Below are 57,671 nucleotides of genomic sequence, written 5' to 3' on the forward strand. Positions count from 1 at the left end.
CCGGCGGCGGGGAACTGGGTCTGGATTCGCTTCATGCCGGAGAGTGCGGGGAGTCATCTGCGGTATGTGCGGGTGAGTTATGGCGGGAATACCTACGGGCGCAGTCTGGACGTGCAGACAAGCGCCCTGCTGGTCGAAGACAGTACGATTGTTCGGTCGAATGGTAGCGGTATCTATAACGAAGGCGGCACCGTCACGGTGCGCAACAGCGCTCTGCTCGACAGCACCAGTGGGGCGCAGGTCAGCGGGGGCCAGTTGCTGATCGAAAATAGCTTGATCAGCGGCAACAGTGAGGGTGTTGCGGTCAGTGGCTCGCCTGCGGTGACGATTACCAACAGTTCGCTGGCTGACAACAGCAGTTATGGAGTCAACAATAGCAGTACGACCGTGATGGTGCAGGCGGGGAATAACTGGTGGGGCGCGGCTTCGGGGCCGTACCACCCTACGCTCAATGCCGCTGGTCAGGGCGCCCGCGTGAGTGACCGGGTTGTCTTTAGCCCGTGGCTTGGCGCGCCGCCCGCAGGCGTCGAACGACGCTATACCGTTGGTGGGCGGGTGACTTTCGACGGAGTTGGGCTGGCGGGCGTAACCGTCTCGGACGGTACGCGCAGTGCGGCGACCGATGCGAGTGGAGTCTACCTGCTGAATGCGGTGCCGGTGGGCGACTATACCCTAACCCCGGCCCGCGCTGGCTACAGCTTTACCCCGGCAACCCGGGCGATCAGTGTCACGAATGACCTGAGTGGTCAGGACTTCAGTGCGACGACGACGAGTGGGCCGTCGCCAACGCCGACCGCGACAGCAACGAGTGTGCCGCCAACGGCGACATCTACCTCTACGGCAACGAGTGTGCCGCCGACGGCAACATCTACCTCCACGGCAACGCCGACGACAACCAGTGTGCCGCCAACCCCAACTGCGACGGCAACTGGTGGCCCGTCGGCGACGCCGACACCAACGATTGTCGCTGCGCCAATCTGTGGCGCAACGGTGCAGGAAGTCAACGGGACGATCAATGGAGTGGTCACCTGGACGGCGGGCACGGTCTATGTGCTCAACGATGTCTATGTCAACAGCACGGCCACGCTGATCATTCAGCCGGGTACCGTGATCAAGGGGCGGGCCAACTCGCGCCTGCGGGTTGATGGACGCCTGTTCGCCGATGGAACGGTTGCCAATCCGATCTATTTCACTTCGTACTACGATGATAGCCTGTGTGGTGACACTGATGGCAATGGAGCTTTGCCTCCGCCGGCAGCGCAGGACTGGGGCTTCATCCAGTTCAACTCGATCAGCAACGATACGAGCAGTTTGACGCGGGCGGTGTTGCGTTATGGTGGCAAGGGTCAGGACACGGCGGCAAGTGGCGTTGTTCGGCTGGTTGATGCCGGGCCGAACCTGGCGAATCTGAGTATGAGCCAGAACTATCGCAATGGGGCTGAGTTGGTTTATACCGGGTCGGGTTGGAATACCACCACGCTCAACAGTCCCAGTGTCGTCTACTGGCTGAGCAGTGCGCTGGTGGTGAATGCCAACCAGACCTTGACGCTTGGGCCGGGGGTGAAGGTCAAGGGGGCGGCTCTGTCACGCCTGATCGTGAATGGCACGCTCACGGCTGATGGTACCGTGCAAGCACCGCTGGTCTTTAGCTCGGAGAAGGATGACACCGTCTGTGGCGTTGGCGCGTCCGATGAGCCGGTCTGCGACATGGACAATGCCGTAGCGACACCGACGGCCCAGAACTGGGGCTACATCCAGTTTGGCGCGGGCAGCAACGATATCAGCAGTCTGACGCGGGCGGTGCTGCGTTATGGCGGGCTGGGCCAAGACACGGCGGCAAGCGGGGTGGTGCGGCTGGTGGATGCCGGGCCGAACCTGGCGAATCTCAGCATGAGCCAGAACTACCGCAACGGGGCCGAGTTGTCCTACACCGGGGCGGGCTGGAATACCGCCACGCTCAACAGCCCCAGTGTCGTCTACTGGTTGAGCAGTGCGCTGGTGGTGAATGCCAACCAGACCTTGACGCTCGGGCCGGGGGTGAAGGTCAAGGGGGCGGCCCTGTCACGCCTGATCGTGAATGGCACGCTCACGGCGGATGGCACGGCCCAGGCACCGCTGGTCTTCACCTCTGAGAAGGACGATACCGTCTGCGGCGTTGGCGCGGCTGATGAGCCGGTCTGCGATATGGACAATGCCGTGGCGACCCCGGCAACCCAGGACTGGGGCTTCATCCAGTTTAGCGCGGGCAGCAACGATACGAGCAGCCTGACGCGGGCGGTGCTGCGTTATGGCGGCAAGGGTCAGGATACGGCAGTGGGTGGGGTCGTGCGGCTGCTTGATGCTGCCCCGACCTTGAGTTACAACCTGCTGCGCACAAACTATGGTGGCGTCGAGTTGCTCAACGGTGCGTTGCCAGCACTTACCTGCAACGACTTCGAGCAGAACCAGCAGTTTGGCATGCGGAACGCGCTGCCGGCCACGGCGGTGACCGCCGAGAACCAGTGGTGGGGCCGTGCGACCGGGCCTACCCACGCCGGCAATGCGGGCGGCAATGGCGATGTGGTGTCGGATGGTGTGGACTACAACCCGTGGCGGAGTATGCCGTGTACCTATACCGGTGAGCCAACCCCGACGCCGACCGTGACCACGACGAGCCAGCCAACCGCGACGGCGACGGCAACGAGTGTGCCGCCAACCGCGACAGCGACGGCGACGAGTGTACCGCCAACCGCTACCGCGACGAGCGTGCCACCGACGCCAACATCCACGGCAACCTCGACCACTGTGCCTCCGACGCCGACGGGCACAGCGACCGCCACCGCGACGAGCGTGCCACCGACTGCGACGGCGACCGCTACCGCGACGAGCGTGCCGCCAACCCCGACAACAACACCGATGCCAACGGTCGAGCCGGGTACCTGGCAGGCAACGGGCAGCATGCAGACCGGACGGGCCTGGCATACGGCTACGCGCCTGGCCGATGGTCGCGTGCTCGTTGCTGGTGGAAGTGCCGGTGCGTGGGGCACAGGGCTGCAGAGCGCCGAGATCTATGATCCGGCCACAGGAACCTGGACGCCCACGGGCAATATGAGCCAGGCTCGTTTTGCCCATACAGCGAACCTGCTGCCCAATGGCAAAGTGCTGGTTGCTGGTGGTGAAGGTGCTGGTTGGCTTGCCAGCGCCGAGATCTATGATCCGGCGACGGGCACTTGGAGTAGAACCGGTAATTTGCAGCGTGGACGGTCAATGCATACGGCAACGCTGTTGCCCAATGGCAAGGTGCTGGTTGCTGGTGGGTACGGCGGCGGCGATCTTGCTAGTGCCGAACTCTATGACCCGGTCACTGGTCAGTGGAGCACCACCGGGAGCATGAAGACGGCGCGGATGCGCTATCCGGCGGTGCTGTTGACGAACGGCAAGGTGCTGGTTGCTAGTGGCTCGCAGTTTGGCGGGGGCACCTATCCAACGACGACTGGCGCCGAGATCTATGATCCCGCAACTGGTCAGTGGAGTGACACCGGCAGCCTGAATATCTCGCGCCACCATCATCAGGCAGTGGTGTTGCCCAATGGCAACGTGCTGGTCGCCGGCGGCCAGAATCTTCCGAATGCGAATAACGTGTTGAGCGCCGAGTTGTATGATCTGGCGAGCGGTCAGTGGAGCATGACCGCCTCGATGCAAGAGCCTCATACCAATATTGGTCCGATGGCGGTGCTCTTGTCAAATGGTCAGGCGCTGATGAGTGGCGGTGGGGCTCAGGAGTTGGGCAACGCGATTGTGCTGAGTGAACTCTACAATGCGACGACAGGTACCTGGAGTCGTACTGGTGATCTGCGTGAGGGTCGAAGTTCGCATGCGGTGGTGGTGCTGAACAATGGCTTGGTACTTGCTTCTGGTGGCTTCACAACCTATGGCGTTGGCCTGGCTACGGCCGAACTCTATGCGGTTGCGCAGAACCCTGGGGCGATCACGGTTGATGCCATCACACCACGCGAAGGTTCCGCCGGTCAGACGATCCGCGTGACGGTGCAGGGCACTGGTTTTGCCACGACACCGCCACCGACGGCGCGGCTCGTTGGGGTGGCAGGCTCATTTGCGCTGACCGAGGTCACGGCGCAAGGTGCGACCAGTTTCGCGGCAACGGTGCCGGCGACGGTGCCGCCTGGTGCATATGATCTGGTGGTGGACACAAATGGGCAGACCGCGACCTTGCCCAACGCCTTCACGGTGCTGGCCGCCGCCCCGGCGGTGACCAGTGTCTTGCCACCGTCGGCGCTGAATGATGTTGAGACCGAGATGCTGGTGCAGGGGCGCAACTTTGCGGCAGGCGTTGGCGTGCGCCTCGGCACGACCAATCTTGAGACGACGCGCATTGATGGTGCAACGCTGCTCGCGGTGGTACCGGCGGGTCTTGCGCCGGCAATCTACGACGTGGTCGTGACGAATCTCGGTGGTGGCGAGGCGCAACTTGCGCAAGCCTTCACCGTGGTTGATGCGACTGATGCAACCTTCGATGACCTCTTTAGCAGCAGCGATCAGCTTTGGATCAACCCGGTCTTGCCACGGGCGAATGAGCCTTTTGAGGTGGGTCTGGTGGTGCAACGCAGTGGGGGCAAGACGACCCTCACTGATATACCGGTCACCTTCCGCCGTGACTCGGTGACTGGCCCAGTCTTGGGCACGGCGACGGTGCCGTTCCTCGATCCACCGGCGAGCAGCGAGAGTACCACGCCGCTGAGCATCACGCTGCCAAACGCTGGGATCGTGACGCTCTATGCGATCATTGATCCCGAGGGCACGCTCACCGAAAGCACGACGACCAACAATGTGATCAGCCGGACGATGCTGGTGGCGGTGGCCGCCCGTGACCAGACGCCACCAGTCGTCACTGGCATTGGCATCAATGGGGGTGCCGCGACGACCGTCGTGACCCGCGGCATAACGATCAATATCAGCGCTCTTGACCCATCGCCAAATGCCAGCGGGGTGCGGTCAGTCCATGTGATCGAGTATGTCTACAACGAAGGCGCGCAGCGCTGGGTGCCGATGGCGAGTTCGGGCTGGTTGCCCTACAACCAGACGCCCGAAAGCTACCGCTGGACCCTGGCACCGTTGCCAGGCATGCACTACCTGCAGGTACGGGCGCGAGACATGGCGAACAACATCTCGATCGGCCAGGCGCGTCGCTTGATCACCTACGAACCAGCAACTGACCGGATCAGGCGACGCCAGACGCGCATCTACCGCTATGAGGTCGGGGCGGGCCAGGAATTCCGGGTCAACCTGGATGTACTCTCGGGCGATGCGGATCTCTATGTCTGGTCATCTGATCCGCAGCAATCGGCCTGGGTGAGCAACCTGCCAGGCAGCGCCGACGAGCAGGTGAGCATCCCGGCTAGCCAGGTGGTACCGGGAGTGTACCAGGTCGAGGTCTACGGCTACACGGCGGCAGAATACCTGCTGACCACCTCGCTTGGCGGTACTCCGGCGTCGGCGCAGATGTTGGGTGGTGGACTGGCCCAAGCGAAAGATTTGCCTGTAGCACCGTTGTTGCCAGTGAATGCGCAGCCGGATGCGCTGGTAGGCGATGTACCGCCAATCGAAGCCGAGGTCTATCGGGTGTACTTGCCGTTGAGCTTGCGGTAAGAGTGCGTTTGGATGCCGTGCGTACGGAGGCCAGGGTAACTGGCCTCCGTACGTACGAGGGCAACGGCATTATACGAAACCGGATACAACGGGGCACCCGCAAGGGGTACCCGTACCGGGGTGGGGCACCCGCCAGGGGTGCCCCTACAGGGCCGGGGGGCGGGCCCGGTGTAGGGGCACCCCTGGCGGGTGCCCTGGCGGGTGCCTTGGCGGGTGCCTTGGCGGGTGCCTTGGCGGGTGCCCTGGCGGGTGCCTTGGCGGGGTGCCCTGGCGGGTGCCCTGGCGGGTGCCCTGGCGGGTGCCCTGGCGGGGTGCATACACGGAAGATGCAATCGCCCTGCGTACGATGTGAGCTATCATTGACACGAGAACTATAATAAAGATATGATGGCTCATCAGGTGATGAAAGGAGACACAACGCACTCAAATCCAGTTGGTTGTAACACACTCACATGCATTTATATATCTTTCTCGCTGATGTGAGGTCAGTGATACCTGTTTCTGGGCAGATACCACGGCCACAAACAAGGTGAATATCATGCAAGCCTCGTCGCGCCCTTCTCTTTCACCACGTTCATTGATCTTTTTGGGTCTGCTTGTTGTTGGTCTTGTGCTTGTTGGCTTTGCGCCCTTTGCCAGAGCCGCGCCGGGCTTCCCTACGGCCCCCGAGACGTTTGATGGTACCAGTCTTCCTTCTGGCTGGACTGTCGTCAATGTCCGCACTGATGCCCCCTATCCGATTGATGACCCCTATCCCTTGCCCAATGATAGCCATGGATGGCGCTTTGATAACCCCGGAGCACGCCGGAATGTGACTGGTGGCACGGGTAATTTTGCCATTGCTGATAGCGACCATGCTGGTCGTGGCAAAACGATGGATACGCAGTTACGCACGCCAACGTTCAGCCTCGAGGGCGTTGCTGCGGCCCGTCTCCAGTTCAATACCACCTTTCGTGCCTATGATCAGTCGACCGGCGATGTCGATCTGAGCATTGATGGTGGGCAAACCTGGACGACGATCTGGCGTACGACGAGGACGGTGCATGGGCAAGTCAAGGTCACCCTGCCCGCCAGTGCGCTCAATCAAACCAAGGTCAAGGTACGCTTCCGCTACTATAATGCCACCTGGGACTGGTACTGGGCCATTGATAATGTTGCCATTGTTATGGTTAATCTCCCCAATCCACCCGATGGCTTGCAGGCGACGCTCAAGGGTAGCGAGATTCAGTTGAACTGGAATGCCGCGCCCAATGTAAGCCGCTATGTCATCGAGCGTTCGCCTGATGGCACGAACTGGGCGACGATCGCTGAGGTTTTTGGTTCCCAGACACGGTTCACCGATACGCAGGGCTTGGTCTGTGGCCTCCCTTATCGCTATCGCCTGCTGGCGCGCAATGTGGCCGGCCTGTCACAGCCAAGCGCACCCGTAACCGCGACGACCGCCTCGTGTGATCGCCCGACGACGCTCAATGAGACTTTTACGGCCACCACGCTGCCTAATGGCTGGACAGTCGCGCCATCCTCGGGGGCGACCTGGTCGTTCAATAATCCGGGTGGACGCTTGAATTGGACCGGGGGGACAGGCAATTTTGCGGGTGTCGATAGCAACCGCGCTGGTGGTGCGTCGGTGGATGCCTCACTTGTCTCGCCTTCCCTCAACCTGAGCGATCAACCCAGTGTTGTCTTGCAATTCAAGACTTTTTTCTGGGCTTATCGACGGGCGACCGCTGGGGTTGATGTCAGTACCGATGGCGGAGAAACCTGGGTCAATGTCTGGCGACGAACCGGGTTGTTTTGGGGTCCCGTCACGCTCGATCTCTCTTCACGGCTGGCCGGCAAGAGCGTAGCGATGGTGCGCTTCAGCTACTCCACTCATGCGTACAATAATTCGTACTGGCAGGTTGACGATGTGCAGTTGCTGGCGATGAGCCCACCTGTCGCGCCGACCAATTTGCGTGGTTCCCTCCTGACTTCAGGTGACATAAGTCTCACCTGGGATGGCCGTGGGAGCCAGACCTTTGAACTGGAACGGGCGCTCGGCAGCAGTGGCAGTTTCCAGAAGATTGCCGAACTTGATCACGGCGTCACGAGCTTTATTGATACGACGGTTGCCTCGGAAACGCTCTATCGCTACCGTGTTCGTTCACGCAACGCGGTCGGCGTCTCGGCTTATAGCAATCTTGTTTCGCTCACCAGTGGCAATCGCAATGTACGAATGATTGACATAACAATTTCGTATTACGCGAATAGTGCGACGGCACAGGCTCGCCGCCAGGCGATCGAAGCGAACGTGCGCTACTTTGCCGATAGCATCTACGAGATGTCCAACGGGGCGAATAAACTTCGTCGGGTGACGATCTATACGGGTGGTGCCTTTGCCAATCAGGCGGATATTGTCTGGGTCGCGAATTGCTGGCCCAACGCCCATCTTTCAGGCTATGGCACGCCAGGGTTGCGCATTCAGCACTGTGATACGTTCCATGCGGCCAATTTCATGAACAGTGAGGTTGGCTATCGTCAAGGTGGCTATGTCCTTGGTCATGAAATGGGCCACTACTTCTACTCGGTCTACGATGAATATCGGGGCAGCAGCCCGTCGACAGCCTGGATTGGTTTTCCGCGCTTGACTGATACCCCGGTGAATAACTCAGTAATGAATAGTCAGTGGTATGCTGTGGACGGCAATCTCAACTGGCTCAACTTCTCGACTCTACGCAACAATACCGGCAATACGGCGCAGCACCGGGTCTATGCTGCCAGTGCCTGGCAAACCCTTGCCCGCCCCTTGTACCAGGATCCACGCAATGGTACACGGATGACGGCACCGGTGCGCCTCTTCCATCCTGAACTGGCGGCGGTTGCGCCGGCATTAGGGCAGGCGCCACGGATCGATCTGACCAGTCCCACTGCCCAGGCCAATGCACGCAACGCATTGAATTTCGTCTGGGTTGGCCAGTCAGGGAGCCCGCGCCTGCAGCAAGCCAATGCTGAAATGGCACTGCAGTTTGTGGTGGACACCTCGACGCAGATGAGCGAGGCGCAACTGGCTTCGATCAAGGCGAATCTGAAGAATCTGGTTGACCAGGCGGCTGACACGACGATGATCGGCCTGCTGACCTATGCCGATACGGTGACGGTTGTGCAGCAGCCGGTGCTGCTCGACAGCGAGGCGAGCCGTACCGCGCTCAAGGCAACGCTTGATGGTCTGATGCTGAGCAATAGCGCTGCCGTGTTGACCGGCGAAGCGTTGGAAGCCGCGCTGGGGGTTGAGGGTGCTGCCGGTATTCCCGACAACGCGGTGCGTGCGGTCTATCTCTTTAGCGCCGGGATGTATACGGGCGCAAGCCATCCTTTTGCGCAGGTTGGCGCGTATCAAGATGCCGCCGTTACGCTAGAGACCTTTGATCTGGGACGCGATCCGCAACTTGCGGCAGAACTCTTCCAGATCGCGACGGCAACTGGCGGCGACTACTTTAGTGTCGCCGATACGACCGCCCTGCAGATGGGCTTGCGTGACGTGACCCATCGTGTATCACCCGTCGTTGACGTAGGCATCGCCACCGGCTCGGGTGAGATGACGAATGGCACGCCGTATGAGGCGACCTTCTATGTTGATGCCAGCCTTGGCACCCTTGATCTCGATGTGATCTTCAGTGGCCTGCCCGCTGAGGCTACGCTCACGCTCACGCGACCTGATGGCACTGCGAGTGGAGCCATCTTTGCAACCTCTGGTGTTGATGATGGTTTTGGTGGTCAGTTTACGCTGGCCAGCACGCGCATCACTAATCCCGCCCTTGGTACCTGGACAGTGCGGGTGACCACAACGAGTGCCCGCAGCCGTGTCGCCTTCTGGGCTGACGGTGCGCCGCAAGCCGATGAAGGCACGTTCTTTGCCCACGTTCGTTCGCTGACGGGCAAGACAATCGCCGCCCCTGAGGCGCTCTTGATCGATGCGATGGTTGCCCAAGACTTCCCGATCACTGGTGGTGGTATCCGTGGCGAAATCACGCTGCCTGACGGCACGACCGTGCCGGTGGTCTTTACCGATGATGGCGTGGCCCCCGACTTCCTGGCGAATGATGGGCACTACAGTGCACTGATTGATTACCGGGGTGACGGTGCCTATTCCATTGCGGCCTTTTTCGATAACGACAACGGGCAAGCCGTCTTTACCGAAGAGGCGGTTGCCCCATCCACGGCGCCCGATGGCTCCGTCCGGGAAGCTCAGACCTACCCGGTCGAAGGCAACTTCCAGCGGTACGCCACCACGAAGGTCTTTGTGACGGGATGGCAACCTGACGATCACGCGGATGATATGTTCGCGGCAACGCAGGTGTCGCCCGATAACACCCCGTTTGATGGGCGCATTGATCGTGCCGGCGACGTTGACATCTTCAAGGTTGACGTACCGGCTGATTACAGCGACGCGCTGGTACTGCGCATCGCGCAACTGGCCTTGGGCATGGATCCGGTTCTGACCGCCTTTGACACCGATGAGACCTGGTCAATCGACCGCTCGCTCGCCGATGCCACGGGTGACATGATCAGTGTCAGCCTGCCGAATAGTGCAGGGACAACGGTCTATATTGCGGTCAAGCATCACAACGCCGCCGCAACCACTGGCCTCTACGAGCTATCGGTGGGGCCACTGCTCGCCAATGAAGTGCCGGGTAACCTTGATCCAAAAGGTGCAGAGAATGCAATCTTCCTGCCCATGCTCCGGGTACCGGCACAAGGTATCCCGAATGCAGTGCATGCGGTCTATCTGCCGCTTACGCTCCGGTGAAAGATGGGCGCTGCGTTAGATCCATAATGAATGGGTGGAGACGAGGGGCGTAGCTCCTCGTCTCCACCCATTCATTATAGGCTCATGGTACAATACGAGCCAGCAAGAATTGTGCAAGAAAGATCCACCGAAACGCGCCAATGATCAGCATACGGGCCGGCCAGATGAGCGGAACAGCGGTGGAACGTGAGAAACAGAGAAGCGTATGAGCGAATGGCTGCAGTTTCATGGCCCCAATGCGGGCTACTTGATGGAGTTGTACGAACGCTATCAGGCCGATCCTGCGTCGGTTGATGCGGCAACCCGCGACTTTTTTGCGGCGTGGACGCCTCCCGGGGCCGAGGTGCGCGATAGCGAGCACGGGGCCGGGCTTGATGTGACGCGCATTGTTGGCGCGGCACGCCTGATCCGCTATTTGCGTGAATTGGGTCACGTGGCGGCCCGCATCGATCCGTTGGGGAGTGACCCGCCCGGCGATCCGGGGTTGGAATTGATCTCGCATGGGGTGACCCAGGCTGACCTCGCGATGTTGCCCGCCCATATTATCCGCGGGCCTGTGGCGACCCATGTCCGCAATGCCGCCGAAGGGGTCGAGCGTTTGCGCCAAATCTATTCGGGGGCGATTGGCTATGAGACCGATCAGATCCAGAACTGGGAAGAACGGAACTGGATCCGTGAGTCGGCTGAGAGTGGTCGCTTTGGCTTTGATCTCGATACCGACCGCCAGCGTGAGTTGCTCGACCGCCTGACTGAGGTCGAGACCTTCGAGCGCTTTTTGCATAAAACCTTCCCCGGCCAAAAGCGGTTTTCGATCGAGGGCACCGATATGCTGGTGCCCGTGATTGATGCGATTATTCGCAATGCCGCTGCTGGTGGTACCCGTGAGGTCGTGATCGGCATGGCTCACCGTGGCCGGATCAATGTGCTTGCCCATATTCTTGGCAAACCATATTCGTCAATTCTGAGTGAATTTCATACGCCAGATTATACAAAAGATACCTATCTGGGCTGGACGGGTGATGTCAAGTATCACCTTGGCGCACGCAAGGCCTATCGTGAGAGTGGTGTCTCTGAGATGCCGATTACCCTCGCGCCCAATCCGAGCCACCTGGAGTATGTGAATCCGGTGATTGTCGGGCGTGCCCGCGCTGCCCAAGAGAAACGTACGCGCCCTGGCTATCCCGAGGAGGACGAGAAGGAGTCACTCGCCATCCTGATTCACGGCGATGCGGCCTTCCCCGGGCAGGGGATCGTCGCCGAGACCCTCAATATGTCGCGGCTGGAAGGCTATCACGTTGGCGGAACAATCCATATTATTTTAAATAATCAGATCGGTTTTACCACCGATTATCAAGAATCACGCTCAACGCTCTATGCTTCTGATCTTGCCCGCGGCTTCGAGATGCCGGTCGTGCATGTCAATGCGGATGACCCCGAGGCGTGCATTTCGGTCGCTCGGATGGCCTGGGCGTACCGCGATAAGTTCCAGAAGGATATCTTGATTGACCTGGTCGGCTACCGGCGTTGGGGCCACAACGAGGGTGATGAGCCGGAATTTACTCAGCCCCGGATGTATGAGAAGATCCGCAATCACCCGACAGTACGTGAGATCTGGGCCCGTGAGTTAGAGCGCCGTGGTGTGATTACCCACGAAGAGGCCCAGGCCCGCGTCGAGGCCGTGATGCAGCGGCTGCAACAAGCATTTGATACGGTGCGTGAGCGTCAGCGCCTCGCGGCCAGCCTGCCACCGACCGAGGAGTTGCCGCCTGCCCCTCTCGCCAACCCCTTGCGTGAAACGATCTTTGCCAAGCCGATCTCGGCGCAGAAGTTGCTTGAGTTGAATGAGGCGTTGCTCGATCGCCCCGAAGAGTTTATTGCGCACCCCAAGCTTGAACGGATGTTGCAGCGGCGGCGTCAGACGATCCATGACCACGCTGGGATTGAGTGGGCGCATGCCGAGGCGCTCGCTTTTGCGGCGATTCTGGCCGATGGTACGCCGATCCGTATGACTGGACAGGATAGTGAGCGTGGTACTTTTAGTCAGCGCCATCTGGTGCTGCACGATTCGCTGACAGGCGAACGCTTTGTTCCGTTGCACCATATGCCCCAGGCCCGCGCTGCGTTCGCGCTCTACAATAGTCCGCTCTCAGAGGCGGCGGTGCTTGCCTTTGAGTATGGCTATAGCACCCATGCCCCCGGTACGATGGTGCTGTGGGAGGCGCAGTTTGGCGATTTTGCCAATGGGGCGCAGGTGATCATTGATCAGTTCATTGTCGCCGGGCGCTCGAAGTGGGCCGTTGATCCTGCTCTGGTGCTCTTGTTGCCGCATGGCTACGAGGGTCAGGGCCCCGAGCATTCGTCGGCACGTCTCGAACGCTTTTTGCAACTCGCCGCCACGGATAATATCCGGGTGGCGAATCCGACCACGGCGGCGCAGTATTTCCACTTGTTGCGCTACCAGGCGTCGGCGCTGGCGCTGCATCCGCGCCCGCTGATTGTGATGACGCCCAAGAGCCTGTTGCGCAATCCGCGCTCGAATTCGTCACTTAGCGACCTGACGGCTGGCCCTTTCAAGCCGGTGCTCGATCGCGGGGCCGATGCGCCTCCTCCCGAAGATGTGACCAGGCTCATTCTCTGTAGTGGCAAGGTCGCAATTGACATGTTGGCCTCGGGCGAACTCGAACGGGCCGGGGGCAGCGTTGATCTTGTGCGCGTCGAGATGCTCTATCCGTTCCCCGAGCACGATCTGCGGACGACGCTTGAACGCTATCCCAATCTGCTCGAGGTGATCTGGATGCAGGAAGAGCCACAAAATATGGGCGCATGGTCGTATATCGCCCCACGGTTGCAGGCGATCCTCGACCCTGACCTGACGTTCCGTTATGTCGGCAGAGGTGAGTCGGCTTCAACCGCCGAGGGTATGCATAGTCTCCATGCCCGCGAGCAGCAGCGTATCTTGCGTGAAGCTGTCGCCGGGGTTGTGGTCAGTACGATAAGGTAAGCCGTCTCCAAGCTAAACTACTCACCGGTGTGGACAGTTTAGCCCCCGGGAGCGCGGGCGGCTCGCCCGCAAGTGCTTGCGGGCAAGTCGCCCGCGCTCCCAGGCGAAGGGTGAACAGTTACGCTTCAAATAGGGTGTTTTGTGAGTGACTTTGCGGAGCAAGCATATGGCATATGAGATCAAAGTTCCAGCGCTTGGTGAGTCGATTGTGGAAGCGATTGTGGCACGCTGGTTGAAGCAAGCGGGTGAAGCGGTTGCCGCTGGTGAGCCAGTCGTTGAACTTGAAACCGATAAGGTGAATCTTGAAGTTGCGGCTGATCATGCCGGGGTGATCGGGGCGCTGCTGGTGCAAGAGGGGGCGACGGTCGGCATTGGCGATGTCCTGACGACGATTATCCCCGGTGCTGCCACGACGATCGTGCCCCCGCCGCCTGCCGCTATCGCGCCCCATAGCGAGAATGGTGCGCACGCCACGCAAGAAGAAGCGGTGAGTATGCCCGGTGGGGTTGTCGCTACCCCAACGGCCCAGAAAGTGGCCGCGCAGCATGGCATTGACCTGCGTACGCTCAGCGGAACTGGTCCTGATGGGCGCATTACGAAAGAGGATGTCCTGCGGAGCGTGGAGGCGCCTGCGACCAGTACCATTGCGGTACCTGTGGCACCTGCGCGCCCCCAACCAGTTGCCCCCCCACGAGCGGCACCGGTAGCACCTGTTCCTCCCATTGCTGCCCCGGCCCCGACCCCTATCGAGTATGCACCAACGCCAGCCCCAGTGGTCGCGTCGGGGGGCGATGGTCGCCGTGAGGAACGGCAACGCCTGACCCGGCGCCGCCAGACGATTGCCCGTCGCCTGGTCGAAGCGCAGCAGACCGCTGCGATGCTCACAACCTTTAATGAGGTTGATATGAGCAGCGTGATGGAGTTGCGCAAGCGCCATAAGGATGGCTTCAAAGAGCGCCACGGGGTCAACCTCGGGTTTATGTCGTTCTTTACCAAAGCCGTAGTCGGGGCACTCAAGGCCTTTCCGACAGTCAATGCCGAAATTCAGGGCGAAGAGGTGGTGATTAAGTACTACTACGATATCGGGATGGCGGTTGGCGTTGAAGAGGGCCTGGTGGTGCCGGTGGTGCGCGATGCTGACCGCAAGAGCTTTGCGCAGATCGAGCAAGAGATTGGCGTGCTGGCGGGCAAAGCTCGCAATGGTACGCTGAGTCTCGCTGAATTGATGGGGGGCACGTTCACCATTACCAATGGTGGCGTCTATGGCTCACTGATGTCCACGCCTATTCTCAATGCGCCGCAAGTTGGCATTCTCGGTCTCCACAAAATCGAAGAGCGCCCGATTGTGCGCGAGGGTCAGATTGTGATCCGCCCGATGATGTACCTGGCACTTAGTTATGACCATCGTCTGATTGATGGGAGTACGGCGGTGCGCTTCCTCGTGCGACTCAAAGAATTGATGGAAGATCCTGAAGCCTTGCTGCTTGAGGGATAATCCGTTTGTGCGTCGTGCGCGGTGCCAGCAAGCTGGCACCGCGCACGACGCACAGGGTAGTCGAAGCGATCGGCCTATTGAGGAGCAACACTGATGTACGTGTGGCCCGAGACGGTTGCGGTGGGTGATGGGCGGCTCGCGGTTGGGGGATGCGATCTGGTTGCGCTGGCTGAACAGTATGGGACGCCGCTCTATGTCTTTGATGAGGTGACGCTGCGCGGCGCGATGCGCACCTATCGGGCGGCGTTTGCCGAAGCCTACCCGGCGCAGCATCGCGTCCACTATGCAAGCAAGGCGTTGCTCAATACGGCGCTGGCCCAGATTGTTGCCGAGGAGGGCCTCGGCTTGGATGTGGTCTCGGCGGCTGAGTTGTGCGTGGCCCAGCGAGCCGGGGTGCCGATGGGGCACGTGCATCTGCATGGCAATGCGAAAAGTGAAGCCGAATTGGTGCGTGCGATGACATGGGGCGTCGGGGCGATCGTCGTTGATAATCTCGATGAGCTTGGCTTGCTCGAGGCGTTGACCAGGCAGTGCGAAGAACCGCAAGGGGTGTTGCTGCGCCTCGCCCCCGATATTGCCGCCCAGACGCATGCCCATATTGCGACCGGTAGCAGTGACGCCAAATTCGGTTTACCACGTGAGGCGCTTGACACCGCCGTTAGGCGCATCCTGGCGGCCCCTGGACTGCATTTGCTTGGTCTGCATGCCCATATTGGCTCGCAGCTCTTTCGGCTTGATCAGTTGCAGGCGACGGTGCAGGTTCTGGTCGAAGCGGCGGTACAGGTGCGTGATCAGTATGGGTATACTGTGACCGAGTTGAGCCCCGGTGGTGGCCTGGGGGTTCCGTATACGACCGAGCAACCGCCGACGGACCTTTGTGGCTACGCGACGATGCTTGCCGCGACCCTGACAGATGCGTGTACGCGGGCGAACTTCCCCCTACCCAGGTTGACGATCGAGCCGGGGCGTTCCATTATTGCGCGGGCGGGCGTTGCGCTCTATCGAGTCATCGGACGCAAATATGCGCCCGATGGACGGCTGCTCTACCTGCACGTTGACGGCGGTATGGCCGACAATTTACGCCCGGCGCTCTATGGGGCGCAGTATAGTGCGCTGCTGGCCAATCGTGCCGACGAGCCAGCGGATACGGTCGTGGCGGTCGCAGGCCGGTACTGCGAATCTGGTGATATTCTGTTGCGTGAGATAGCCCTGCCATCCGGCGCACCTGGCGACATCGTAGCGATTGCTACCGCAGGTGCGTATACGTTGAGCATGGCGAGCAACTACAATCTTGTTCCACGCCCCGCCGTGCTCTTGCTCGATGCTGGAACAGTTCGGCTGATCCAGCGCCGCGAGACCGAAGAGGAGTTACTTGCGCGTGACATCGTGCTGTAGCGGGGTAGGTGATGCAAAATCATTTCTTTTATCGTGGCCCGATCCGTGATCGGCGCTACCTCTATGGGCGCGAGCCGCTGCTCGAGCGTGCGCTCGCCTTCATTACCTCTGGACAGAGTGTGGCGCTGATTGGCCCGCGACGCATTGGCAAGACCTCGCTGCTACTTCAGCTTGGTGATCCAGCGTTATATGCGCAGATCGGGCATGAGGTCAGCAGGCTCCATTGTGTCTACCTCGACTGCCAGAGTCTCATTCAGGCTAGCCCTGAGATGATCTATGGGCGGCTACTTGCCGCGATCGGCGAAGGATCGGAGGCTGCTTCAGCGGGGTGCCGTGCGGATGGCAGCGAAGGCGTAGCGTTTGCCCAGTTCGAAGCAGCCATTGAGTACGCCAGCTCCAACGGCTATGCGTTGATTTTTTTGCTCGACGAGTTTGAGAGTTTGCTTGCGAATACGCAGCTTGATCATGCTTTCTACACGAGTCTGCGGGCACTAGCTACAACGCAGAGGGTCGTCTATGTGCTTGCTTCGTCGTGCCCCTTGCTTGAACTCGACCATGTGCATCTTGAGGCGTGGAACGTCGCGTTGCTCAACGACTTTGCAGTTATTCACCTGGGGTTACTCTCGGTTGAAGCGAGTCGTCTGCTGTTGCAAGAGTTGTCAGCGCGAAGTGGTTTTGCCTTTGATGAACCGTTGATCGAACAGTTGCTTGAACTGGCCGGCTGCCATCCTCTCTTGCTCCAGATCGCCGGTTACCATGCGATCGATTTGCTGAAGACCGATGAGCTCCAGCATTCTTGTGATGTGCAGATGCTCGAGCGTGCCTTTCTGAGCGAAGCCGCCGCACAATGGAGTGCCATGTGGCATCGGTTGAACCTTGAGAGTAAACAGATGCTGGCCCTCTTTGCGCTGCTCGCCCCGACCTATCCAGCTGCGGTGCGTCGCCTCGAAGCCTGTGGTCTTGTGATGCAGGGGGCCGATGGGCAACCAACGCTGCTCTCGGTAGCCTTTCGTCGTTTTGTCGCGGAACAAGAGGTTCCCGGCGTGATCCAAGTGCCACCGGTGACGCTTGTGCCGTCACTCAAGACAGCCCTGTTGCGCGGTGAGCCATTGCCCTTGCCGCCGCAGCAGTTTGAGCTCTTGAGCTATCTGGTCGAGCATCGCCAGCGCATCGTCTCACGTGAAGAATTGACCGCGGCGCTCTGGGGGCGTTACGATGCAGCGAGCCTTGAGAGTCTGCGTACCGCGTTGCGCAGTCTGCGCGAGGCGCTGGGCGAAGACCAGGGCTGTATCCAGATTCTCCGCGGGCACGGCTGCCAGTTTGTTGCGCTCGATCTTCCGGTTTTGCTCCTCCAATGATCCGCCAAACTTCCCTGTTTGCTCCCTCCACAAACTGAGCGGCGATGGGCTATCATAGACTCAATCCCAGCAAAACATTGCTTCCAGATCGCTCCTTGTTCGTGTTTTGGACACTCTTATGCTCAGCGAGCCTCCCTGGTTGAGGTGCAACTGCCGCGCCTTCTGCCACTCCCCCTCCGTTGCCCAGGTGCCCCCTTGACAGGGCTTGCAGTTGCCCCAAACGCCAGCAGCAAGGCCCTGATGAGTACAGCGCAAAGGAATGGGTCAGCATGGGAAGGGAGCAACCCCGTCGGTTCTCTGGTCGCACGTCGGGTCGTTTGATCGGGTTATGGCTGCTTGTGGTGCTGCTTGGGGGCGCGTTGGCCTTGCCCTCGCTCTTGGCTGCAGCGTCACGTCAGGCGAGTCTCGCCAGTTGTGCCCAGGTTCCCGTGGTCGAAGCGGGTACCGAGTTGGCGCAGTCTTTCGCCCAGACGGCCTCAGGGGCAGCCTGGGTTCGTTTGATGGTCGAACAGGATCAGCGCTATCGGCTCGAGGTGAGTGAGGCTGCCGCGCTGCAACTGAGTCTCTATGACCATTGTAGCCGTGGTGGCGCATCGTTTGCATTATCGAATGGCACGCTTGAGTTTACCGCGCTGCGTGATGGACCACTCTTTTTGCTTGCCGAGCGCAACGGGCGTGCTGTGGCGAGTGAGGCGAGTTTTGCCGTCAGTCTGGCCCCCGCCGCGCCGCATCGCCCGAACCTCGCCCAGAGTCAAGAGGTGCCCGAGGCGGTGCAACGCCGGGCGATTGAGTTTCTCGAAGAGTTGCGCGGCAGCGACCTTGCCCCGGAATGGGTCGAGGCTCGCCTGAGCCGCGATGTGCGCATCATCTATCGCCCTGATCTGCAAACTCCAGCCTATTACGAATTTAGTGTTGAAAAACCAGGGCCAAATGGCTATGATCCGGCTGGGTTTATTCAGCTTGCCGCCGGCGAGCATGATTATCCGGTAGCGCACTGGGATGTCTCGGGCATGTCGCCGACCCAGGAGTTGGCCGAAATTGCGCCGCTCGGGGCGAGACTGACCGAGTTTTACAAGCTCGATGCGCTCTCGTATGCCTCGGAGTATGAAGCGATCACGCCGGTGGGGATCAGCGCCGTGGTCGATGATGTCGTGAACCTTGGCGATCTGCCGCAACGCATTCCGGGTCTGAGCGATCTGCCGCAGGAAGAAGCCGAACTGGTGACCGAAGGCGTCGACTCGGAGGGCAATGTGGAGCGTGAAGGCCCCGAAGAATTGCCGCTGAGCGAACAGGAAGAGTGGCCTTCATGGGAAGCGTTGAAGAAGGAGTATGAGACCGCCTACGCACCGTTGCTTGCCGCCCAGACGCAACGGGTCGAAGAGACCTGGAAACTGGATCAGAACCTGCGCACCAACGGCGAGACGTTGATTCGTGGGGATCTCCGTGAGGTCTTTGGTTTGCCGAATCAGCCGATTACCGCGATCAATGTGACGGGCGACGGTACCACAGCGCAGTATCTCCAGCAGGAGCAACTGACCGAAGAGACGCAGTTGCGCGGTGTTCGGCTGGTGGTGCTTGATGAGCCCACCGATCCCGCAACGCTGCTGCCGGTCAATGTTGAAATTACTTATGGAAGCGGTCTTTCCGAGACAGTCAAGTATGCGATTGCCAACAGTCAGGCCCTTGGTCTGACGGGAAGCAATGTCGTCTATTTGCCGGTCGTCACGCAGGGTGGTGCTGGTACCGCTGAAGTTGCGCTGAGCCAGACCGGGGCAGAGCTCAACGGATGGGGCCCGTGGCAATACTGGTGGGCCGACGGCAATGCTGGCGGCATTCGCTACGGCCAGTTTACTACCGGCGGTTGTGCCAGCGGCTGTGGTGCCACGGCCTGGTCGATCCTCTTTGCTTGGGTTGACCGACGGGCAGCCGAGAATCACCCGCTCTGGCGCAATCACTGGGGGCTCTACCGCGAAAATGGTGGCCTCGGCAGCAATGCTGTTGCACCGTTGAGCCAGGATACCGGTGTGCGCAATATGACGAGCGAGATCCGTGGGCAGATAGGCACCTTCTGTATTGCCGGCAGTGGGGCGACCTGGCCGTGGCGGATGATTGATGCGTCCAAGTATGTGCGGCCACGGGCAAGCACCTCGTGGCGCATGAATACGCGCTATGATCCGACGGGGCTCTGCTGGTTTGGGGCATGTGACCGCAACCGCAACCTTGCCCGTGATCAGATCATCAATCGGCGTGCGCCAGCCGTGGTTGGGACCGGCTGGTTGCAACATTACCCGGTCGCCTATGGCTACGCCCAGCGCCGCAAGCGCTCATGCTTCCTCTTTATCTGCAATACGAGCTATCAGCGTAGCTTCTATGTCAACAACGGCTGGTATGGCAACAATAACGGCTGGACAAGTGCCGATGTCTGGTTTGCTGGGGTCTATAATAATCCGTGAGACAAGGGGGCCATAGGCCCCCTTGTCTCACGTTCAGCCTTCGGCTAGGGAGGTGGGGGCCTACGGCCCCCACGCCCTGCTGGGATAGCGCAGGAGAAGCAGCATCATGACACGGATGACCTCGTATGCGCTTGGGATCACGATGGTGGGCTTGATCGGCCTGCTGGTAAGCCTGGGAACCGCACTTGGGGCGGCATCGAGTCGTAGCGGGACTCAAGCCTTTGCGCTAGCCTCAGGTATACGAGCGCCCCTCTCTCCTGCCCCTATCGGGACGCCCATCGCTGTATCGCACGGTGTGGCGGATACGACGTTGCCGGATCTGGTGATTACGGCGCTTAATCTGACGCCATCCGACCCTGGCGAGGGAGGTACTGCCGATATTGAGGTGGTGGTCAAAAATCAGGGCACCGCCGCAACGTCGGGCCGCTTCACTATCTATCTCTATGTTGAACCGACCGATGAACCGCCAACTGAGCAGACTGAGTATACGACCTTTGCTGGCTATGCGCTGACGTTGCCCCCCGGGGGGACGTTTAGCTTTACCCGGTTTGACCAGCAATTTACGCGCACACCGCCGACGGTCTATGCCTGGGTTGATCCGCCATGGGAAAATTTCATTACCGAGTTAAATGAAGCAAATAATCTCTTTCCACAGGTTGCTACTGGGGTTGATACCTTTGAAGATGATGATACGTGTGTTCAGGCGAAACCCATTCTAACCGATGGGACGCCACAGAGTCGCAATTTCTTTCCGAATTCGGGGCGTGAACGTGATGTTGATTGGGTGACGTTCAATGCGGTCGGTGGTGTCACCTATGCGGTCGAAGCGAGTCCGACCGGCGTTGATGCTGATCCAATTATTGAACTCTACAGTACCTGTACAGGGGCACCGAGTTTTAGCAATAAAGTCATTACCGAATTCACTGCCCCTGCCGATGGCCCGATCTTTTTGCGGGTTCTTAATAACAAGACCGACGCTGGGCCTGATCATCCTTACACGCTTCAGGTAACGAACGATAGCGCCTGCCCGAATTATTTCGAGCCAAATAATAGTGCCGCTACCGCTGGCGATTTGCCGCTTGCGACCGTGCAAACTCACAGCTTTTGCAAGCCTGCCGATCACGACTGGGTACGCCTGGCGGTTGAGGCGGGGGCCAGTTATCGTGTGGTTGCGACGAACGTCGGGCCACGAGCGAACGCGATCCTTGAACTCTATCGTACGCTTGAGGCGGCAACGAGTGCGGCAAGCGGGGCTACCATCGAGTTTATTGCGGCAGAAACCGGCCATGTCTATCTCAAAGCGGCCCAGGTTGAGCCTGAGGTTGCTGGTAGTGGCACTGAATATACCCTGCGCGCCGAGCGTCTGAGTGCCTCGGGGTGTACGCCGGATAGCTTTGAAGATGACGATACGCTTGAACAGGCCGGTTCAATTGCGGCTGATGGAACCACCCAGACGCGCAATGTCTGCCCTGAAGGCGATCTGGATTGGATCAGTTTTACGGCCAATGCGGGAACGACCTATACCATCGAGACGCTGAATCTGGGTGAAGCGGCTGATACCGTGATGTGTCTGCATACCAGCACTGGTGAACAGATCGCGTGTGATGATGATGGCGGCACCGGCAAAGCCTCGCGCCTGAGCTTTGAACCGCCCGTGAATGGCAGCTATCTGTTGCAGATCAAGGATTTCTCGCCAACTGTTGCGGGTGATCTGACCAACTACGATCTCAAGGTGACACAACGCATTTGTCAGCCCGATGTCTTTGAGGATGATAATAGCCGTGATAGTGCGCGGGTCGTTGTTGTTGGAAGCGCAGCAACCAACCGCAACTTCTGCCCGGCAGGTGATGAAGACTGGATCGCCTTTGTCGCTGACGAAGGCAAAAATTATCTGGTCGATGCGATTGCGCTCGGTGCCGAAGCCGATACGCTCGTTGAGTTGTACGACGCCAACCAGGTCTTGCTCGCGCTCAATGACGATTTTACCCCCGGTACCAGTTCGCAGGTGAGTCTGGCCGAGGCTCGTGCAGGCAACTATTTTGTCCGGGTACGCCAGTATAATCCGAGCTACCAGGGCATCGGCACCGAATATTCGTTGCGTGTCCGCGAAGGTACTGCGGTACCTCCGCCGACGCCTTCCCCTGGCCCAACCCAGGGACCCTCGCAACCCCCAGGGGAGACCGACGTGCGGACGTTGATCCTCTTCAACGAGACGCGTTTTGGGCAGATCCATAGTGTCGTCGAGGCCACTGAAGTTTTGACGCGCCTTCAGGCTTTAGCGCAACATCCGCAGGTGAGCGGCGAGCTTGTTTTGCTTGACGATAATGCCCAGGTTCAGGCTGCTTATGCCGCCTGGACGGCCGATCTTGGCAATGTCGAAAAAGCGAATCAGGTGACGGCCGCCATTCGTGCGGTTGTTCTGACCTATCAGCAACAGCGGAGTGGCCTCGCATATCTGGTGCTGGTTGGCGATGATCGGGCGCTTCCGATGCGGCGCATCTTCGATACCACCCCACGCTCATCAGAACGAACCTATCCGCATGTCAGTACGAACAATCCCGCCGGAGTGGCCCTCAAGGAGAACCACTATCTCACCGACGACTACTTTTCAGATCGCGAGCCAGCCGAGGTTAACGGGCGCGAGCTCTTCATCCCTGATCTCGCCACCGGACGCCTAGTTGAAACGCCTGCCGAGATCATCGCTCAGCTCGACGCCTTTCTCGCACGCCAGCGCACCACAGTGACCAATACCTTGATCACTGGTTACGATTTTGTGCAGGATCTTGCCGCGGCCGATTGCGACGACTGGCGAGCCGATCTGGGCATTCCCCGCATTGATTGCACGCTGATCGGCGATACCTGGACGGGCGATCAACTGCGTGCGTTGCAACCACGCACAACGTCGCCGTTTAATATTCAAATCTTCAATGGTCACGGAACCCACTATGCCCACGGGGTACCGGTGGGCAATGCGTTGCGCGCCAACGAGGTTGCCGAGGGCACCGCCGATCTACGTGGTGGCCTGATCTATTCGCCCGCCTGTCATGCTGGACTCAATTTGCCCCCGGCCAATGAAACGAACCCGCTTGATCTGCCGCAGGCCTTTGCCGGTCGCGGGGCCAGTTATATTGGCAATACCGGCTATGGCTGGGGTATGCGCAGTGCCGTCGGTCTCTCGGAACGCATGATCCGGCTCTATACGCAAGAACTGCTCAAAGGCACGCGGGCGAGCATGGGCCAGGCGCTGGCGACAGCAAAAAGCCTCTATTTTCAGCAGGGCCAGTCTTTTTCCAGTTATGACGAAAAGGTGATGCAGCAACTGGTCTTTTATGGCTTGCCGATGTATGAAATCGAGACCGGGGCGGTGCTCTCGGGCCCGGGCAATGAATTCCCCGGGGTCGGGTTCACCCCGATCCTGCCGGGTGGCGGCGCCGCACTGATGAGCAATGGCTCAGTCTTGACCGGCTCGGTGGCGATTGACTTTCGCAACGCCGAGAATCTTGCGCTGTCAGAGACCGACGATGGCGGCTATTATGCGTTGAATGGTTCGGTGCAGACGGTACCGGGCTTGCCAGTGCAGCCGTTGCACTTTGGCAACGTGACGGCCCCCAACCTGGAGGCTCGCGGAGTCTTGTTGCTCGAGGCGACCTATCAGGAAGCCGAGCCGTTCGATCCGCTCATTGCGGCCCCCTTCAACGAATATCAACCCGATAATGAGCCTGGCGAGCTGGCCCAGGCCCGTGGGCTCTTCCCGCTTGTCCCAGTCTCGATCCAGCGCCATAACCAAACGTCGAGCCTGGTAACGCAACTTGGCCAGTATGATGCGGATCTGGGATCTTTGCGCCTGCTGAACGACGTCAATGCCGAAATCTACTACAGCCTCTCAGAGGAGCAGTTTTCACGCGAAACGACCGTCATTGACGGCATTACCCGTGTTGGCACTCCTCAGGTCGAAATTAAAGTTGGTACTGTTGAAGTTGCCGGGATCGAACGAGTTGTCTTGTCGTATATTCAAGACATCAACCAGGCCGCCCGCCAACTGCAATCAATGGATCTCACCTACGATCCACGCTCACAAAAATGGGTTGGCTCGTTCCAGGGTGACACCAACTCGCGCTATCTCGTTCAGATCGTTGACAAGGCGGGCAAGATCACCGTTGCCGCCAACAAAGGCCAGTATTACACTCCGGGCCTCGTGACTGCCGCACCGGATACGTCGTGTACCGGCCGTTGTGTGTTCCTCCCGCTGGTGAGTCGTTGACCTAAGCTTTGTGACAAAGGGTGACTGTTATGCGTATGTTATTCACGGCCGTGCTGGTCTTTGCCGTCGTTGTGCTCGTTGCGACGACGCGCTATCCAGCCGAAGCTCAGGGAACCTTGAGCGCCAGTACCAGTTTCAACTACCAGGGTGTGCTGACGACTGATGGAGCACCAGCCAGTGGAAGCTTCGATCTGCGCTTCATTCTCTACACTGCTGCCACCGGCGGCTCGCAAGTTGGTGCGAGTCTTTTGCGCGAGGATGTCACGGTCAACCGTGGGCTCTTTGTGGTAGCGCTTGATTTTGGAGATGTCTTTGATGGCGACCCGCGTTTTCTCGAAATTGCGGTGCGCCAGGGTGGTTCCACGGGTGAGTTTACGATCCTTTCGCCCCGCCAGGAACTGACCAGCGTGCCGATGGCGATCTTTAGCCAGAATAGCGTCAACAGCCAGAATAGCGTCAACAGCCAGAATAGTGTCACGAGCGAAAGCACCAATGCTTTGCGTGAGCAACCCATCGCCGAGACTGCGCCAACCAGCGGCCAGGTCTTGAAGTGGAACGGGACAGCCTGGTCACCGGCGGCTGACAATAATACAACCTACAGCGCTAGTACCGGGTTATCGCTTGCAGGCACCACCTTTAGTGTCAACTTTGGTGGCAATGGCAGCTCGAGCCTCATAGCCCGGGCGGATCACACCCATCTTGGCTCATTGTGGCGCGGTGATGTTGGGTTCACCGCGCTGTGGGTCGAAAACCAGTCGACGGTGAGTGGCGCTTCGGGGGTGGTCGGCATCAGTGTCGCGGCGAACGGCTTGAGTGGGCGGAGCACGTCGGGCAACGGCGTGAATGCGGTCAGCACGTCGGGGAATGGGGTGAATGCCAGCAGTTCCACAGGTACCGGTGTGCGTGGCGTCAGTTCGGCTGACAATAGCGTCGGGGTCTGGGGTCGCAATAGTTCCGGGGGATGGGGTGGCTATTTCGAGGGTCGTGTCACCGTGGTGGGCACCTTGAGCAAGTCGGGCGGCTCGTTCTTGATTGATCATCCGCTCGATCCGGCCAATCGCTATTTGAGTCACTCGTTTGTCGAGTCGCCCGATATGATGAATGTCTACAATGGCAATGTCGTGCTTGATGCCAACGGACGCGCCGAGGTCACGTTGCCCGACTATTTCGAGGCGCTCAATATCGAGTACCGCTATCAGTTGACGCCGATTGGCGGCGCGGCCCCCAATCTGCATATTGCCGAAGAGATCGTTGACAACCACTTTGTGATTGCCGGGGGTTCAGCGGGGCTCAAGGTCTCGTGGCAGGTGACGGGCATTCGCAATGACCCGTGGGCACGCGACAACCGGATCATTGTTGAGCAGGAAAAGATCCCGGCCGAACAGGGCACCTTCCTCTATCCAGGGGCGAATCCTGACGTGACAGTACAGCCGCAAACAACGCCTGGCGAGCCAGGGCCAATGGTCCCGGCTTCATCTGGTACGACGGTAGATGTCCCTGCGCCTGCTGATGTGTCCCGCTAGCGATGGAAAGGCAAGCCTCATGCAACGCACATCGCTTTTCGGGGTGATTATTGGTGGCTTGTTGCTCGTGCTGACGATCACGATGGTGGCGGCCCAGGCCGGTTTTGGCTTGCCGTGGGTAGCGGTCAGTGGTGGCGGCGGCACGAGTAGCAGCGGCTCGTTTGCGGTTCAAGGTTCGGTTGCATATGACAGTAGCCCACCCCTGAGCAGTGGCGTCTACACGCTGACCGGCGGTTTCTGGCCCGGCCTCAATGACGAGGCCCCGATGTTGAGTGCCGTCGAGCCCACGGCAGCGCGCAGTGTGGTGCCAGTTGCGTTGGCGCTGACGGGCAACTATTTTCAAGTTGGGGCGACCGTGACGCTCGGCACGACGGCGCTGGAAAATGTGACGACGATCAGCGCCTCGCGCATCGAAGCGGTGATCCCCGCCGGGGTAGCTGCCGGGGTCTACGCGCTTGAGGTGCGCAACCCCGACGGGCAGAGTGTCACGCTTGATGATGCCTTTACCGTCGAATTGCCCAACCTGCGCATTTTGCAAGTCCAACCTGATCAGGGTGCCAATCAGCAACCCGTCGAGATTGTCATTGCCGGCGAGGATTTCTCGCCAGCGGCTGAGGTTCGGCTTGGTGAAACGCCGCTGACCGTCATCCACGATAGCACGACCCGCATGCGCGCAACGGTGCCGGCTGGACTTGACCCGCAGGCCTATCCATTGACCGTGATCACGCCCGGGGTCGCTCAGGCAACGCTTGAGAATGCCTATACCGTCGTGGTACAGGCTTCAGCGGGGGCCGACAATTTTGAGCCAGACAATACCTGTGCGACCGCAAAAACGATTAGCATTGACGGCGTCGCCCAGGCGCGCACGTTTCATCGTACCGAAGATGTTGACTGGGTCGCCTTCAGCGCCGAAGCAGGACGGCGCTATCTACTGGTAGCTCGCCCACCCGCAGGTTCCCCCGCCAGTCTTGCGGTCGAACTGTATGATCGGTGCGAGAGCGACCCAACAGGTGGGCAGAATAACACCTTTAGCAACGGCGTCAGCATCTCGTTTGATGCTGCAATCACAGGCACGATCTACCTCAAGGTGATCAACCGCGATCCAAGCATCTTCGGATCAGAGGTCGCGTACGACCTCTCGGTGCGCGATCTCACGACGATCACCACCGCTGAGGCGCGAGGTGCAGTGATCATTGTTGCTGGCAAGTTGCGCGACAATGATGATGTGCAACAGCAGATCCACGGGGTCGCACGCAATGCCTATCAACTCTTCCGCGCCAGCGGGTATGACGACGATCATATTCAGGTACTGGCGACTGATCCAACGCTGGATGGGTACGATGCCCCGGCCACGCTCACGAACCTGCGCAACGCGATCACCAGCTGGGCGCGTGAACGGGTCGTCTCGAGTAGCCCCCTGACCATCTACATGGTTGGCCATGGTGACGAAAATCGTTTCTATGTTGATGAGACTGCGGGGCAGCAGCGTCTCGAACCCGAGCAACTCAACGAGTGGCTGAATCAACTCGAAACAGCCCGCCCCGGACTCAAGGTCAATCTGATCATCGAAGCCTGTTTCGCCGGCAGCTTCATTCTCGACCCGGGCAGCCTCAGCAAAGTCGGGCGGGTGGTCATCGCCTCATCGCCTGCCGACAACGTGGCCTATGCCTCGCCCGAGGGGGCCTATTTCTCGGATACCTTCCTTGCGTCACTCGCCTCATACAGTCTCTACGAGAGCTTTCTTGACGGCAAAGCGATTGCCCGTGCGACCTATCCCGACCAGATCGCCTGGCTGGACGATAACGGGAATCGGGTGCCGAACGAAGCCGCCGACGGGCAAGAAGCGCAGCAGCGGAGTTTTGCGCTTGCAACCCTGAGTGACGATCTCAACTTCCGCCCGCTCATTGTCGAAGCGACCTTTGTGCGCACCGAGGGCAGCAATGGTACCATCAGTGCGGTGGTACGCGACGATCATGGCGTCGAAGAGGTCTTTGCCCAGATCTTCCCACCCTCATACCAACCACCCGATCCACAGTCAGGGCTGGTCACGGTAGCCGTACCCTTTGTCACCCTGACCCCGCTGGGCAATGATCGGTACAGCGTAAGCTACGACGGCTTCACCGAAGAAGGTGACTATCGCCTTGTCATCCAGGCCCGCGACAATGACGGATCCAATGCCTTGCCCGCTATTGCCACCACGGGCGGGCAGCGGGTCTATTTGCCATTGACGATCAGGTAGGGGCACGGCGGTGCCATGACCCAACGGAAGAATTGGTATAATAGAGCCATGGCGTTCGCACCCCTTACGCGGGGATGGAAAAGGTGGTATGTGTGTGCTCGTGGCTCTGCCACGAGCACGCACATACCACCTTCACAATGATATGTTCTATGCGATTGGCGTGCTTGTTCGGGCACGTTTGCAGATCACACGCAATAATCTCATCCGAAGCTCGCTCGGCAACAAAATTGGCCTGGCTTTCCTCTTGGTGTTAGGCAGCCTGGCGATGTTGGGGCTCTATAGTTTCACCCGTTTTACGGTGAGCCTTTTACGCGATCCTGAGTTCGCGGCGCTTTTGCGTGAGGCCGCCGAGACGACCCCCGGGTTGCCTACGGCGATCGCGCCGTTGCTGGCGGCTGTGCCGAGCATGATTATGCTCATAGCGCTGACCCTGCTGATCTTTTCCAGTTTTACCAGTCTGCTCAATTCCCTCTATTTGGCGGGTGATCTTGATATGTTGCTGGTCGCGCCGGTGCCGATGCGGGCGGTCTTTGTGGTGAAGTTTTTTGGTGGTTTGCTCACGCAGTATCTCATCCTCTTTGTGCTGCTCGCCCCCGTGCTCGTTGGCTATGGGCATGGGATGGCCTACGGGTTTTTCTATCTCGTCAGTGTCTTGGTAGCCTTGCTCGTGGTGCCTTTTTTGCCGGCGGGGTTGGGGGCGATGCTGGTGATGGGTGTGGTTCGCATCATCCCCGCCCGTCGCGCCCGCGAGTTGGTGAGCATCCTGGGCGGGCTCATCGGGGTGACGTTCTTTCTCTTGTCGCAGTTCAGTCGACAATTCATCGCTTCAGTTGCTGGCCCCGATACACTTGCCCTGCTGTTGCTCCTTGATATGCCGCTGTTGCCCTCGACCTGGGCAGGCCGTGCGCTCGTGGCGTCCGGCGAAGGTCAGTGGCTGACTCTGCTCGGGTATGGTTCGCTCTTTCTGGGCACGTCGCTGGCTGTTTTTGCCGCCTGTCTGGTGCTGGCTGAACGACTCTACTATGATGGCTGGAGCAACCTCGCCAATCAGGGGGGCAAGCTACGGGCGCGCAAGGCGATCGAGCGGAACGCCTGGCTGCCGGGGCGCACCCTGGTCGCGCGGCTCCTCCCGAGTGAAGCCCGGGCGCTGCTCGCCAAAGATCTGCGGCTCTTTTTTCGCGATTTGCGCAATCTACAGGCGCTCATCTTTCCGCTTGCGCTCGCCGGGATCTGGACGTTCCAGGCGCTGACCACGCCAAATACGCTTGAGTCCCCCGCCGTCGCGTGGGCGCTCCCATTTGTGCAACTGCTCAGTGCTGGCATTGCTTTTTTCATCTGTCTCAGCATTTCAAGCGTGCTTGCCGGTACCGGGATCAGCCGCGAGGGCAAGGCCTTCTGGCTCCTCAAACTTGCCCCGATCAGCGCCAGCAGGCTCTTGCTTGGCAAGATGACCCTGGCCTTCCTGCCCTTTCCGGTGATCGGGACGGCCTTTCTGTTGATTCTGGCGCTGGTTGGGCATCAATCGCCTGGCATCTTCGTGCAGCAGTGGGTTCTCTTGATGCTCGTAGGGCTCGGCTGCGCCGCCTTTGGCATCGGCCTCGGCGCGGCGTTCCCCCGGCTCGACTGGGAAAATCCACAGCAACAGGCGACCTGGCAGAGCGGGTGCCTCAGCACGATCTTCTACCCGCTCTACCTCGGGTTGATGCTGCTGCTCGTCGCGGGTAGCGGGTCGCTCGGTGTGGTGCTTGGCGGCGGCGTCGCCGGCTTTGGCATCCAGCTCACTGGCTGGTCGGCTGCCGCGATCGTTACGCTGGGTGTGATCTGGAGTGGTCTGAAGATCGGGGTAAAAGGGTTAGACCGGATCGAATTGTAGCGTCGCATTTCGCATGGCCCACAAGCCAGTGACGCCGCGAGCAACCGGGCGGGCACCCGTCAGACCTCACAGGTCTTGCAGACCTGTGAGGTCTCGCCCGTGTTACCCATACCGGATTATGTACTGAAAACCATAAGTAGTTTGGAACTAAATCTCCCGGTAGCGCCGCCGACCACGAAGAACCCTCACGAATATACGAAGCCAGGCTTTGTGACGCAATTATTCGTTGTTTCGTGGCCCCAATTCGTGGACGGCAACACCCTTTGCGCCTTTGCGCCTTTGCGTCAAATCATCTCAGAGACTCGTCACCAAGCCGGGTCGTACGATCACATTCTGCCAGACTTGCTGGCGATCATTCTGCGTTACGACGACCGTGTAGCTCCCTGGGGGCAATTCAACGGCCCCAAACCAGCCATCGGCGCTGGCGGTAAGATCGCGCAGCCAGGTGCCTTCGTGGATGAGCGTAACCCGCGCATCGGGCGTGAGCACGCCGTCAATGGCGGCCATGCCTTGCAGATGGCCGGCGGTCGGGGCGACGATCCAGGGCCAGTCGGGGGCGCGGGCTGGTTGGGCAAAGACGGTGGCGCGCAGTTGATCCATAAAAGCCCGGCGCGACTCGTCATTGCTGCCGGCAAAGGCCCCTGCATACGAAAAGAAGGCGACCCCAGAGAGCACGCGCCCTTGCTCATCAGGCGTCAATGCACGGGCAACCTGGCTGATATTCTGCTCGGGCGTATTAAGCCACGAGCCGATCCCAGCGACAATCGTGCGCCGTCCAGTATTGGCGCGATCAAAAGCCAGCCAGCCATCGTACCACTCACGTGAACGCGGCACGCCTTCGGCAAAATAGTGCATCGGGATCGCCACGTCAATGATGCCCTCGGCCAACCAGGCAGGCCAATCTTGAAAAACTGTGCTATAGGCCGACGAACGCCCCCAGTTGCCATCGTTGCCCAGGCTCCCCCAGGTAATCGTGGCTGCACTCACCTCGATGGATGGCTTGATCGCCTTGGCCCGTAGATAGAGCCGTCGCGCCAGTTCGGTGACACGATCCCGCCGCCACTGGCTCCACGCCGGATCACTCGGCTCTGGCCGGCTGTTGAGCGGGCGGCCCGTCGCCCGGTTGAAGCGCTCGACGCTCACCTGATTGTAGCCATAGCTTTGCCCCCCAAAACGAATATAATCCCAGTGGAGGCCATCGAGCGTAGGGTACGCCCGCAGCAGATGTTCGACCACCCGCTCGGTATGGATAATCGCCTCGGGATGCCCAAAATCAAAATCGCCGATCTGCTGCCCCGCATACGTCGCCGTCGTCCAGCGGGCCGTGCCCTGCGCCCGTGGGCCGTGGGCAGTACAGACATGATCCGGATGGCCCCAGAGCCGATCCGAGGTACGACAGACAACCGAAACGACCAGCCATGCATGAACGCGCAACCCCTCTTCGTGGGCGCGAGCCAGCAAATAGCCAAGCGGATCAAACTCGGCGGCAGGGGCGAGGCGCGGATCGGCCGCCCGGGGTTCGATGGCATTGTTATACCAGGCGTCCCCGTGGCGACGCACCTGCACAATGATCGTATTGGCCCCGGCCCGCTTCACATTCGCCACCAACTCATCGACCTGCGGATGATTATGGAAACCGGGATTGAGACTATCAACCCAAAAGGCCCGCATCTGCTGCACCGGCTCTTGTGCCTGTACCCCCGGGGTGGGCAACGCCGTGATCAGCAGCACGAACACGAGCAACGAAAGAATGAATCGCATAGAGATTAGCCTTTGCGCCAAATCATTACAAAACGTACGTTACAGGCTACTTACTGGTCTGTCAACAGAGTTTTCCGATAGCACCGCCGACCACGAATACTGATCACGAAGAAACGAATATGGGCGTTGCGGTGCGGTATTCGTTTCTTCGTGCCCCCAATTCGTGGACGGCTGAGGACGCCAGAAAACTTAATTCACAAACTACGTACCTACCCGGTTGAACCGAGCCCATCCGCAATCGCGTTGACCGTCAGCAACAGCCGGGTGAGCAAGGTGGCGTCGACTTCAGTGCCTGTGGCCCGCTTGGTGCGCCACTCACCGAGCAACGTGACTTGCTGACGGTGCAACAGGCGTAGCCCCGGCGTACGAACCTGGATCATGGCATGGACGTTGGGCCGTCGCTGGTCCAGCGGTGCGCCATAGATCTCTTCCAGAAGCGTGACGGTGCGGTCGTACTCGGTCAAAATGATCTTCTCCAAGCGTTCGCGTAGTGCGCGCTCTTCGACAAGATCGCTGTACCAGCCCATAACTTCAGTATCGGCGGTAGCGACGCTGGTAGCTGCGTTGCTGAGGATGTAGTGCAGGGGTGCCCAGGTAATCAGGTGTTCGCTCAGCGCCGCAAAAGCCGCTTGATCTTCACTTTTCAACCGTTCGAGGGCGCTTCCAACTCCATACCACCCAGGCAGAAAAAAGCGCGCCTGGCTCCAACTAAAGACCCACGGGATCGCGCGCAAGTCAGCCAGGGTAGCCTGACCAGACCGACGGGCCGGGCGCGAGCCAATCCGGCTCTCTTCCAACACATCGACGGGCGTGGCCTGACGATAAAAGCGCAGGAATCCGTCACTACTCAGCAGCGTCGTATAGGCCTCACGACTCCAAGCGGCTAGGCGATCCATCGCCGGTTCGAGCGGATGGGTTGTCGCCGTACCGAACCGCTCACGCATTGTGGTACGGGTGACACCAGCCAGAAACAGCTCAAGGTTGTAGCTTGCCGTGACGGGGTTGGCATATTTTTGCGCAATCGTCTCACCCTGTTCGGTAATGCGCACATCGCCACCAACTGATCCGGCGGGTAGCGCCTTGAGGAAGCGATGCGTCGGCCCGGCCCCTCGACTGATCGTGCCACCGCGCCCGTGGAAAAAGCGAATCCGCACGCCCCGCGCCAGGCCGACGGCAGCGAGGGCCGCCTGAGCACGATAGAGCGCCCACAGGCTCGCGATCAGGCCCCCATCTTTGTTACTGTCACTATAGCCAATCATCACCTGCTGGATAAGATCCGCCGCGCCGGTCTGGCGCCGTTGCTCTTCCAGACTGCGCTGGGTCATTGGATGATCGAGAAAGGCTGCAAGAATGCTCGGGCTGCGCTCGAGATCTTCAATCGTCTCGAAGAGGGGCACCACCGACAGCGGGCAGGCAAGACCATCCGGGGTCGCAACGAGCAAGCCGGTCTCACGCGCAAAGAGATAGACGGTGAGCAAGTCAGCGACATTGCGGGTCATGCTGACGATAAGCCCGCCCAGACCCGCCGCGCCATAGGTGTGCAAGGCAATCCGGATCGCCCGATAACTACTGAGGATCATATCGGCTTCGGTGCCGACGCCTGCTCGCGCACGGGTAAAAGGCCGTGGCGAAACGAGTTCGCGGGTCAACAGATCCATCCGACGTGCGACATCCCAGGTTGTCACATCATGATCAGCAAAACCGGCGGCAGCGAGCAATTGCGCAAGCGCACGGTCGTGAACCGCACTATTCTGGCGAATGTCGAGCCGCGCGAGGTGGAAGCCAAAGGTATGAACATTACGGATAACTGGTGTCACCAGATGCGCCACGAGGCTCCCTGCCCCGATCATCTCCAGGGACTGCGCGAGGATCTGCAGGTCGCGCACCAGTTCCTCGGCGCGCTGATAGACGTGCGCCGCAGGAGCATCAGGGAGGCGTGCGAGCATCAGATTGATCCACTGACGCCACGGCTCATTGGGATTACGGGCAAGCGCGTGCGCCCCTCGTTCGCCCAATTGGGAGGCGGCGATCGTCATCTGATCGACCAAGAGCTGCGGGGCAGCCTGCAACTGATCAGAGAGACTCAAGTAGCTCGCCAGATCGCTCAACTGGTCGTGGAGCAGACCAAGCGCCTGGCGGCGGAGCTCTGCAAGTGTCTCGGTTGTCACCTCGGCGGTCACCAGCGGATGCCCATCACGGTCGCCACCGACCCAGGTACCAAACTGGAGCGACGGAAGGGCCTCGGGAGCCTGGAGCAGCGTCGGATTGAAACCAGCTGCTTGCCAAGCCTGGCGCACCCGTGCATCGAGCATAGGAAGAACGGAGGGAAAAACCGTCCGCAGATAATGAATAATATTGCGTCGCTCTGAAGCAACATCCGGCTTCGCGAGAAAGATCTCGCCGGTACGCCAGAGCGCAATCAGACGAATCACCGCCTCGTCACGGATCGCCTGCTGCTCATAGGGGGTCCAGTGCGGATTAGCGCGCTTGAGCAACAGCAGATAGAGAGCACGGTGATGTTCAAGCACCGTCGCACGTTTCGCCTCAGTCGGATGCGCCGTCAGCACAATCTCAACGCGCATCGTTGGCAACGCCGCAGCCAGCGCCGCCTCATCGAGGCCGTGGGCCTGTAACTGCGCCAACGCCTCACCCCAAAGCGCAGGCACCGCCGCGAGACCAGCGCGGGTCTCGGTCGTACGGCGATACTGTACAGCAGCGCGTTGTTCAACCATACTCAACAACTGAAACGCGATCGAAAGCGCCTGCACCAACCGCTCGGGCGGCAAATCGGCGCGAGGAGGATCATCCTGCGGCGGCGTAATCCAGGGCAACACCCTAGCAAGATCCGGCTCACCAGAGTCAAGCAACGCCTCACGCAGACAATCCATCAGAAAAGAAAGCTCGTCGGAAAACGTCGCCGGATCAACGGTCGACAAATTCACCAGGGTCATAGGCACATCCTCCCGCAGTCAAACCGAGCGCAAAGGCACATCTCTCACGCTATGATGCCACATTCTGGTAGTTCATGCCAGGGGCATTTGCCTGGTGGGAGGGGCGGCAGGCACGAACAGAAGCTGACATCGCTGAGGTTGGAAGAGACCTGTTTCGTCGATTCGGCGCTGCACGAGAGTGAGTTGGATCTGGGACGAGTCATTCAAAGCCGAGCCAACGCAACAGTTGTTACGCTCCATTATCCCGATGATCTTCTATAAGGGGCGCAGTGCCTGGACGTATTCGCTGCAGTGACCGCCAGCGTCATGCCGATCAAACCAGCGGCGAGCAGCATCGCCGCTGGTTCCGGCAAAAAGATCCAGGGGATCCCGCTCGCTGACAAGAAAAAGACCAGGATGAGCGGGATGCTGAGGATCACCAGGGCTGCAAAGGCGATCAACGCGATGGTCGCCAGGCTGTAGAGCGTTGGATCAACCGTTGCAATGACCAGCGCCGAACGCCATTGCGCACGCGAGGAGATATAGCTGAAGCCCAGGGCTACCAGGATGACCGCCATGAAGAGCCCGTGTGCCAGGGCGGTCGGCAAAAGTACCAAAATACCGAGACTTTCGTGGCCTCCGGGTTCGCCATCCGTAGAGAGCCCATAAATGCAATGCCTAATCCGGGGTGTGGCATCTTTATTGATGATGCCACACCCTCTCTGGATCGTCATCGGCCCATTGCAACAACAAACTAGAGATAAGCTAACGGTAGCGTAATGAGGACGTGTGCGTGTCTTTCACCATTCAGCAATCTCATTCGTGATGATCTTCTGCTTGTGGCGGTGGCCGACAACCAGAATTTTCTCTAGTCTCATGCTATCGCCAATCGGCGATCATAATAGCGCTACCTCTGGAAGGAATGCCTCCTCCGCCAGCAACTCTTCGGCCATTGCCGTCGAGAACAGTAATAGTCACTTCTTGACCTACTTGCAAACCACATAAACGAGCATTCCCACCAGTATCAAAGCGACCACTTAGACCAATTCCATCCACCACGAAGTACCAACCTGCAGGAGTAATACCATTAATTTTAACCGAGATGCAACGAGGATCGTCATTGTAATTCACTACTCTGAACCGAAGCCTCTTAGCTTCAGGTTGAGGTGCTGGTACGGGTGTTGGTGGAGGTCTGAGACGATCTAAGGCTGCTTGCGCAACTGATGTATTTGAAATAGGGAGAGCGACAGCTTTGGCATAGATGCGTCGAGCATCACTAAGATTACCTTGCCGTTCGAGTTGTTCGCCATATGCAATGTATGCATCATAGAGCAGAGCATTGCTATCAAGAAAATTCGCTTGTATTGCAGCTAACTCCTCGAACTTAATTGCTGCATCACGCCATTGACGCTTCTTGTTCAATGCTACTCCATCAAGGTAGAGTACTAAGATTTGCTGCTGAGCAAGAGCCAACTGATGTGACGGATCAACGGCAAGCGCTGCATTGAATTTATCAAGTGCATCAACTGGCTGCTCTCCCCTAATGAGTTGAATTCCCCAATTGTAGTAGGTAGAACTCAACTTTTCGGTTACATCTAGATAGTTTCTGTCACTCTGGTAAATGGACTGAAAAGCATCGGCTGCATCACGCCATCGCTCTTTGGTGTAAGCATCGACTCCTTTCCTATAGTTTAGTGCGTTTACCGTTCGGGTATCTGGGGTTGGAGATCGTGCCGCGATAGAGGTTCTGGACGGAGAAGTTCTGGGTGTAGCTGAGGGCCTTTGTTGCTCTGGTCTAGAGGTCGGTTGAGTGCGCACCGGTGTAGCGGTATCAGCGCTGGCTACTACTACAGCAGCTGGCTCACGATTAGGCGACTGGCTAACCTCGGGAGGAGGTGTGCCATTACGCCCAATGATTACACCAATCAGCACCCCCACAATGAGCAAGACACCAACCCCGATTGCGATCACAATTGGTGGAAAAGTTCGTTGTGCTATGCCTCGTGTAGGCGGTGTTGACCGTTGAACCTGCTTTTCAGGAACATCAATCGGCCCCACCTCTTTCTGCTGGAGATACTGTTGATACTCTTCATCATTAGCATCGATCTCACCGTGTTTGTTAAATGTGGGCATAAACATCCTCGCCTGGCAAAAACGTGCGGTTAATTCCACCACAACTGACTACAGATAAGAATACATAAGCGTACAAATCAACGTGTTAAAGCGCGTTGAACCATTGCCGAAGGGCGCAGAGCTTGATCACTCTCGAGAAACGCCCGCGCCATCCGCATGGGTTGGTAGCGGCGCGAACCTACCACCACGACACTATCCTCAAGCGGATCCGCTAGATCCCAACGCCCCAGTCCATGACGTACCAGTACCTCGCCGATGTAAGCACCAAATGTACGTACATTGGCTGTAAGCAGATCTTCATCCCGTAGGAATGTACGATGTTCATTGTCTACATTGAACTCGAAACGTTCCAGGCTCTCGACGGAGTAGTCGAGAGCAAGATCTTCATAGAGTGCCGTACGAAAACGTTCAGCTAGGGTAGCCGGTTCGAGCTCTTCCGCATCCGTGTCTTCATCATACGTATCACCATTGAAGGCACGGTAGATGAGCTCAATGGTAGCTTGGAGGTGCGCTATCGTCTGAGTCACTGTTGCGGCCGTGAACGTTGGTAGTGGACGATCACAGATCAAGCAGAGGTCACGATCATGATCGAAAGATAGACATGCATCCACTAAGTCATTGTTCATTTGGCTCATTATCAATGCAAGGGGACTGATATCTTCCCCTTCCTCAGCCGCATACAAGGGCGTTATGCAAAAACGCACATACTCATCGCCAAGTGGCCCTATCTGGGGATATGCCATAAGACGGAATGTGCCGCTCGTAGTAGGCCCAATCGGACACTCGATGTCGAAATAGATAATAGGTTGATCGCTATCAGGATCTTCAACGTCGTAGACAAGCCCTGCTGTGGTGAAAGCAGTCGTAAAAGATATAGACACAGGCTTACTCCTATTACGGTATCTGACGAATTTCCACATTTTTACGCTTCGCGGCTGTAATACGCTGCTTGATTATCGCATTTTGTTCAGGTGTGGTGTTCTTTGGCTTTGGAACCGCGACAACAAGATTGCTATTCTTGCTGGATAAAGCGTTTAATTCGGGATTTTTATTTGATTTAAACTTCTTGTCCTTATAAGATTTGACTTGTGATATCTTTCTGTTGAGATTTTTTTGATCAACACCAGCGATACCCTTTACCGGTCGATAATTTTCAATCAATTCAAATTTAAATTTTTTCGGATCAGTACTCCGCTTTAGCACCCTAAGTGTGTCAACACGTTTTCTATTCTCAAGTGCTACTTCAGAGAAAACATCTCCGCGCTTAATTTGCTTATAGTTTGGCGGTGTTTTTCCCTGCAAAGTAGTTGCAGACTTCGGTTTGCGATTGTGTAATTTTGCATGGTAATTTGTGGAGATTTTGTTGAATTTATGTCCATTAGCTGTATTTCGCCGCAGTTGTGTTCGCTTAAGCTCATTTGACGAAGAGACATTGCGTGCGGCAGCTTTCATTTTTGTTTTGGAGATCGGAACGGAGATGCTACTTCTATTTACTTTGGGTGTGCCATGCGTAGATTTGCTGCCAACTTTTTTCATTTCACACCCCTATACATTCATTACTTCTTACGCACAATCTTTGGTCTGCCCTGGAAACGTCCGAGCCGCCGCGCCTGTTCGATATGCTGTTCGTTGCGCTCTTGCATCTGTGCAGCTTCAAAATCGCGCAGGATCTCGTCGGGTTTCTGTAGTGGTTCGGCATGGGGCATAAACATGCTGCTGAGTGCTGCCAACCCCACGAGACCATCAACTGTCTTCACCGCAGTGTAGGCTTTGGCCTGATTGAACTTGCCTTTGAACCAATTTAGTTTAGATATTTGATTCGGTGTGGGGGATTTTGGCTGATTCGAGCCACGAACAGTAGGGTGCTGCAGACCTCCTCGCACGTTGCGTGTTGGCAACGTACTGCTTGGCTTCGCCTTAACTTGTTTTAGTGGTGGCGTCCGAACCTTTGATGTTGGGTGCTTCGCCAGTTTGCGTGTCGCTTGCTGCAACTTGACTGGTGTAACCCGCTGCCGGGCGGTTGTTGAAGCAACTGGTTGTAGAGCACGTACTGGCGGCGTAGGCTTTGGGGTATTGGGGTTGCTCACACCTGCCCCACTTTTAGTACTCCGATTAACCTTCATGCGCCTGCTCCAATCAACATTTGCAGCACCTGGGCATCTACGGGTAAGCCCGAGTTGCGCATCCAATCAGCAGCCAAACGCAGGTAGACCCGTCGCACTTCGGCGTAGCGCGGGTGCGCACCAAATCGTGCCGTACAGATCTGCTCAATCTGGGTATGGTCCAGGGCACGATCTCCATAGCCCCCCAGAACATCTTCAATCGTTTCAGGCAAGCTATACCCATCTTGTGCAAGCACCCACTTAGCTGCGGCATGGGGATCGTCCGGTAGGATGCTAACGGTCTGCACTTGGTTTGGCATCGGTGGCTGCCAGAGCGCCGCTGGCGGCATCTGCAACGGGCGGCGGGCCATCATCGCCTTCACGGCCTCATCGGAGTCATCAAAGATCGGGCGATCATCGGGCGTCTGAAAACGATCCAGGTAGTTGCCAACCTGCACGAAGATCGGGCGACTATCGGGGCCTCGTACAATCACTTGGCCCTGCCCGAGTGAGCGTACGTATTCGCGCTGACGCTCATTCAGGTTCATCACCTCACAGAAGAGCTTAAAGCTCTCCTGATCTTCGAGCCGATGCATGATTTTGAGGTTCGTATTGCCTAGCGCACCATTGACCAGTTGGGTTGGGATCTGCTCAGCGATCAAGATCCCTTCCCCAAACCCGCGCACCTCAGCCAAAATATTGGCGAAATCCTCTCCACCACGACTCCGTGCGTCAGCAAGATCTTCGCTACCCTTGTGTCCAGCCGACATAAGCCGATGGGCTTCTTCGATCAGAGTCATGTGCAGTTGTTTGCCGCGTTGTTCGGGTGGGAGGCGTTTGTAGCGGCTCTGCAATTCTTGGGTCAGTTGTACCAACAAAAAGGCCATAATCAGGGCGCTATCTTCGGGGGAGCCAACCCTTCCTAATTCCATGACGGTTGGCCGTGAGAGCACTACACTGAGCGGGGCTGGAGCCGTGGTATTGACAATTGTCCCTGCATTGAGCAGAAGATCACGCATGCGAATTTCGGCTGATTGGCGTACCCGGTCTTTGGCCTCCTCATCAAAGCCCGCCGTCATCAACTCGCTCACCGCAACGAGCGTCGTGTAGAACGCAGCCAAGGTGGGGGTGCCTACCCCCGGATCGCCCCCCTTGCCCTGTTCGAGATTCCAACCTGCATCGGTATAGACCTGACGCAGGGCTGCGCGATAAATCGCTGGCAGAGGATCCCACATCGAGAAGGCGGCCATAAAACAGCGCATCAACAAACTGAGATGGGTCTTAAGCAAGATCCCCTCTGCCACGTAGAAGGGGTTGAAGCGGAAAGGCGTGGTGGTTTCATCACCCAGCGTAAAAATTAGCAGATCGTCGGCCATTTGTGGGTCGGCCATGAGTAGCCGATAGTCCGGTTTGTCAATTGGGTACATCACCAGGAATGGTACCTGGTGGTCGGCCCAAAGTTGGGCCAGCATGTGCAGGCATGTGTTAGTTTTACCGCTTCCCGTAGCCCCTGCGATGAGACCGTGGCGGTTAAGGTCACGGATCGGAATTTGCATATACTGGCCAGTACGCGTGCCACGATGGATGATCTCACCGAGGTTCAAACAGGGCACGTTGGTGAGCAGGCGATCGGTTGGCAAAACGAATGGCTCGTCGCGTACCTCAAGCCCGGGTAGATAACCACTCTCGGGGGGGATCGGCAGACGGAAGGCCCCCGCCGCTTGGTCGGTACTGACGAGATAGCGCAAGCGTACTGTCGCCTGATCAACGCGTGTTGGCCCCCAGGCTCCGTACTCAAGAAACGCAAAGTTATAACGTGCAATCGCCAGATCTTGATCATCCTTAGGGCTTTCGCTGGCCCATTGACGTGGCTCCGGCGTATTGTTTTGAATCAACTCGGAACCCAGCGCTTCCATTACATCATTAGGTGCATAATCCGATCCTATCACTTGGATTTTTATGCGGAATAAATGATTTCTTTTGTTGATCAGAGGCATAAAGGTACGGGAAATATCATCAAAGCGTTCACGGCGATACAAATCAAACCATGATTTGGACTCAACTTCTGCTGTGAGATTGCGATAACGTGAGAGCAGTAAGTTAATCTGGAGTAGCTCTTCGTGGAAGAGCACTGTTGGTCGCAAGCAGATGCTTGCGACACAGGTTTGCTCTTGTTGCACCAGCGTTTCTAAGAAGCGGCCAAAAGCAGAAGCATCAAAAACTGGACTAAAGGGATGTGGGAAGTAGCCAATGGCATCAGTACCTGCGTATGGATCAAAATCCTCAAACTTGCGAATCTCGACCAATTGGTTCATGCCTACCTGTTCAATGGGAATAGGTAACATTGAACGCATGAAGTCGTCTTCGCCTAACGGCTCTAATGGGTAGTTGAAAGGATCTTCGAGAGGGTAGTGACTACGAAACTTGCACCAGAGCTGCCAGCACAGATTTTTGGCGCGATTGCGGTTGGGATGGAAAGCCTTGCCAAGAAAGACAATCTCAATGGTTGGGCGATGTCCTGTCACTTGACTTGGTCGAGCAATAAACCGCAGATCGAAGGCGGCACTACCCTCGGCAATCATCCGAGCGTTGATCAAATCATTCAGGAAGCGGATTTGACGCAGCGTAATCAACCGAATACGACTCAGTTCACCTCCACTGAGCGTACGCGTGAAATCGCTGGTTAAAAAACTAGGAATGAACGGCACCCGTGCTGCAAAGATAGCGTGCGCCCCCTGCTGGCGAGTGACTTGCACCCCACTACCCCCCCAACTCTCGGCATAGTGGAACTCATCGGGATTGCTGACGTAGATGAACGGCTCTTGCAACATACGGGTGCCTTCCTGATCACTAAGCGTAAGCGGTCATAACGGCTTCGACCAGCACAAGTAGATCGCACTGGGGCGTCCAGTTAGCGAGCGGTTCAGGCATGAAGCGCTGCTCTTGTCCATCGAACTCTACAAACATAGTTGGAGCCTCTTGGGGATACCGAGCCGTACAACTAAAATAGATGCCGAGGGTGTGCCCAAGCTGATCACGCAGGCTGACACTGACCAGGAAGACGTTCGCATCTTCGTGTAGGGCGGCGTTTAGTCCCTGTGCTAGCATTGCGCCTATCTCGTTGCGCAGGCGTTCGCCAGCACCTGCGCCGCTGAAGCGTGCGACGGGTGACGGTAAAGCGGGAACAGTCACACCATACATCCCTCCGAGAGTAGCTGTAGGTGGGGCTACGGCCTGTCCGGTGAGCGCCCCAAGCAACACCTGTTGAAGGTCATTGCTACCTGCCGCCGATGTCCCCATCGGCAGCATCCCCGCCTTCGCCATCTCGGTCAGGGCCAGTAAGCGTTGTCCATCTGTTTGCGCTTTATCACCAAAGACACGCGTGTACATGTCTGGATTGGTCAGCAAGAGATATTGCGGTGTCAATTCAATCATGCGCGAGATATTCATCTGTGTGAGCGCCTGTGCCATCGCAATCTCGGCCTGCGAGTTCGCCTGGATCTTCGCGACCTCGGCATCAGTTTGCGCCTCGCGGGTACGCATATAAACGTCACGTAATTTCTTGTCCAGTTCTTCAGCACCCGCAATACGCGTGATCTGGACGTTCGAGACTCGTATTCCCAAGTTGTCTTCAATGCCGCGTTGCTGCAATTGCTGTGCAACCATGTAACCTGCATGACCGCCCGCCTGGAAATCCTGGTATTTAGCAATTGATGCAGTGATCGAACGAATTGATTCCATCACCGTATCATAGAGCCTCGTGAGCGGCTGTTCGACGACAAGCGCAACGTGTTCAGGATGAATTATCTGATAACTGACTGCAACATCGAGATCAACTGGCAATGCAATCTTCTCACCCTGGGGCGGCTGATAGAAAATCGTAAACTCCTTCGTCGTTGTTATATCCAGCGTGCGCTCACGCGTATTGACCACGTAGAGATCAATGCGATTCATCACGGGAAACGAGAGCGCGTGATAACTCCCTTCTTGCAGCACTTCGAGCACTCTGCCATCCCCGGTCACAACGACGGTAGTGCCAGCCATAACCCGAAAGATACGAAAGATACTGGTGAAGACATTGTTATGAACACGTACTGGACCAAAGACAAGGGGTGAATTACTTAGATCAGCAAACGGTTCACGCAGGAAGTCATCAAGCGAGCCCTGTCTGCTCGCTGCTTCCTTATCGTTAACGTGACGACGGTTTAGGGGCATGGTCTGGTCACGGTTAGTTCCCATACGAGCCAACTCCTTCCTGAGGCGCACAAGGTTGTTAGGTTTGATTGGGTAATATGCTAAGCTGAATGACCGGAAGATCAGCCAAGATGTCCGAAGCTTCGGCGGCTGCTTCTTGTTCACTCATCTTGAGGCTTTCGGCTACGAAAGCTGAATAGTTGCACACCGGACATTGAGCATTCTTCGGCACATCAATGAAGAGGCTCTCTAACGGCTGTTGAAAGATCCACTCCGCACGATTACCGAAGAGGAGCCAGTTCGTCGGCAGATCCGGTAGCGTGTTCTGCTTATCGCGCAGAAGCGTTAGTAACGCCATACGCGCCATTAACAGCGCAATCATACCCACATCAACCCCTAGACCTGGCTGAGCCAGTAATTCTTCCATACGTGCGGGATCTTCGTAACCCAGCGAGAAATCCTGTGTAGCGGCAGGGGGAGGGCCAAAAAAATCGGCAATGACGGTCTGAAAACAGGCGTAGCAAGCACCCTCGGAGGGAATTGCACGGAAGATATCACCCCCAAAGGCGCGATTGTAGGCTGCGGCATAGATAGCCGGGATCCCTCTTGGCCAGCACACGGTATTGACCGCCAACTTTGAGTCTTCATGATCAGTAGCGACCACAACCAGATCACACCCGGTAACAATGGTAGCTAGTTGATCCTCATGGCCTAACACGTTCAACTCGTAGGTCTCGACGGTAATTGCGGGCGAGATGTCGTAGAGCAGATCGCGCAGGGCACGGGTCTTATAGCGCCCGATATCGTGGAGGCCACACGCATGACGTGCAATATTGTGAACTTTGAGCCGATCAAAATCCACCAACCGCATCTGCCCTACTCCGCAACGAGCAAGCTGGCTCGCCACCACTGAACCACCTGAGCCGAGGCCAATCACGGCAATGCACGTATTGGCGAGGCTGCTCACTTCAAAGATGCCGTGCATACGTGAGGCATAGTCAGTATGCAAACGGATGACGTTGCAGGAAATCGTTTCCCATCCAGTAGCCTTGCTTTGCCAACCAGCAACCTGATCTGGCAACTCATCGTCAATGTTGAGGACTATTTCTTCCGGGGCCAGTTCTGTTGTTGGCGGTACAGGGCTGCGATACCAGCGACCTAGGTACGCACCGGACGCCTCAAGGATTCCCCTGATTTGCACGACATCGCCATCGTCATAACGGTAGCCGTAGAGCTTGCCCTCTGTCTGTGCAGCAGTACCAAGCAACTGGTTAATCAAGCTATCAGGAACGGTAAGAAACATCGGCAGACTCCCTATTGCAGTGGCTTCCCTTGATCTGGTTGAACCGATGTTGGAAATACATAGCTGCGGTTGAACTCAGCGCAGAGGTCAGCCGCACTACGACAGGCCAGTTCAACTTGACGTACGATCAGACGACCTTGAAATTCGAGCAACTCACCAATGCGCTGGGATGGACGTGGTTGGGTCAAGGTTTCAAGCACATTGCGCACTACATCACGTAGGCGTATATGGGTACGCCAACCACCAGGAAAGAGTTGTTCAGTCACAATACGTACTACGTTATCATCACTCAACACGACTTGGACTTCAGGCGCTTGCTGCGGAAACTGTGAACCAGGATCAAGCTTAATAGCTTTGATCTGTAGCGGCTCTGTTTGCGCAACTGGCGCGACATTTACCATCCCCTCCGGCGTTTGCTGGGGTGCTGGGATTATCTCAGGGATATTCAGGGTCATTAGGGGCGGATGCGTAAAGGTAATCGTATACCAAACTCCGTTATCATCGCGCGTATGTACCTCCAGATGCGCCCCAGATCGCAAGGTCTGGCAGTACTGTTCCAGATCCTGTTGTTCGCGTGCAAAGCGGCCAGGAAGGGGAGGGATTGGCGGAATGCTTGCATCAGGTGGTGAACCTGAGAAAGGTGGTATTTCAGGCGGCACGAAATCAGTCGCTGAACGACGAGTGTAAGAGGAACTTTCTAGATCGATGACCTCCAGGGTATCAGGAGGTTCCACATCTAGTGTGTAAGGTGAGGTATGTGGCTGCACCGGAGGATGGGAATGCAGATTGGCCCGGGCAGCACGGAGATCGGCCGGGTTGACTCCCCAGCGATCAGCAGTTCCTGATGTTGCGTGAGGAGGTTTTGGCGCAACTGTCTGTTGTTCTAGCGCAACCAGACCATCCAACAAGACGCGAAGGTCGCCTTCGACAAGCTCACATGGCACAGGCGTCGCACTCATCGTCTCACGGGGATAGTAGTGCCCATGGAGCAGAAATGTACCATCTTCAATGGTTACAAGTGGGGTGAAGATACCGTGGGGCAAATGATAGGACTCATCGCTCAAGATATCGACCACCTGAAGCGTATCACCCGAACTTGGCCGATGCAAACCTGGCGGATGCTTATGCCACTCACCAACATAATCAACGTGGTAGGTGGCGTAGTGCTGACGCCACGTTTCCAGGTCGCGTTGGCGAGCAAGTGCATCTGGAGCATAGGTATGCGCCCGTCGGTCGGCATTGCTACCAGGACCAGAGGCTGCCACAACGACGAGGTGGAGTCCATCGGGGAGTTGGAACATACGTCCAACCAGGATGCCGCCGGTCTCACGTCCAGGGCTCGTACATGCCTCGTCGTACATCCGCTGATAGACATCTTGTTGGGCCAGATAGACGGTATTTGGTACTGGCATGTTAGTCTGCCTCAATTCCAGGCCAATAGGTTTTCCCTGACTCAAGCCAGGTTTCGTAGGCAAAGAACCAAGCGGCGGCTACCGCGATCACGGTTGCTGCCGTGGTTTGCTGGGCAAACGAACGATCACCAGGGTAGTAGAGGCATAGGTGTCCATCGTTATACTGGTGCTTGAGGCGGCCTGCTTGCTCGTCCTTCCAGACGGTAATCGCTGGGTTAATGGGATAAACTTTAGGCGGATCATCGGGAAAGTTGTCAGGATAGTAGAGTGCAATCTCATAGCGCCTTTCGCGATTACTCTCTAAGGTGCCGATCCAGACCAACTGGTTACTATCACGCACGAGCTGAAACTGGGGAAAGCGCGTTTCCATAGCTCTCTTTTCCAGTACGAGTCGTGCGGGATTAAGGTCATACCACGCTGCATACCAGCGCATCGGACGGAGAATAGTTTGGCCCATCGTAACTACCCTTATTCGTTGCTGCTTAACAGTGCTTTAGATGTCTATGTCCACAAGTGGATCGTTTATGCTCGTGTAAATAGGGCAAACCAGCGCTGCGGTTTAAGCACTGTCTTGCTCTGTGGATCGGTCTGCGCGACCTTGGGATCTTCTGGGACGTGCATCTTGCCATCCGGACTGACGACAACTTCCTGTGCGGTGGCAAGACGCTTCTTAAGTTCTTCCAGGCTGGATTGTGGGCTACGAGGGGGTTGTGGCGTGCTCATGGTGGTGTACCTCCTGGGATTTGCTGACACGACTGGTATACGTACAAGGGAATTAGATAATACGTTCGGTATATTGTGCCCAAACCGACTGTTGCGTCGGTGGCTGGTTCGTGACTTGAGCATAAGAAATGAGGCCCAAAAGGTTGTTGACCACTGCCAGCAGTGAACTATTGCCATTCCAACTGCGCAGAACAGACGAATCAAGTGCGAGGTGATGTTCGGCTAGTTCACCACAGGCATCAAACCCGAGCATGGTGGCAATGAGCTGCGGTGCGATAATTGGATAGTCATCCGTACAAATGAGATGGATCGAGACATTCTCCCCATCACTCCGTGCCACCCGGATCTGAACACAGTACTCTTCGACATCCGGGCGCCCGGCGAGGCTCACCGCCTCGTAACCATTACTGCGTAACTTCGCTACTTCTTGCGTCAAACGTTGCACCACATTTATTGGGGTAACATCAATCACTTGGCGACTTGCAACTGGGGTTCCGGCTGGTGTAAAACCACCCGCGCCGGAACTCCAGGTTGGTACCTGCGATGAAAGCGTCGAAGTGTCTTCATGGATTGGCATTGGAGGCGGGCGCATGGTGGGACTAGCCGGTGGGAGAATGAACGCTTTACCCTGTTTTGATGTTACTTCTGATTGGCTCGTTGTGGCGCGTCGCCCACTCCCGCCTCGTTGGAGTACGAAGACAACGAGGATCAGGACGACGAGAACGAGGACGCCCCCACCAGCAATGATCAGCAGAATTGATGTATCCAAGACGCCTCCTAGCGGGGTATGATGCGTACCAGATAAGTCGCACTGGTACTCAGATCCAGGTTCGCTTCGCCTACCATCGGCAATTCCGCCAGGCTCAGCAAGTAACGTCCACTGGGTAGGGCCGCACTCGCGACACCTGTCTGATCAGTCACGATCTGGCGATTGCCGCTCGATCCCACAAGGTTGAGTACCAGATTAGAGGTAGGTGCAATAATCAGCAGATTGACCGGATCGCCATTGATCTGCGTTGCGAGACGACGATCCGTAAGCAAACGCGTCCATTCAGATGCATCGAGTCGGGTTGTAATGATTTGATAGGCACTCGTGCTTGCAAGCAAAGCTTCGGCTTCGCGCTTGAGTTGGCGCGCACTTTCCCCACGATCCTCTGCAACCTGAGCAAGGCTAAGTGCGGCGTTGGCCTGAGCGAGCGCGTCGGTGCCAACTGTCCCGCCGCGTTCGAGCAAGGCTAGACCGTAACCGACATAAGAATCGTAGAGCCACTGCTCGACGGTGCGTACCGCAGGGTCGCTTGTGTTAGGCCTTAATTGCACGGCCTGTTCAAGTTCGCTGATCAGGGCGGGCCATGTAGCGACACTTGCATCGCGGAATTGTGTCGCCCGTGCAATCCACTTCAAACGATCAGCTAGTCCTTCAAGATCTTGCTCCAGAGTTGCAGCAAGTACATAATGCTCGTGAGACTCAATGACATCCGTGGCAAAGAGGAGGTCACCCCATGCCAGCTGGGCTTGTGCCAAGCGGGTCTTGACGCCTATCGCTGCTTCAGGACTCTGCGCTTCAGGGTGGAGAACATGGATCTGTTCAAGCAGGGCTACTACTTGTGCCCAACTTGCCGTGGTATTCACTGCCCATAGTTGCTCGGCCTCAGTCCAGAGCGTCTTCGTCCGGGCTTCGATAACAGCAACTAGTCCAGCCTGAGCATCAGAGGAGGCTGGATCAAGCGCGAGAGCCTGGCGAAACATGGCTTCCGCCTGATCAAGTTGGTTCGCTTCGAGGAGTGCGGACGCATAACGCTCATAGGCGGTGATGAGCGGGATTGGATTGGCAACCAGGCTACCGCAACTACCACCCACCCCGCTCTGACCACGGTTGTGCATTGCTTCGAGGGTATGGGTTACTTGCGCGAGGGATTCGCGATCACCGACTGCATAGGCTTGAGCCACGAACTGCTGCTCGGAAGCGCACGGATCGTAGAGCAAGGTATAGTAGAGTAGCAACCCCCCGGCAATGAGCAGGGTGACACCTCCACCTACCACGGCTAAGATCTTCCCTGTGGCGGAACGACGCGTTGGGGTAGGAAGGGGACGTTCTTCACGAGGTGGCAACTCCTTAGGGAATGGCACATCAAGTGGTGGCATGGGGGCCACCGGTTCAGCAATGCGTGCAAGCCGTAGATTGGAACTCTGTACGCTGTCCTGGACTTCCAGAACGATTTCGTAGAGCATCTGGCGACTCGACCAACTGAGACGGGTTTTTGACTCGACATCAATCGGGAGTTCTTGTAACTCGCCGTAGCTTGTTGTGCCGGGTGTGGTCACGGTGACCACAAGATTGGGCGCCGTAGCTGGAAAATTTGCATCAAGCTGGAAGTAGAGATGCACCGGCTGTGGCCCTTCGTGCGTGTCACGAACCAACTCTACTGTTAAGTAGTAGCGCTGAGCACTCGCGTCCTGCTGGAGGTCGCAAGCATAGCCCATATCACGGATGGCCTTGACCTCTTGACCAATGCGCTCAGCGTGACTTTGGTCAGCGGCCATGGGGGGGAGGGATGACATAGCAACTACTCTCTTGTAAGCGACGCGAATGCCCAGCGTTGACGAGCCTTACGAAACTCAGATCCGGCCATAGAGATCAGTAACAATCGTTGCCAGACGACACGAACCGTCCCAGGGGAAGAAGATTCCGGAACCAATATTGAGCGAGGTGCCATGGCGCTCGACAACCACGGAAGGTGGTTGCTGAGGGTAAGTTGGCTCACACACCATATAGATCGTCGTCCCATCCTGTGGTCGGGTAACGGTTACGCAGCACGTGCCGTCTTGGAGGGTATTGATCTGGACGGTGCCAAATTGGGCCAGTGCTATGCGCTCACCAGCGATACGCTCGGCGAGATCCAAACTAGGACGAGGTGTGGCTCCCCCTACCGTCTGGTGCGGGCTAGGTGGTGGATCAGGTGGTAGTAATGGCCCCGAACTACGTAGCCCAGCAGTAGGGGAGGCGTTCGTTCTAGCTATGAGTCCGCTCGTCCGGAGATTGCCGTCCGACCTAGAGGCTATAGTAGGCCCGCGGCCCATTGAACTGCCAAGCACGAGGCCAAGCAGTAGGCCGGGAGCTGTCCCAAGCAGCATTGCCACACTGTACATACGCAAACTCCCAAGGGCTAGTCCTAGATTATCGCTCAGCAGCATATTTAGGACACCACAAAGCAGCACAAAGACGAGCGCACTAGCTGCGGGGCCAACGAAGATCGCCCAGTGGTAACCTTGTGCGACACGCCCGCGTAAGAGTAGACCTCCACCCAGGCCCCCGATGATCAGCCCGATCATTGCCAGAGCTAGAACCACCAGCGGGTTCGTGCTGATCAATAGGCCCATGCCCAGGAAGAAGAGACAACTGACGATGATAACCATTGCTGCAAGCATGGGTTATTCCTCCAGGCTAACAGTAATTTTGTAGTATTTCGATTTCTCGAAGCTAAACTCAATTGCTGTTGATCGAATTTTTGTTTCACCACCTACTGATTCCACTGTCAGTCTATTGCGGCCATCAATATTCATAAACTTAAAGCTTACACGAATTTCAGAATCTCCTCCTCTTAAAATTGCATCACTAGGCCCTACGAGAAGTACATTAACATTTGGAGGCGGCGTTCCACCATTGGCTTCGGTCATCTCATTCTCTGAAATTTCACTAATTGCGATTCTATATAGGGGCCATGTAGCTTCCTCAGCCGTTTGGGTTTGGGTTTGGGCTTGCGCCAGAGCCTCCGCTTGTGCGGTAGCAGCAACAGCAGAGGCTGTGGCTTCAGCATTAGCGGTGGCACTAGCAGCAGCAGCAGCAGCAGCAGTAGCGCTGGCCTGGGCCACAGCCGTGGTCGTTTGCGCCTGTGCGGTTGCGGCGGGGTTAGGTGTGGGGCGGGGTGTAGAGACATCAGCAGCCAAGGCACGATTAGCACTTTCCTTTAGCTTGGCAACTGTCTCTGCTGTCTCTGCTGTCTCTGCTGAGCTCGGCCTGACGGCTTCACTACCAAAGTCGTCGAGTTGCTCCAGCAAGCTTAATGCGTCTAAGACCGCACGCCAATCAGTACGATTGAGCGCCTCTTCAACTTCAGACCATAACTCATCGGCCTGCGTCTGGGTAGTATTGGCATCATCAATGGACTGATCTAATGCATCATCACCACGCTCATTCGTACGCAAAAAATCTGCATTTACCCTGGCTTCATTGATCTGAGCCTGTGCATCGTCAAGCTTCCCATCCCGCCAGAGAGCACGGGCATATTTTAGGCGGGTCTCAGACTGGATTTTAGCCACGTCTGATATGCGTGGATCACCTCCTTGAAATGCAACAGGATCCGGTAAAAGGCCAGTAGTTGCTACAATTTCGTCAAGGATCCTCACCGCCTGTTGCCAATTACCATCGTCTACTGCTTTATCGTAGCTGGCCCACTCGGCCTCTAACCGCTGCACGTCACCAAGAGCATCAACAGCTTGACGGATCTCAGTACGTAGTGCGCTGAGTTCCTCCTGTAAGGAGCGCGAGATTTGGCTGTCATTGCCTTCCGGCCAATTAGTAGATAACAGCGTTCGTGCCTCTACCAGTTTCTGTGCTTCCACGTTTTCAGTATCAATCTTTGTACGCACCTCGGCCATGAGCACTTTCACGAACCAATCGTTAGCTCGTTGCTTCGCTTCGTCATCCATACTCAAAGCAGCACGCTGAGCCTGCTTCGCTACCTCGCGTGCGAGGTCGAACTCAGGTGGCTCAGCAGCAAGATAATCGTTGATTAACAGTAGGCGCGCATCATGGATCAATTGCGTGATGTCGCGTCCTCGTGGGTCCGTAGTTTCACCTTCTTTAAGTCGTTCCTGTAACTTAGCAATGCGCTCTGAAAGCGAGAGGTTAGGATTATCTATTTCGATCCACATAGCGATGGCGGTCTGGGTTTGGGTAGCCTGAAGAGCAGCAGTCGCCGTTGCGTCGCTCGCTGTCTGATCCAGAGTTAAAGTTGCGCTAGGTGTCTGTTCGATCCCAGTCAATGGTTCCTGGCCCTGTGGTTGACCAACCTGCTCACCACTGGACCAGATCTGCCAACCGACAAAGCCAAATAAACCAAGCGCTACGAGTGATAAGGCCGCAACGAGAACAACAAAGCCTCCATTCTGGCGTTTCCTTGCCGCAGTTCTCGATGGCGGCGAAACCGGGCTAGGCGTTGATGGATGCACGACAGGAGCAATGGGCAGTGCAGCGGCGACGGGCATCGCACGAAGAACGCCCTCGACTACATCAACCAAGTGTGAATTGCCGTTATGATAGGTCCACTGGTTAATCACACCATCATCGTTCTGTGGCAACGCAGTGCCAGCCCGTTCAATGGCTACCAGGGCCGGTGGTACTCGTGGGAAGTCATTCGGGGCCATCAGATAGATCGTGAGATCAGGATGCTGGTTCGTGCGGACTTCAAAGAAGAAATTCGTATCTTGGCTCTTCAGCGTCACCTGATAGCCCCGCTCACGAAGCAAACGATGCTCTTCGCCAATACGATCATTGATCGGTGGGCTGCTTGCACCATCAGCTCGCTCGCGCTGGATCAGAGGATGCTCATCATCAATTTCATGCACACGTGAAGCCTGAATTTCTACAAAAGGCTCACGCCGTTGCGCCATTTGGCGACTCATGTAGTAGTAACGGATGGTAAACTCACCGCGATCAACCCAGACAATCGGGTTAATGATCTCATTGATTTTATAGGCCGGATCGCGAAAGACGGCATGGGCAGTGGCGACATCACCCGCACTAAATGTCTGGTAACGTGCAGGATGTTTATGCCATGTGCCGATATAATCTGTTTTCGGGTAGCGGGCGTGATATTCTTGTAACTTACCGTTAACATAGTCAATGTCGGGATTAAATTCCACCGGATGGTGATACGCATTTTCACCCGGCCCAGTGGCTGCAATGATCAATAGCTGAACGATCTCTTCCCCATCAAGACGTCGTCCAACCAGGATGCCCCCAGTCTCATTTTCCAAACTCGTTGTACTACCTCGCCGGGCTTCCTCTTCAATCAGGCGGCGGGCTGAACGCGTGATATAAATCTTACCAGGGAGCGGTGACTTCTGGGTACTGAGCTGTGACATGCATCCTCCGAGACGACATGGGGTGCGAACGTTAGGACATCACTTTCTGATGAACATAATCTTGATTCTTGAATAAGGTTCAGCGTCTTAATCTTGGTGAGCGATCTCTCTCTATAATCTTAGTAACAATCTTTGGAGGTTTGCGCTTGTGTTTTTTGCTCTGGTTGATCAAGGTGGTCAGGCTTGAACGCAGGGAAGCAGCGCACGCGGGCATGGTGACCGTGGTCGCTCGGTGAACGAACGAGATTCTTCAGTTCTTGGTTCGCATATGTACCGCAATTGCAGCTTCGGGCCGTGAACCGCGCGGCTTGTGGGCAGCGAAGGCTACCTGCGTGGCCTGATCCAGCCGACGAAGGTCGGCTTTGCCATGCGTCGCCGCCGCGTTGACGCCGACGGTCTGGGCGGATGGGTGCGTTCTGCCGGTTGGGGAATTTGCGCGCCTGGCTTTAGTGTCGTATCATGATACTATGGAGCTAAGCAGTCGCCACCGCAAGATGCTACGGGCCGTTTTTGCTGATCCCGTTCGCGCTGACGTGAAGTGGGCGGACGTTGAGACGCTGCTGCATGCGCTTGGTGTCGACATTGGCGAAGGAAGAGGGTTACGCGTCCGGATCCAACTCAACGGTGTGCGCGCCGTCTTTCATCGACCGCATCCTATCCCGGATACCGACAAAGGTGCGCTTAGGTCATTACGACGGTTCCTAATAGAAGCAGGTGTGAAGCCGGAGGAATGAGCCATGCTGCAGTATAAGGGCTATACGGGTCGCGTTGAGCTTGATGATGAGGCTGGCATTTTCCATGGAGAGGTGCTCGACCTCCGTGATGTGGTCACCTTCCAGGGAAGGAGTGTGGACGAGTTAGTCCAAGCCTTTCGTGACTCGATCGATGACTATCTCGACTTCTGCAAAGAACGTGGCGAGGAACCGGATAAGCCTTTCACGGGACGGTTGATGCTTCGCCTGCCGCCTGAATTGCATCGGAAGGCCTATGTTCGGGCGCAGCGTGAGGGCAAGAGTTTGAACCAGTGGATTAGTGATAAGCTGGCGGAGGTCAGCTAACCCTGCTTGAAAGCTGAGTGCGAAACGGTTCTCGGCTGCGCAAACACGTATAATGCAGTGCTAGGGGACTTGTTTGGGGGCCGCGCCCAAGCGACAATCACAAATCTGCAATCTACAATCCCCCTGCCCCTATTCGCTTATTCGTGAGGGTTCTTCGTGGTCGGCGGTGCTCCCAGAAAACTTTTGTTACGCACTACTACCTTGTCCCGCCTAAGCATAGTGTCTAATTCTTAACGGAATCTGCCCCTCTGCTGATGCGTTTCTGCTGTATACTTGCAGGGTAGAAAAGCACGTCTTGCCCTGCCCTTCGGCAGGGTGCTTCTCACTTCTGGCTCCGGTGTTGAGCGTCGCTTCCCAGTATGAAGAGTGCACCTATGGACTATCAGCATCCCTCCGTCGATCAGATGACGTTGCACAAGATAATTGCCCAGTGCAATGCTGAATTTGGGTGGGGGCTCAGTGCAAGTGAGCTTGAGTCTTATGCGCAGTCGCTTGTGCGCTGTCTGCCTGAGCATGTCGATCAGGTGAAGCTTACGCAGATGGTGCTGTATTATCATCAGGATCATCAGCAGGTTGCGGCGCTGCAAAATAGATCCCATCCAGACCATGATCAGTTCTGGACGATCTGGTTGCATGACGTGGCGCAGGTGATTAACCGGGGTAAGATGGCGTCACTTGGCGATCATGCGCTTGATGCTGATGATCTTGCCCAGACGGCGCTCGATGAAATGTCACGCTCGCTCAAGAATTTCAAATACCAGAGCAGCCTGAAGACTTGGGTGTATAGATTAGTTGTGCAGACTTCCCGCCGGATGCTGCGCGATCTTCGTGCGAAGAAGCGTCCGCGTGGGGTTGCGTCGTTAGATGAGTTGCCTGAGGAGGCGTTGGCGCTCTGTGATGCTTGTGAGCCCGATGAAGAAGCATGTGGCGAGATGTTGATTGGGTTGACGTGCGCGTTGCTTGAGCGGATCAAAGATCAACGTATGGCTCAGATCTTCTATCTTGCCGCCGTTGATGACCTCTCGACTGCGCAGATCGGCAACATCGTGCATCTCCATCCGTCACGGGTGCGGGCGTTGTTGCAGCAGGCTCGCACGTTGTTGCAAGAACGCCCGGAAATTCAGGCGTGGCTCGCGGATCACGAAGCTTCCCCGTTCGTCTAAGCCCAATGCGCTGTAACAAAGATGTTTTTTTGACGCAAAGGCGCGAAGGCTTGATGTATCTCCAGTTAAGAGCTCACAGGTCTGCCAGACCTGTGAGCTCTTAACGCTATGCCTTGCAAACCCGTCTTCGGATCTGTTTTTCTGTGCTGATTGATTCATATTACTTTGTGACCCTGAATTTCTCATGTTACTCTACGTTCAGGTTTGCAAGCGCTTTTCTGAATAAATTGTTACAAAGAAGGTAGCGAAGTAGGGTTAGTTGATGCAGCGCATGACATGTGCTATGCTACTCTACCGTTTGAGAAATGAAGATAGAGTGATCCTATGAGTCTTGTAAACGATATATGTACGGACATTCTTGAGTGGCTCGCTGGGCGTCAAGATCCGTCTTCACTGGAATTACCCTCACAAGCGTGGTGTGACCACGTTGCTGTCTGCCCTCGCTGCCGTGCCGCGTTGCTGTTGCTGATGACGGATCTGCTTGAGGTGCCTCGCGATATAGCCGCGACGTCGTGTGATCAGTGTCAGGATGATCTGGCGGCGTATATTGATCTGGAGCGCTACAAAGGGACGCAACAGGCCATCCGTTCCTATCCCCATGTCTGGTGGCATCTCTGGGTTTGCCGTGATTGTTCTGAAACCTATCGGATGGTGCTCGCCCTGCAAGAGGCAGAGGCTTCGGGTTTGTTGCCACCGATGCCGCTGGATAAGATGGTTCAACCCGTGACGCCGCAGCCGACGACGCCCGTGCCTCCACCGGCGACCCAGTTACAACCAACGCTCCGCCATATTACACTGCCCCGCATCTGGTTTGCCCGCATGTTGGCGCCGCAGCTTGGGGTTGCCTGGGGAAGCGATGATGCTGAGGACGAGACGATTCTGCACGAGGCTGAAGATGCGGGGTACCAGTTCTATGTGGGTATTCACCGTACTGATGACCATTGGTTCATCGCGGTGACGATTCAACCGCCGCTTAGTGGTGATGCGCTGGTGACGTTTGGTTCAGAGCGTTTTCGTGCGCCGTTTGATCTGCGAGGTGTGGCCAAGGTTGGGCCGATTCCTCCCGCCTTGCTGACGAGCCCAATTGGCCCGGATATGGCGATTGCACTGGAGGTGGGTGGGGTCTGAGGGGGTTTTTAACGCAGAGGCGGTGAGGTGGGGAGGCGCAGGGATGGGGCGCTTTTTTGAACGCAGAGGCGCATCTGCCGGCGGTGACGGTTGACTCGTGTTGGCGCGAAGTTGCGCATACAGCTCCATCAAACCTTCGCGCCCTTGCGCCTTTGCGTCAAATAAGGATAAGATGCGATGAATATTCACTACCTCACGGCGGAGGATCTCCCGCTGATGGATGGTCTGCTCACCATGTTTGGTGAGGCGTTCGATGATCTGGCAACCTACACCGCGCACTGTCCCGATGCAGCCTATCTGCAACGGTTGCTGAGCGACGACACGTTTATCGCCCTGGCTGCGGTGAAGAACGGCACGGTGATCGGCGGGCTTGTCGCGTACGAATTGCGCAAATTCGAGCAAGCGCGGAGCGAACTCTATATCTATGATCTCGCGGTTGCCGCTGCACATCGCCGCGCCGGCGTTGCGACCGCCTTGATTCGGGCCTTGCAAGCGATCGCGGCCGCACGCGGCATCACCGTCATCTTCGTGCAGGCTGACACTACCCCCGACGACGAAGCGGCGCTGGCACTCTATAGCAAGCTCGGCACGCGGGAGGATGTCGTGCATTTTGATCTGGGGGTTGAAGCAGAGGCCCAGTGAGATAACCCCCTACAACTGTAGTATTAGGGGCTGTCTGAAAAGGGTGGCAGCATCGTTCGCCACCACGTGGTGTACCCTTGGAGGGCCGGCTAAAGCCGGCCCTCCGAAGCAAACCGGCGACTTTTCAGACAGCCTTTTAGGGGCGCAGTACCTAGATCTATGAAAGGGAACTGCTCGACCCTCTCAGAACCCACCAACTCGGCCAACTATGCGTGCATACACACCGCAATGTTGATCACAGCCGGTTCGTTTTCGAGGGTGCCATCGTCGGCGACTCGGTGGCGCTCACACCCCCCGCCCTTGAAGAATTTGTCATGCATCGTTGAGACGATGATGCCATCCTCGTCGGGGCAAGCTTGCTGGTCTAACTCACGCAGAACCGCTTCGAGGCTATACGTGATCGTTGTCGCTACATGCATCGCATCCTCCTCTTGAATGAAAGCTCAGATGGCAAGCTCGCACAGATCACACGCGTCGAGTTGGTGATTGATCTGCTCACGCAGCATAAGTACTGCTTGCGATTCCTGCCAGATCTCGCGGAACGAACGCTCGGTCAGCCGACCGAGCGGATAACGCGACAGCCGCTTCATCTTCAAGCAGGGCAGCAGGCGACCATCTTCGCAGATCGAAAAAAATGAGAACCCCGCTCGGCAGAGCTTCGGCCTGGGTGGTGCGGCGTTCGGTCGCGCCTGCGCACGCAGATACTCCTGCAACTGCGACGCATCAAGCCGTTCAACGAGATTGTCCGTCCCGCCGTCATCCCGGGGAAAGATCTCGGCATCAAAGTGAACCGGTATCCCCATGGGATCACCGATCTCGTCGCGCACCTTGTGGTACGTCGCATAATTCGCCTTCATCACCGAACAATTGATGCGTAAATCGAAGCCTGCTGCGCGCAAGAGATGCAGCGCGTGCAGGGTTTTGTAATAAGATCCCGGCGCATTG

General features: G+C 57.2%; 35 protein-coding genes (1 of these 35 running past the window's edge). 16 read left to right on the top strand and 19 right to left on the bottom strand.

Going from position 1 to position 57,671, the window contains the following annotated elements; genetic code table 11:
- Nucleotides 1-33: 33 nt before the first annotated feature.
- The 11 genes from EKD05_RS13210 to EKD05_RS13265 all read left to right on the top strand — a co-directional run bounded on the left by EKD05_RS13210 (nt 34) and on the right by EKD05_RS13265 (nt 30,030).
- Nucleotides 34-5,646, top strand: a complete 5,613-nt coding sequence (locus tag EKD05_RS13210) for a kelch repeat-containing protein (protein WP_129673454.1) — start codon at nt 34-36, stop codon at nt 5,644-5,646.
- A 538-nt stretch (nt 5,647-6,184) separates the two neighbouring features.
- Nucleotides 6,185-10,432, top strand: a complete 4,248-nt coding sequence (locus EKD05_RS13220; RefSeq protein WP_129673456.1) for a choice-of-anchor J domain-containing protein — start codon at nt 6,185-6,187, stop codon at nt 10,430-10,432.
- 205 nt (nt 10,433-10,637) lie between these two features.
- Nucleotides 10,638-13,433: a 2-oxoglutarate dehydrogenase E1 component gene (locus tag EKD05_RS13225; protein WP_129673458.1), complete on the top strand. Its 2,796-nt coding sequence runs from the start codon at nt 10,638-10,640 to the stop codon at nt 13,431-13,433.
- Nucleotides 13,434-13,599: 166 nt separating this feature from the next.
- Nucleotides 13,600-14,928, top strand: coding sequence for a 2-oxoglutarate dehydrogenase complex dihydrolipoyllysine-residue succinyltransferase (odhB, locus tag EKD05_RS13230; protein WP_129673460.1), 1,329 nt, complete (start codon nt 13,600-13,602; stop codon nt 14,926-14,928).
- Between the two features lie 93 nt (nt 14,929-15,021).
- Nucleotides 15,022-16,323, top strand: coding sequence for a diaminopimelate decarboxylase (lysA, locus tag EKD05_RS13235; RefSeq protein ID WP_129673462.1), 1,302 nt, complete (start codon nt 15,022-15,024; stop codon nt 16,321-16,323).
- An 11-nt stretch (nt 16,324-16,334) separates the two neighbouring features.
- Nucleotides 16,335-17,681 (top strand): winged helix-turn-helix domain-containing protein, encoded by a 1,347-nt coding sequence (locus tag EKD05_RS13240; RefSeq protein ID WP_129673464.1) that lies wholly within the window; start codon nt 16,335-16,337, stop codon nt 17,679-17,681.
- 269 nt (nt 17,682-17,950) lie between these two features.
- Nucleotides 17,951-20,134 (top strand): hypothetical protein, encoded by a 2,184-nt coding sequence (locus tag EKD05_RS13245; protein WP_129673466.1) that lies wholly within the window; start codon nt 17,951-17,953, stop codon nt 20,132-20,134.
- Nucleotides 20,135-20,240: 106 nt separating this feature from the next.
- Nucleotides 20,241-24,395, top strand: a complete 4,155-nt coding sequence (locus EKD05_RS13250; RefSeq protein WP_129673468.1) for a pre-peptidase C-terminal domain-containing protein — start codon at nt 20,241-20,243, stop codon at nt 24,393-24,395.
- A 29-nt stretch (nt 24,396-24,424) separates the two neighbouring features.
- Nucleotides 24,425-25,918 (top strand): hypothetical protein, encoded by a 1,494-nt coding sequence (locus EKD05_RS13255; protein ID WP_129673470.1) that lies wholly within the window; start codon nt 24,425-24,427, stop codon nt 25,916-25,918.
- 19 nt (nt 25,919-25,937) lie between these two features.
- The gene (locus EKD05_RS13260; protein WP_165360726.1) at nt 25,938-28,157 is read left to right on the top strand and encodes an IPT/TIG domain-containing protein; all 2,220 of its coding nucleotides are present in this window, start codon (nt 25,938-25,940) and stop codon (nt 28,155-28,157) included.
- Between the two features lie 142 nt (nt 28,158-28,299).
- Nucleotides 28,300-30,030, top strand: coding sequence for a hypothetical protein (locus EKD05_RS13265; protein WP_205703940.1), 1,731 nt, complete (start codon nt 28,300-28,302; stop codon nt 30,028-30,030).
- A 294-nt stretch (nt 30,031-30,324) separates the two neighbouring features.
- Here the strand turns inward: EKD05_RS13265 and EKD05_RS13270 are convergent, their stop codons facing one another.
- From EKD05_RS13270 to EKD05_RS13355, 17 genes are all read right to left on the bottom strand, one after another.
- Nucleotides 30,325-31,791 (bottom strand): family 10 glycosylhydrolase, encoded by a 1,467-nt coding sequence (locus EKD05_RS13270; RefSeq protein ID WP_129673476.1) that lies wholly within the window; start codon nt 31,789-31,791, stop codon nt 30,325-30,327.
- Between the two features lie 209 nt (nt 31,792-32,000).
- Nucleotides 32,001-34,742 carry a phosphoenolpyruvate carboxylase gene (locus EKD05_RS13275; protein ID WP_129673478.1) on the bottom strand — a complete coding sequence of 914 codons (2,742 nt, stop codon included), beginning with the start codon at nt 34,740-34,742 and terminating at the stop codon, nt 32,001-32,003.
- A gap of 239 nt (nt 34,743-34,981) precedes the next feature.
- On the bottom strand, nt 34,982-35,455 hold the full coding sequence (locus tag EKD05_RS13285) for a hypothetical protein (RefSeq protein WP_129673480.1): 474 nt from the start codon (nt 35,453-35,455) through the stop codon (nt 34,982-34,984).
- A gap of 145 nt (nt 35,456-35,600) precedes the next feature.
- Nucleotides 35,601-36,854, bottom strand: coding sequence for a tetratricopeptide repeat protein (locus tag EKD05_RS13290; protein ID WP_129673482.1), 1,254 nt, complete (start codon nt 36,852-36,854; stop codon nt 35,601-35,603).
- A 77-nt stretch (nt 36,855-36,931) separates the two neighbouring features.
- Nucleotides 36,932-37,735, bottom strand: coding sequence for a hypothetical protein (locus EKD05_RS13295; RefSeq protein ID WP_129673484.1), 804 nt, complete (start codon nt 37,733-37,735; stop codon nt 36,932-36,934).
- Nucleotides 37,736-37,748: 13 nt separating this feature from the next.
- Nucleotides 37,749-38,390 carry a hypothetical protein gene (locus EKD05_RS13300; RefSeq protein ID WP_129673486.1) on the bottom strand — a complete coding sequence of 214 codons (642 nt, stop codon included), beginning with the start codon at nt 38,388-38,390 and terminating at the stop codon, nt 37,749-37,751.
- Between the two features lie 20 nt (nt 38,391-38,410).
- Nucleotides 38,411-38,941, bottom strand: a complete 531-nt coding sequence (locus EKD05_RS13305; RefSeq protein WP_129673488.1) for a hypothetical protein — start codon at nt 38,939-38,941, stop codon at nt 38,411-38,413.
- Between the two features lie 32 nt (nt 38,942-38,973).
- Entirely contained in the window at nt 38,974-41,787 is a 2,814-nt protein-coding gene (locus EKD05_RS13310) for an ATP-binding protein (RefSeq protein ID WP_240695769.1), read from the bottom strand.
- Nucleotides 41,788-41,806: 19 nt separating this feature from the next.
- Nucleotides 41,807-43,195, bottom strand: coding sequence for an SPFH domain-containing protein (locus EKD05_RS13315; RefSeq protein WP_129673489.1), 1,389 nt, complete (start codon nt 43,193-43,195; stop codon nt 41,807-41,809).
- Nucleotides 43,196-43,229: 34 nt separating this feature from the next.
- A complete protein-coding gene (locus EKD05_RS13320) occupies nt 43,230-44,453 on the bottom strand; it encodes a ThiF family adenylyltransferase (protein ID WP_129673491.1) in 1,224 nt (407 codons plus the stop codon).
- Between the two features lie 11 nt (nt 44,454-44,464).
- Nucleotides 44,465-45,865 carry a Mov34/MPN/PAD-1 family protein gene (locus EKD05_RS13325; protein ID WP_129673493.1) on the bottom strand — a complete coding sequence of 467 codons (1,401 nt, stop codon included), beginning with the start codon at nt 45,863-45,865 and terminating at the stop codon, nt 44,465-44,467.
- A gap of 1 nt (nt 45,866) precedes the next feature.
- On the bottom strand, nt 45,867-46,235 hold the full coding sequence (locus EKD05_RS13330) for a hypothetical protein (protein ID WP_129673495.1): 369 nt from the start codon (nt 46,233-46,235) through the stop codon (nt 45,867-45,869).
- Nucleotides 46,236-46,387: 152 nt separating this feature from the next.
- Nucleotides 46,388-46,588, bottom strand: coding sequence for a hypothetical protein (locus EKD05_RS13335; RefSeq protein ID WP_129673497.1), 201 nt, complete (start codon nt 46,586-46,588; stop codon nt 46,388-46,390).
- A 52-nt stretch (nt 46,589-46,640) separates the two neighbouring features.
- Nucleotides 46,641-47,357 carry a hypothetical protein gene (locus EKD05_RS13340; protein WP_129673499.1) on the bottom strand — a complete coding sequence of 239 codons (717 nt, stop codon included), beginning with the start codon at nt 47,355-47,357 and terminating at the stop codon, nt 46,641-46,643.
- Nucleotides 47,358-47,365: 8 nt separating this feature from the next.
- Nucleotides 47,366-49,150 (bottom strand): tetratricopeptide repeat protein, encoded by a 1,785-nt coding sequence (locus tag EKD05_RS13345; protein ID WP_129673501.1) that lies wholly within the window; start codon nt 49,148-49,150, stop codon nt 47,366-47,368.
- Nucleotides 49,151-49,207: 57 nt separating this feature from the next.
- Complete coding sequence (locus EKD05_RS13350; RefSeq protein WP_129673504.1) at nt 49,208-50,017, bottom strand: hypothetical protein; 810 nt, start codon at nt 50,015-50,017, stop codon at nt 49,208-49,210.
- A 3-nt stretch (nt 50,018-50,020) separates the two neighbouring features.
- On the bottom strand, nt 50,021-52,735 hold the full coding sequence (locus EKD05_RS13355) for a Mov34/MPN/PAD-1 family protein (RefSeq protein ID WP_129673506.1): 2,715 nt from the start codon (nt 52,733-52,735) through the stop codon (nt 50,021-50,023).
- A gap of 467 nt (nt 52,736-53,202) precedes the next feature.
- On the opposite strand from EKD05_RS13355, the gene EKD05_RS27185 reads away from it, so the two are divergent.
- The 5 genes from EKD05_RS27185 to EKD05_RS13380 all read left to right on the top strand — a co-directional run bounded on the left by EKD05_RS27185 (nt 53,203) and on the right by EKD05_RS13380 (nt 56,726).
- A complete protein-coding gene (locus EKD05_RS27185; protein WP_129673508.1) occupies nt 53,203-53,469 on the top strand; it encodes a type II toxin-antitoxin system HicA family toxin in 267 nt (88 codons plus the stop codon).
- A gap of 3 nt (nt 53,470-53,472) precedes the next feature.
- Entirely contained in the window at nt 53,473-53,793 is a 321-nt protein-coding gene (locus EKD05_RS13365) for a type II toxin-antitoxin system HicB family antitoxin (protein ID WP_205703941.1), read from the top strand.
- A gap of 374 nt (nt 53,794-54,167) precedes the next feature.
- Nucleotides 54,168-54,956 carry an RNA polymerase sigma factor gene (locus tag EKD05_RS13370; RefSeq protein WP_165360728.1) on the top strand — a complete coding sequence of 263 codons (789 nt, stop codon included), beginning with the start codon at nt 54,168-54,170 and terminating at the stop codon, nt 54,954-54,956.
- Nucleotides 54,957-55,280: 324 nt separating this feature from the next.
- Nucleotides 55,281-56,084 (top strand): hypothetical protein, encoded by an 804-nt coding sequence (locus EKD05_RS13375; protein WP_129673511.1) that lies wholly within the window; start codon nt 55,281-55,283, stop codon nt 56,082-56,084.
- 177 nt (nt 56,085-56,261) lie between these two features.
- On the top strand, nt 56,262-56,726 hold the full coding sequence (locus tag EKD05_RS13380; RefSeq protein WP_129673513.1) for an AAC(3)-I family aminoglycoside N-acetyltransferase: 465 nt from the start codon (nt 56,262-56,264) through the stop codon (nt 56,724-56,726).
- A gap of 206 nt (nt 56,727-56,932) precedes the next feature.
- Here EKD05_RS13380 and EKD05_RS13385 read toward each other — a convergent pair whose 3' ends face one another.
- Both EKD05_RS13385 and EKD05_RS13390 read right to left on the bottom strand, forming a co-directional pair.
- Nucleotides 56,933-57,145 carry a hypothetical protein gene (locus EKD05_RS13385; protein WP_129673515.1) on the bottom strand — a complete coding sequence of 71 codons (213 nt, stop codon included), beginning with the start codon at nt 57,143-57,145 and terminating at the stop codon, nt 56,933-56,935.
- Between the two features lie 24 nt (nt 57,146-57,169).
- Nucleotides 57,170-57,671: the 3' portion of a radical SAM protein gene (locus tag EKD05_RS13390; protein WP_129673517.1), read on the bottom strand. 842 nt of this gene lie beyond the right edge of the window; only the last 502 of its 1,344 coding nucleotides appear in the window; its start codon lies beyond the right edge, outside the window — the gene reads right to left on this strand; its stop codon occupies nt 57,170-57,172.

This window comes from Candidatus Chloroploca sp. Khr17 (assembly GCF_004138165.1).
Lineage (GTDB): Bacteria > Chloroflexota > Chloroflexia > Chloroflexales > Chloroflexaceae > Chloroploca.

Bases quoted from the DNA above. Each gene is read 5' to 3' on its own strand.
- EKD05_RS13260 (WP_165360726.1), top strand. From the start codon at position 25,938: ATGCAACGCACATCGCTTTTCGGGGTGATTATTGGTGGCTTGTTGCTC.
- odhB (WP_129673460.1), top strand. From the start codon at position 13,600: ATGGCATATGAGATCAAAGTTCCAGCGCTTGGTGAGTCGATTGTGGAA.
- EKD05_RS13265 (WP_205703940.1), top strand. From the start codon at position 28,300: ATGTTCTATGCGATTGGCGTGCTTGTTCGGGCACGTTTGCAGATCACA.
- EKD05_RS13310 (WP_240695769.1), bottom strand. From the start codon at position 41,787: ATGTTGCAAGAGCCGTTCATCTACGTCAGCAATCCCGATGAGTTCCAC.
- EKD05_RS13285 (WP_129673480.1), bottom strand. From the start codon at position 35,455: ATGACGATCCAGAGAGGGTGTGGCATCATCAATAAAGATGCCACACCC.
- EKD05_RS13225 (WP_129673458.1), top strand. From the start codon at position 10,638: ATGAGCGAATGGCTGCAGTTTCATGGCCCCAATGCGGGCTACTTGATG.
- EKD05_RS13385 (WP_129673515.1), bottom strand. From the start codon at position 57,145: ATGCATGTAGCGACAACGATCACGTATAGCCTCGAAGCGGTTCTGCGT.
- EKD05_RS13300 (WP_129673486.1), bottom strand. From the start codon at position 38,390: ATGAAAAAAGTTGGCAGCAAATCTACGCATGGCACACCCAAAGTAAAT.
- EKD05_RS13365 (WP_205703941.1), top strand. From the start codon at position 53,473: ATGCTGCAGTATAAGGGCTATACGGGTCGCGTTGAGCTTGATGATGAG.
- EKD05_RS13370 (WP_165360728.1), top strand. From the start codon at position 54,168: ATGGACTATCAGCATCCCTCCGTCGATCAGATGACGTTGCACAAGATA.
- EKD05_RS13345 (WP_129673501.1), bottom strand. From the start codon at position 49,150: ATGTCATCCCTCCCCCCCATGGCCGCTGACCAAAGTCACGCTGAGCGC.
- EKD05_RS13350 (WP_129673504.1), bottom strand. From the start codon at position 50,017: ATGCTTGCAGCAATGGTTATCATCGTCAGTTGTCTCTTCTTCCTGGGC.
- EKD05_RS13355 (WP_129673506.1), bottom strand. From the start codon at position 52,735: ATGTCACAGCTCAGTACCCAGAAGTCACCGCTCCCTGGTAAGATTTAT.
- EKD05_RS13255 (WP_129673470.1), top strand. From the start codon at position 24,425: ATGCGTATGTTATTCACGGCCGTGCTGGTCTTTGCCGTCGTTGTGCTC.
- EKD05_RS13315 (WP_129673489.1), bottom strand. From the start codon at position 43,195: ATGGGAACTAACCGTGACCAGACCATGCCCCTAAACCGTCGTCACGTT.
- EKD05_RS13245 (WP_129673466.1), top strand. From the start codon at position 17,951: ATGGGAAGGGAGCAACCCCGTCGGTTCTCTGGTCGCACGTCGGGTCGT.
- EKD05_RS13290 (WP_129673482.1), bottom strand. From the start codon at position 36,854: ATGCCCACATTTAACAAACACGGTGAGATCGATGCTAATGATGAAGAG.
- EKD05_RS13270 (WP_129673476.1), bottom strand. From the start codon at position 31,791: ATGCGATTCATTCTTTCGTTGCTCGTGTTCGTGCTGCTGATCACGGCG.
- EKD05_RS13210 (WP_129673454.1), top strand. From the start codon at position 34: ATGCCGGAGAGTGCGGGGAGTCATCTGCGGTATGTGCGGGTGAGTTAT.
- EKD05_RS27185 (WP_129673508.1), top strand. From the start codon at position 53,203: ATGGAGCTAAGCAGTCGCCACCGCAAGATGCTACGGGCCGTTTTTGCT.
- lysA (WP_129673462.1), top strand. From the start codon at position 15,022: ATGTACGTGTGGCCCGAGACGGTTGCGGTGGGTGATGGGCGGCTCGCG.
- EKD05_RS13320 (WP_129673491.1), bottom strand. From the start codon at position 44,453: ATGTTTCTTACCGTTCCTGATAGCTTGATTAACCAGTTGCTTGGTACT.
- EKD05_RS13220 (WP_129673456.1), top strand. From the start codon at position 6,185: ATGCAAGCCTCGTCGCGCCCTTCTCTTTCACCACGTTCATTGATCTTT.
- EKD05_RS13335 (WP_129673497.1), bottom strand. From the start codon at position 46,588: ATGAGCACGCCACAACCCCCTCGTAGCCCACAATCCAGCCTGGAAGAA.
- EKD05_RS13330 (WP_129673495.1), bottom strand. From the start codon at position 46,235: ATGGAAACGCGCTTTCCCCAGTTTCAGCTCGTGCGTGATAGTAACCAG.
- EKD05_RS13275 (WP_129673478.1), bottom strand. From the start codon at position 34,742: ATGACCCTGGTGAATTTGTCGACCGTTGATCCGGCGACGTTTTCCGAC.
- EKD05_RS13375 (WP_129673511.1), top strand. From the start codon at position 55,281: ATGAGTCTTGTAAACGATATATGTACGGACATTCTTGAGTGGCTCGCT.
- EKD05_RS13250 (WP_129673468.1), top strand. From the start codon at position 20,241: ATGACACGGATGACCTCGTATGCGCTTGGGATCACGATGGTGGGCTTG.
- EKD05_RS13240 (WP_129673464.1), top strand. From the start codon at position 16,335: ATGCAAAATCATTTCTTTTATCGTGGCCCGATCCGTGATCGGCGCTAC.
- EKD05_RS13325 (WP_129673493.1), bottom strand. From the start codon at position 45,865: ATGCCAGTACCAAATACCGTCTATCTGGCCCAACAAGATGTCTATCAG.
- EKD05_RS13380 (WP_129673513.1), top strand. From the start codon at position 56,262: ATGAATATTCACTACCTCACGGCGGAGGATCTCCCGCTGATGGATGGT.